Below are 55,951 nucleotides of genomic sequence, written 5' to 3'. Positions count from 1 at the left end.
CCAGCGAGCGCGCCTCGCCCGGCCGCGGCTGCCAGTCCACCGCGGCCGAGGCGGTGCCCTCGCCCCGCCCGTCGGTGCGCAGCACCAGCCGCAGCTCGTTGCGGTCGTTGGCGTACGCCGGGTCGGTGGACGGCTGCACCGGGTCGACCACGTCCTGGTAGTGCGGCCCGGAGGCGGCCGGGTCCGCCTCGCAACTGCCGGTGTGCAGGTGCACCGGGAACTCGTGACCGGGGGCGAGCCCGGCCACCGTCAGGGTGACCACCGTCCGCCCGGGCACCGAGCGGTCGGTGACCACCCGGGCGTGCGAGCCGTACGGCACCAGGTCGTCCGCGTAGCTGATCGCGGCCGGCGGGACGAAGGCGGTCGCCGGGTCGAAGTGCGCGTCCAGGACGGAGACCGGAGAGGCGGCGGGGGCGAGCAGGGCCAGCGGCAGCAGGGCGGCGGCGAACGGAGCGGGCATCGGGACGGGCCTTCCACGGGCGGGGCGACGGTCACCCTGCTAACGCGGCCGGAGCACCGAGGACACCCTCGGCTCGCCTCGTGCCCGGTGCCGAGGACACCCTCGGCCCGCCTCGCGCCTCGCCCCGAGGGCACCCTCAGTCCGCGTCCCGCCGGATCCCCCGGATCTCGCAGCGCGGCCCGCTGGCCCGCATCAGCCGCAGGTCGGCGGTGACCAGCGGCACCCCGTACTGCTCGGCGACCGCGACGTACGCGGCGTCGTCCGGCGTGAGGTTGTCCTTGAGCTCCCAGATCCGGCCGAGCAGCGGCGCCACCTCGACCTTGCGGATCGTCACCGCCGCGAGCTCCCCGGTGAGTTCGGCGACCCGCTCGGCGGTCAGCTCCTTGGCCAGGTAGAGCCCGCGCAGTGACTGCATCACCTCGATGACGATGTGCTCGGGCGCCAACCACTCGCCGTCGGAGGCGAGTTCGGCCCGGGCGCGGGCTCCGCGCGGGCCCTGGTCGGCGAGCGCCAGCACCAGCGCGGATGCGTCCACCACGATCATCAGTCGGCCCCTGCCCGTTTCCGCACGTCAACTCACCGGCCACCGTACCGGGACGGGCCTCAGCCCTGGTCGGCGGGCTTCGTGACGGGCGTCGCGGTGGGGAGGGGGGACGGCATGTTCCGTTCCGGCGTGTCGTCGTGGAACGGCCGGATCGTCTGCTCGGCCTGCTTCGCCTCCTCCGGCGTGATCCATTCCTGGTAGCCGGTGGCCATGACGGCGGCCTTCAACTGGTCGAGGGTGAGCGGCAACCCGTCCCGGAGCACGACGGGCCCGCCCTGGTAGGTGATCAGTCGCGTGTTGGAGGCGGTGACCGTCACCTTGGTGTTGTCCGGCCGCAGCAGGCTGGCGTTGCGGGAGACGGTGGCGCCGACGGCCCGTTCGGTGAGGACTAGGTGACTGCCGTCCGGGAGGACGCTGCCGGAGCAGGAGCGGAGCTGCCCGGTCGCGTTCAGCTTGTCGCAGCTGAAGTAGTCGTCGTAGCCGATGATGTGCGGATCGGAGCCGGGGCCCACGGGGTGGGAGCCCGGCCGGAACTGCGCGCCGATGCCTCCCTCGACGACGATGCCGACCTCGGCCGGTCCGGTGCCGTCGTCGTAGGTCAGACGGGCCCGGACCATGACGTCCTTCCGCTCGGGGCCGGTCCAGCCCACCGTCTGGGAGTAGCCGGCGTAGCCCGACGTCCGACCGTTCGCCGGCAGCGCCCGGGACAGGGTGAGCAGTGTGGCGTGGCCGGTCAGGCCGACCTTGCCCGCGTTGGGGCCGTTGCCCGGAAGCGGTTGTTCGGCGCCGTCGTCCGACTCCCGGACCGGCTGGGGGTCCTTCTTGTCGGGAGTCGCCGCGGCCGACGACGGCGATGGCGAAGCCGAGGGTGATGCCGAGGCAGCGGCCACAGTGGCAGAAGCGCCTCCGCCCGCCCGCAGGGCGACCGAGCCGCCGACGGCCAGCGCGGCCACCGCCGTCACGGCGGCGGCGACCGTCAGCCGGCGGCGGCGCCGGATCGAGCGCCCCTGCTGCGCGCCCGCGGCGATCAGCGGGCCCAGGTCGGGGCCGACACCGTGCATCGCCTGCTCGAAGGTGGCGGACAGCCTGTGGCCGTCCACGTCAGGCTCGTTCATGGTGAGGTTCCTTTCAGAGACCAGGTGGTGGTGGACTCAGGAGCGGGTGAGCTGCTCGGCCGCGTCCGGGCCGAGGACCGTGCGCAGCCGGCCGAGGGCGCGCAGGGCCTGGCTGCGCACCGCCCCGGGGCTCAGGCCGAGTTCGGCGGCGGTTTCCTCGACGCTGCGGTCCTCCCAGTAGCGCAGGACGAGTACGGCCCGGTCCCGGGGCGGGAGTTCGGCGAGGGCGGTGAGCAGGGTGACCCGCAGCGCCGGGTCGCCCTCGGGGCAGACGCCCTCCGGTAGTTCGCCGAGGGCGGGTCGTTCGCCGGTGCGGCGCAGTCGGCGGTGGGAGAGGTAGGAGCGGACGAGTGTGCTGCGGGCGTACGCGTCCTGGTTCTCGGCCCGGCGGACCTTGGACCAGGAGGCGTAGAGCTTGGCCAGGGTGACCTGGGTGAGGTCCTCGGCGAGGTGCCAGTCGCCGCAGAGCAGTACGGCGGTGCGGAAGAGTCGTTGCCCCCGGCTGTGCGCGAAGCTCTCGAACTCCGCGCTCTCCTCGGCCCGTCGCGTCTTCCTGATCACTGCTGTCCCCTCGAACCCCGTGACGTGGTGGGCTCCGCACCATCTGCGCACGGCGCGCCCTCTGCGCACGGTTAGACGCCCGAGCCCGGAGACCGCGTTACGGGTCGTCGGCGGTCAGGTCCCGAGGAGCAGCCCCGCCAGCAGCGAGGCCGCGTTGGCGGTGAGGGAGGCGATCCAGGGCAGCGGGTCGCGCGGGCGCAGTCCGGTGATCGGGCACAGCAGCAGCGCCTCGACCACGACGACCGACGTCTCGCTGAGCGCGAAGCCCGTCCAGTACGCTGCGGCGGGTCCGTCGGTCCAGTGCCGGAGGGTCCACCAGAGCAGCGGATGCGTCACCAGGTTGACCAGCACGCCGGCTGCGGCGGCCCGCGCCGGGCGCACCCGCCCGATCCGGGTGAGGGCGGCGGTGTAGACGGGTGTCTCGGTCAGCAGGGTGAGGGCGAGGGCCACCGGGTAGCGCACGGCGGGGATCGTGCCACGGGGAGGGGGAGCATGGCGACCACGGGGATCCGAGCGGGCGCCGGAGTCGGCCCCTGGCCCGCGCCCGGCCCGCCGGCCCGGCTGTCCGCCGCGCCGTTCGCGGGCTTCGCACTGTCGGCCGTCCTGGCGCTGGCGCTGGCCCTGCGCGCGCCGACCGGTCTGGCGGTGCTGGGGCTGGCCGCCTTCGGTCTGCTGCACAACGTGCTGGAGCTGCGCTACGTGGCCGGCCGCTTCGCCGCGGTGCTGGCCGGTCCGCTGTTGCGGCTGCTGCTGGCGCTGGTGACCGGGATCGTGGTGTGCCGCCTGTTGCCGCCCTCCCGGCTGTCCCAGTCGGCGGAGATCCTGCTCGCCTACGGCCTGCTGGCGGCGGCCTGCCGGTACGGGCTGCGCGGCCGGCCGCGGCTGCTGGTGCTGAGCGCCGTCGGCGTGGCGGGTGCGGGCGCCGCCTCGCTGGCCTTCCCGGCGTACCACTTCGTGGTGCTGGCGCATCTGCACAACGTGGTGCCGCTGCTGTTCCTGGCCGAGTGGTCGCGCCGTCTGGCGCGGGGGCGCGCGGCGTTCCTGGCGCTGCAGTTCGGTTGGGTGCTGCTGGTTCCGGCGCTGCTGCTGAGCGGGCTGTTGGACGGAGTGCTGTCCCAGCGCCCCGGCGGCTGGACGGACAGGTTGGCCGCCGCCTACACCCCGCCGGCCTGGCTGAGCCCGGAGGGCGGTCTGCGGTTCCTGGCGGTGTTCGCCTTCCTGCAGACGATGCACTACGTGGTCTGGGTGTGGTTCCTGCCGCGGTACGCGCCCGAGGCGGCGGAGCGCTTCGAAGCCCGGGTACCGTCCTTGCGCGGGGTGCGGGCCTGGGCGCTGGGGGCGGGCGCGGGCGCGCTGCTGGCCCTGTTGTTCGCCGTGGATTACGCCCAGGGTCGCTCGGTGTACGCGGCGCTGGCCAGTTACCACGCCTATCTGGAGTTCCCGGTGCTGCTGATGCTGGTCCTGGGCCTGGGCACGGACCGGGCGGATGAGGAGGAGAAGGAATGAGCACGACGACCCTGCTGGCGGACATCGCCCCCTCGCCGACCGGCGGCTCGGGTGGTGAGCTGGTGGTGGTGCTGTTGGTGGCCGCCGCCGTCGTGGCGGGAGCGGTCTGGCTGATCCGGCTGGAGCGCAAGCGTCGCGGCCCGGATGGCCGCTGACCTGCGCGGTCGCGCCCCGGGGCATGCCTGCGGTGGTGATGGCGGCGGCATGCACTATGGTTTATCTCGACATCGAGATAACTGCCCTTTACGATATATCTCGACATCAAGATACTTGCCGAGAGGCGCTCACCGGCGATGCGGGCAAGGTCGGCCTAAGTAAGGCTGACCTTACCACCGCGTGACGGCCGGATTAAGCACGAAGCACCCAGAAGGAGTCAGTCGTGTCCGCGAACAGCTTCGACGCCCGCAGCTCGCTGCAGGTGGGCGACGAGTCGTACGAGATCTTCAAGCTCTCCGCCGTCGAGGGTTCCGAGCGGCTGCCCTACAGCCTCAAGGTGCTGCTGGAGAACCTGCTCCGCACGGAGGACGGCGCGAACATCACCGCCGACCACATCCGCGCCCTCGGCAACTGGGACGCCGACGCCCAGCCGAGCCAGGAGATCCAGTTCACCCCGGCCCGCGTGATCATGCAGGACTTCACCGGTGTGCCGTGCGTGGTCGACCTCGCCACCATGCGTGAGGCCGTCAAGGAGCTGGGCGGCGACCCGGACAAGATCAACCCGCTGGCCCCGGCCGAGCTGGTCATCGACCACTCCGTCATCGCCGACAAGTTCGGCACCAAGGACGCGTTCACCCAGAACGTCGAGATCGAGTACGGCCGCAACAAGGAGCGCTACCAGTTCCTGCGCTGGGGCCAGACCGCCTTCGACGAGTTCAAGGTCGTCCCGCCGGGCACCGGCATCGTCCACCAGGTGAACATCGAGCACCTGGCCCGCACCGTCATGGTCCGCGGCGGCCAGGCCTACCCGGACACCTGCGTCGGCACCGACTCGCACACCACCATGGTCAACGGCCTGGGCGTGCTGGGCTGGGGCGTCGGCGGCATCGAGGCCGAGGCCGCGATGCTGGGCCAGCCGGTCTCCATGCTGATCCCGCGCGTGGTCGGCTTCAAGCTGACCGGCCAGCTGCCGTCCGGCACCACCGCCACCGACCTGGTGCTCACCATCACCGAGATGCTGCGCAAGCACGGTGTGGTCGGCAAGTTCGTCGAGTTCTACGGCGACGGCATCGGCGCCATCCCGCTGGCCAACCGCGCCACCATCGGCAACATGTCGCCGGAGTTCGGCTCGACCTGCGCGATCTTCCCGATCGACGCCGAGACCATCAACTACCTGAAGCTCACCGGCCGCGACGAGCAGCAGCTCGCCCTGGTCGAGGCGTACGCCAAGGAGCAGGGCCTCTGGCACGACCCGTCGGTCGAGCCGGTCTACTCCGAGTACCTGGAGCTGGACGTCTCCACCGTCGTCCCGTCGATCTCCGGCCCGAAGCGCCCGCAGGACCGCGTGATCCTGGCCGAGGCCGCCCAGAAGTTCGCCGAGACGCTGCCGACCTACTCCGCCGAGGCCTCGAAGCCGACCACCGTCACCGCCCCCGACGGCTCGACCTACGAGATCGACAACGGCGCGGTCGTGATCGCCTCGATCACCTCCTGCACCAACACCTCCAACCCCTCCGTCATGCTGGGCGCCGCCCTGCTGGCGAAGAAGGCCGTGGAGCGGGGCCTGCAGGTCAAGCCCTGGGTCAAGACCACCCTGGCGCCGGGCTCCAAGGTCGTCATGGACTACTACGAGAAGGCCGGCCTGCTCCCGTACATGGAGAAGCTGGGCTTCAACCTGGTCGGCTACGGCTGCGTCACCTGCATCGGCAACTCGGGCCCGCTGCCCGAGGAGGTCTCGGCCGCCGTCAACGAGTCCGACCTCGCGGTCGTCTCGGTGCTCTCCGGCAACCGCAACTTCGAGGGCCGGATCAACCCCGACGTCAAGATGAACTACCTGGCCTCCCCGCCGCTGGTGGTCGCCTACGCCCTCGCCGGCAACATGAACGTCGACATCACCAAGGACGCCCTGGGCAAGGACGCCGACGGCAACGACGTCTTCCTCTCCGACATCTGGCCGTCGGAGCAGGAGGTCGCCGACGTCGTCGCGGGCTCCATCGACCAGGACATGTTCGACAAGGGCTACCAGGACGTCTTCGCCGGTGACTACCGCTGGCAGTCGCTCCCGGTCCCGACCGGCAACACCTTCGAGTGGGACGCCGAGTCCACCTACGTCCGCAAGCCCCCGTACTTCGAGGGCATGGCCAAGACCCCGAGCCCGGTGACCGACATCGCCGGCGCCCGCGTCCTGGCCAAGCTGGGCGACTCGGTCACCACCGACCACATCTCCCCGGCCGGCAACATCAAGCCGGGCACCCCGGCGGCGCAGTACCTGACCGCCAACGGTGTCGAGAAGCGTGACTTCAACTCCTACGGCTCGCGCCGTGGCAACCACGAGGTCATGATCCGCGGCACCTTCGCCAACATCCGTCTGCGCAACCAGATCGCGCCGGGCACCGAGGGCGGCTACACCCGCGACTTCACCCAGGCCGACGGCCCGGTGTCGTTCATCTACGACGCCTCGCAGAACTACCAGGCCGCCGGCACCCCGCTGGTCGTCCTGGCCGGCAAGGAGTACGGCTCCGGCTCGTCCCGCGACTGGGCCGCCAAGGGCACCGCGCTGCTCGGTGTCAAGGCCGTCATCGCCGAGTCCTACGAGCGCATCCACCGCTCGAACCTGATCGGCATGGGCGTCCTGCCGCTGCAGTTCCCGGAGGGCGAGAACGCCGACTCCCTCGGCCTGACCGGCGAGGAGACCTTCTCCATCACCGGCGTGACCGAGCTCAACGAGGGCCGCACCCCCAAGACCGTCAAGGTCAAGGCCGGTGAGAAGGAGTTCGACGCGGTCGTCCGCATCGACACCCCCGGTGAGGCGGACTACTACCGCAACGGCGGCATCCTGCAGTACGTGCTGCGCTCGCTCATCGGCTGAGCCCCAGCGCCTCAGGGAGGCCGGACCGCACCCCGCGGTCCGGCCTCCTCGCGCTTTCCCCGCCGACGAAGGGGCCGGCGACGCGGACCGAGCGGAGCCGACGCTGTCGTGGCCCACGCCGAAGGGCCCGCCGGAAACCGGCGGGCCCTTCGGGCTCCTGTGGATCAGGCGCGGTCGCAGGCCTGCGCCCGCAGCGCGCGGGCCAGGTCGTCCCGGCGCTCCAGCACCAGGCGGCGCAGCGCCGGCGCCGCCTGCGGGTGGCCGGACAGCCAGGCGTCGGCCTCGGCCAGGGTCTGCTCGTCGGTCTGGGCGATCGGGAAGAAGCCGCCGACGATCCGCATCGCGATCTCGATGGTCCGCTCGGCCCAGACCTTCTCCAGCAGCTTGAAGTACGGCGCCGCGTAGAGGACGGTCAGGTCGCGCTGGGCCGGGATCGAGAAGCCCGCCGTGTTGGCCTCGACCAGGGCGCTCGGCAGCTCGTCCGAGTCGAGCACGGCCGACCAGGCGGCGGCCTTGGCCTCCGGGGTGGGCCGGGCGGCCAGGCACTGGGTGTACTGGCGCTTGCCGCCCGCGGTGTTGTCGGCGGCCAGCTCCTCGGCCAGCTCCTCGTCGGCGGCCTGCCCGGCGGCGGCCAGCGCCAGCCACAGCGACCAGCGCAGCTCCTGGTCGACCTCCAGCCCGTCGATCCGGGCGCTGCCGGTCAGCAGGCCGCGGACCAGGCCGAGGTGCTCGGCGCCGCCCGCGGTCTGGGCCAGGAAGCGGGCCCAGGCCAGCTGGTGGTCGCTGCCGGGGACGGCCTCGCGCAGCTCGCGCAGGGCGCCGTCGGCGAGCTGCCGGGCACCCTCGGCGCGCCACTCGGGGGCGGCGTACAGGTCGACGGCGGTCTTGGCCTGGGCGTGCAGCGACTGCAGCACGCCGATGTTGCCCTCCTGGCCGGCGAAGCGCAGCACCAGGGCGACGTAGTCGCGGGCCGGCATCAGGCCGTCGCGGGTGAGGTTCCAGACGGCGGACCAGGCGAGCGCGCGGGCCAGCTCGTCGCGGATGTCGCCGAGGCCGGTGCGCAGGGACTCCAGTGACTCGGAGTCGAAGCGGATCTTGCAGTAGGTCAGGTCCTCGTCGTTGAGCAGGACCAGGGCCGGGCGCGGGCGGCCGGCCGCCTCGGTGACGACCGTACGGGCGCCGGTGACGTCCAGCTCGATCCGTTCGGTGCGCACCAGGGCGCCGTCGGCGTCCCGGTCGTACAGGCCGACCGCGATCCGGTGCGGGCGCAGTACCTCGCCGTCCTGGAGCACGGCCAGCTCGGTGATCCGGTCCTCGGCGTCGGTGGTGACCTGCGGGGTGAGCGCGTTGACCCCGGCGGTCTGCAGCCAGGCGGCGGCCCAGCTCTTCAGGTCGCGCCCGCTGGTCTCCTCCAGCACGCCCAGCAGGTCGGCCAGTTCGGTGTTGCCGAAGGCGTGCCGCTTGAAGTAGCGGCGGGCGCCCTCGAAGAAGGCCTCCGAACCGACGTACGCGACCAGCTGCTTGAGGACGGAGGCGCCCTTGGCGTAGGTGATGCCGTCGAAGTTGAGCTTGGCGTCCTCGAGGTCGCGGATGTCGGCGGTGATCGGGTGAGTGGTGGGGAACTGGTCCTGCCGGTAGGCCCAGGCCTTGCGCTGGTTGGCGAAGGTGACCCAGGCGGAGGAGTACCGGGTGCGGGCGCCGATCAGGCCGTAGGAGCCCATGAAGTCGGCGAAGGACTCCTTCAGCCACAGGTCGTCCCACCAGCGCGGGGTGACCAGGTCGCCGAACCACATGTGCGCCATCTCGTGCAGGACGACGTTGGCGCGGGCCTCGTAGGCGGCGTCGGTGACCTTCGAGCGGAAGACGAACTCCTCCTTGAAGGTCACGCAGCCCGGGTTCTCCATCGCGCCGATGTTGTACTCGGGGACAAAGGCCTGGTCGTACTTGCCGAAGGGGTACGGGAAGTCGAACTCCTCGTGGAAGAAGTCGAGTCCGAGCTTGGTGACGCCGAGGATCTCCTCCGCGTCGAAGTACGGCGCGAGCGACTTGCGGCACATCGCGGAGAGCGGGATCTCCAGGGTGGTGCCGTCGGCGAGTTCGCGGCTGTAGTGGTCGTGGGCGACGTGGTACGGGCCGGCCACCACGGCGGTGAGGTAGGTGGAGATCGGCTTGGTCGGCGCGAACTCCCAGGTGCGGGCCGCGCCTTCCTCGGTCACGCTCTCGTGCACGGCGTTGGACCACACGTCCCAGGCGGCCGGGGCGGTCACCGTGAAGCTGAACGGGGCCTTCAGGTCGGGCTGTTCGAAGTTCGCGAACACCCGGCGGGCGTCGGCCGGCTCGTAGTGGGTGTAGAGGTAGGTCTCGCCGTCCGCCGGGTCGACGAAGCGGTGCAGGCCCTCGCCGGTGCGACTGTAGGCGCAGTCGGCCTCGACGGTGAGGACGTTCTCCGCGGCCAGGCCGTCGACGTGCACCCGGGCGCCGTCGTAGGCGGTCGCCGGGTCCAGGGCGCGGCCGTTGAGGGTGATCGAGCGGACGGCCGGGGCGAGCAGGTCGAGGAAGGTGGCGGCGCCGGGCTGGGAGCAGCGGAAGGCGACGGTGGTGGTGGAGCGGAAGGTGGTGGCGGCCGGGTCGGGGGCCGAGGTCACGTCCAGCCGGACCCGGTAGCCGTCCACGGCCAGGATGCCGGCTCGCTGCTGTGCTTCGTCGCGGCTCAGGTTCTTGCCCGGCACGGCGGTACTCCTTTGTCCGGCTCGCACGGTGGTGCGTCTGTGGATGTCCCGTGCGCGGTGTGCGCCGCGCGCGCAAAGGCATCCTTTCACGCCCGCCCTGGCCGGTACCATTGCACAGGCCGTCGGGTCGGGGCCGGAATCACCGGCGCCGGAGGGGTGTTGGGGCTGGGTGGGGAACACCCCGCCGCCTCGGATCACCGCACGAAGGACGAGACCCAGTGACGACTGCCGCTGAGCGCAAGACCGCCGACTTCTGGTTCGACCCGGCCTGCCCGTGGGCGTGGATGACGTCCCGCTGGCTGATCGAGGTCCAGCAGCTGCGCCCGGTCGACGTGAACTGGCACGTGATGAGCCTGTCGGTGCTCAACGAGCACCGCGACCTGCCGCAGGAGTACCGCCAGCTGCTGGACAACGCCTGGGGCGCGGTGCGGGTCTGCGTCGCGGCCGCCCAGCAGCACGGCGAGGAGGTGCTGGGCCGGCTCTACACCGAGCTGGGCCTGCGCTTCCACAACCAGGGCCTGCCGCAGAACCGGGAGACCATCCAGGCCGCCCTGGTGGCCGCCGGCCTGCCCGCCGAGCTGGCGGACGCGGCCGACACCGACGCGTACGACGAGGCCCTGCGCGCCTCCCACAAGGAGGGCATCACCCTGGTCGGCGAGGACGTCGGCACCCCGGTGATCGCGGTCGAGGGCGCGGACGGCGAGCGGGTGGCCTTCTTCGGCCCGGTCGTCACGCCGGCCCCGAAGGGCGAGGCCGCGGCCCGGCTCTGGGACGGCACCCTGCTGGTGGCCTCCACCCCGGGCTTCTACGAGATCAAGCGCACCCGTACGGCGGGCCCGTCCTTCGAGTAGGTCCGTCCGGCACGCGGAAGGGCCCGGTACCAAGCTCTTGGTACCGGGCCCTTCCGGGTGTCCGGGGCTCAGCGCGCGGCCGCGTCCCGGCGCTGCTTGAGCAGGCCGGCGGCGCTCAGCAGCACGACCAGCACCCCGGCCGCGTACAGCTGCTGGCGGTTGCCCTCGGTGGTGGTCATCAGCGCGAGGATGCCGACCACGGCGGCCATCGCGATCCACGTCAGGTACGGGTAGCCCCACATCTTCACGGTGAGCAGCTCGGGCGCCTCGCGCTCCAGCCGGCGGCGCATCCGCAGCTGGACGATGCAGATGAACAGCCAGACCACCAGGATCGCCACGCCGGTGGTGTTCATCAGCCAGGTGAACACGGTGGCGGGCCAGAACTTGGCGGCCAGCACGGCGCCGAAGCCGAACAGGCAGGAGGCCAGCACGGCCCGGCGCGGCACCCCGCCGCTGACCTTGGCCAGTGCCTTGGGGCCCTGGCCGCGGCCGACCAGCGAGTACGCCATCCGGGAGGCGCCGTAGATGTTGGCGTTCATGGCGGACAGCAGCGCGACCAGCACCACCGCCTCCATGATCGTCCCGGCCGCGGGCACCCCGAGGTGGCGCAGCACCGTGACGTAGGGGCCGTCGGCGACGACCGCCGGGTCCTTCCAGGAGACCAGGGTGACCACCAGGGCCATCGAGCCGATGTAGAAGATCGCGATCCGCCACACCGCCGTGCGCACCGCGTTGGCGACGTTCTTCTTGGGGTCGTCGGACTCGGCCGCGGCGATGGTCACCGTCTCCAGGCCGCCGTAGGCGAACACCGAGGCGAGCAGGCCGACGATCAGCCCGCTGACGCCGTTGGGCAGGAAGCCGCCGTGTCCGGTGAGGTTGCTCGTGCCGGGGGCGCCGGGGCCGATCACCCCGGCGACGCCGAGCGCGCCGAGGACCAGGAAGGCGACGATCGCGGCGACCTTGATGGTGGCGAACCAGAACTCGAACTCGCCGAAGTTCTTCACCGCGGTCAGGTTGCTGACGCAGAAGAAGACCATGAACAGGCCGACCCAGACCCAGGCGGACACACCGGGAATCCAGCCGTTGACGATCTTCCCGGCCGCGGTGGCCTCGGCGGCGACGCCGCAGCAGAGCATCACCCAGTACATCCAGCCGGCCGTGATCCCGGCCCAGGGGCCGATCTCCTTCTCGGCGTGCACCGAGAACGAGCCGGAGGCCGGACGGGCGGCGGACATCTCCCCGAGCATCCGCATGATCAGCATGACCAGCAGGCCGGAGAGGGTGAAGGCGAGGATGATCGCCGGACCGGCGGCCGCGATACCGGCGCCCGAGCCGACGAACAGGCCGGCGCCGATGACGCCACCGAGGGCGATCATCGACAGGTGGCGCTGCTTGAGCCCGTGGCTGAGCTGCTGGCCGGACGCCGGGCCGGAGTCCGGCTGGGCGGCGTCGGTGGTCCCGGACGCTGTGGTCCCGGACGCCGTGGGCGCGGAGGTGGGGGCCATAGGGGTGGATCCAGACTGTGCGGAATGCGGCATGAGCTGTCCAATATCCGGGGACCCCTCTGGTCATGCCAACAATGTCCGCTTTCGGCCCACCATGCGGACCGGGCCGCACCCCGGCGTGATCAACCGGTCGCGGAGCGTCGTTTCGGGTCGGTTCCGACAACGCCCGAGGGCGGGGCTTTGTCCGAAACCGTGGCGGCGGCGCAGTGGATCACCGCGTAGGTTCACAGGTGTTCACTCACCTGGACCCGTACGGAGGATCCCCCGATGGCCACTGCCACCACCCCGATAGCGCGTCGCGCCGTCCTCGCCGACCTGCTGCCCGCCGCCTCCACCCGCCTCGGCGCGCAGGCCCGTGACCTCGCCCTGGTGGTCGGCGGCGCCGCGCTGACCGGTGTGGCCGCCCAGCTGTCGGTCAACGTCCCCGGCTCGCCGGTGCCGGTCACCGGCCAGACCTTCGCCGCCCTGCTGGTCGGCACCGCGCTCGGCGCCCGCCGCGGCGTCGCCTCGCTCGCCCTCTACCTGCTGGCCGGCATGGCGGGCATGCCCTGGTTCGCCGAGGGCACCTCCGGCTGGGCCATGCCCTCCTTCGGCTACGTGCTCGGCTTCGTCCTCGCCGCCGCCCTGACCGGCGCGCTGGCCCGCCGCGGCGCCGACCGCACCCCGGTGAACACCGCCGTCACCATGGTTCTCGGCAGCCTCGCCATCTACGCGGTCGGCGTCCCGTACCTGGCCTTCACCCTGCACGTGTCGCTCGCCCGCGCCGCCGAGCTGGGCCTCTACCCGTACCTGGTCGGCGACGCGCTCAAGGCGGCCTTCGCCGCCGGCGCCCTGCCGCTGGCCTGGAAGCTGCTCGGCAAGCGCTGACGCCCCCGTTGTCGGGCCCGGGCGCTCGCGCATGCCACACTCATGGCATGCGCGTGTACCTGGGCTCCGACCATGCCGGATACGAACTGAAGAACCACCTGGTGGAGTGGCTGAAGGAGGCCGGCCACGAGCCGGTCGACTGCGGGCCGCACATCTACGACGCCGAGGACGACTACCCGCCGTTCTGCCTGCGCGCCGCCGAGCGCACCGCCGCCGACGCGGAGGCCCTGGGCATCGTGATCGGCGGCTCGGGCAACGGCGAGGCGATCGCCGCCAACAAGGTCAAGGGCGTCCGTGCGGCGCTGGCCTGGAGCACGCAGACCGCCGAGCTCGGCCGTCAGCACAACAACGCCAACGTGATCTCCATCGGCGGCCGCATGCACACGCAGGAGGAGGCCACCAAGTTCGTCGAGGTCTTCCTCAACACCCCCTACAGCGGCGAGCCGCGGCACACCCGCCGGATCGAGATGCTGAGCGAGTACGAGACCACCGGCGAACTCCCGCCGATCCCGGCCCACCACCCGCAGGGCTGATCCCGCCACCCACCCGTCCACGACGGCCGGCCGCACCCTCGGGTGCGACCGGCCGCCGCCGTTTCCGCCCGGAGGCGCGGCGAAGATCCGCAGGACCGCTCCGGCCCCCGGACCTGTGGGATCGGCCACAGGCCCCGGCGCACGCACACCTCCGCGCGCGGGGCGCGCACGCCACCAGCAGGCTCCGTACGCCCAACCGGCGCACGCCTCCTGACGGCGCGCCCGGCACCGCTCCGATCGGCCGAAACCCGCTGAACCCCCCGCGTGTCGACAACGCTGCCCGCCCCCGGGCCGTCGACGCCGGACCGTACCCGTGGATAGGGTCGGGCCCCATGGCTGGCAGACCGCCGGGCGCACCGCCCCAGACGACTGCGACGAGGCCCGGCGCCGCCCCGGCGTCCGAGCCCGTGACGGCCCGGCTGCGCAAGAGGCTCCGCCGGGTCCGCCGAAGGCTGCGCACGGCCGGTGTCGACTACTTCCGCGGCGGCGCCGCCGACTGGCCGGTGCTCTGCGCGCTGGCCCTGCTCGTCCCGCTGCTGATCCTGCTCAACGTCTGGATCCCCGACTGGGCCCCGCCCACCGCCCTGGTCCTGCCGATCCTGGCCGGCGCGCTGCTGCTGCGCCCCGGCAGCCTGGTGGTGCTCTACGCGCTGGCGGCCCTCGGGCTGTCCGTCGAGTCCGTGATCCACACCGGCCAGCGGGTCGCCAGCGAGAACCCGGAGGCCTACGTCTACGGAGTGACCCCGGGCGCCGCCCTGGTGGTCGGCGCCGCCGGAGTGGGCGGCCTGCTGCTGGCGCAGTTCCGGGCCCGGGTCGGCGTTCCCTGGTGGGGCGGCTCCACCATGCTGTTCGACCTGCGCGAGCGGCTGCGGGTGCAGAGCCGGGTGCCCCGGCTGCCGGACGGCTGGCACGCCGACATGGCGCTGCGCCCGGCCGGCGGGCAGTCCTTCTCCGGGGACTTCGTGGTGGCCGCCCGCACCGGCCCCGGACAGCGGCTGCTGGAGGTGGTCCTCGCGGACGTCTCCGGCAAGGGCATGGACGCCGGCTCCCGGGCGCTGCTGCTCTCCGGTGCCTTCGGCGGCCTGGTCGGCTCGCTGCCCGCGCACGACTTCCTGCCCGCAGCCAACGGCTACCTGCTGCGCCAGTCCTGGGAGGAGGGCTTCGCCACCGCCGTCCACCTGGTGCTGGACCTGGACACCGGCGAGTACGAACTGCTCTCGGCCGGGCACCTGCCGGGCATGCAGCGACTGGCCGGCGCCGGGCGCTGGGAGGTCAAGCAGGCCGAGGGCCCGTTGCTCGGGATCTACGACGGCGCCAAGTTCGAGGGCGTGCGCGGCCGGCTGAACCGCGGCGACGTGCTGATGCTGTGCACCGACGGCATGGTGGAGGCGCCGGGCCGGGACCTCGCCGAGGGCATGGACCGGCTGATGGGGGAGGCGGACCGGCTGGTCCCCGGCGGCGGCCCGGGCAGCGGCGCGGGGGCCGCGGCCGCGCTGATCGAGACGGTGGCCCGGGACATCAACGACGACCGTGCGGTCCTGCTGCTCTGGCGCGACTGAGCTGTTACTCGCCCGCTCGCCTCCGGGGCGCTCCGACCCGGTGCCGACGGTCGGCGCACTGATACTCGCCCGCTCGCCTCCGGGGCGCTCCGACCCGGTGCCGACGGTCGGCGCTCCGGCGCTCGTGCCTCGCTTGTCGCTTCTCCCTTTCGGCACCGGCGCGCCCCTTCGGCTCGGGGCGGGCTCGGGGTGGGCTCGGGGCGGGCCCCGCGTCATGTGCCACCGGCAGCGTCGCTGTCAAGCCTGGCAGCTGATCTTCGGCCATATCGGACGCCCCGTCGGCTGACCGGATCAGCGGCTTCCGCTCCCCGCCTCCGCGCGCTTCCCGGCCGCTCAGCACGCCCCGCCGACGATTCGTCAGGACGGCTCCGATATCGTCCCGGTCGGCGGAAACTCGTCTCGCATCGCAGGATATCGGCGTTGGGCTGACTGTCAGACCTTTACGCAATCGGCACGGTCGACCACACTGAGTCCGGGCGGGACTGTTCAGGATTCGGGGGATGGGGGGCGACACGTGCGGCACGACAGGCAGCGCTCGAGCGTGGGCTCCCTCACCGGCACTGCGCCGGACGGTCCGCGATTCCGCCTCGGGACCGTCGGACAGGCCGGGGTCCGGCTTCACAGGTGCCGCCGGGCGGCGGCACCACGCTATGAAACGAGGAAGTGAGTCCGGGTGGCACTCTCCGTCTCCGCGCTGGTCCTGTTCGCGATCCTGTGCATCATCTTCATCCGGAACAAGCAGATGAAGATCGCCCATGGCATCGTCGCCGCCCTGTTCGGCTTCATGCTGCACGAGACGACCATGGCGGGCTCGATCAACTCCCTGCTGTCCAACCTGGCGCACAGCATCTCCAGCATCACCGGCGGCTGACCCGGCCCGGGCCGCCGGACCTCTCGCACCGTGCCGGCCCCGAGCCGAAGGGGGCGAGCGGGCGAATCGCTCTCACCGGCCGGCCCGTCGGGTCTCCCGCCAGCGGGCGAACAGACCCCGGGGGCGCATCGCCGCCGGGGCCGGGACGCGTACGGGTGCGGGTGCCGCGGCACCCGCCGGCGCGGCCGTGACCGGTGCTGCCCGCTCCGCCGTCAACAACACGAACAACCGTGCCCAGCACAGCCGTTCGCCCCGCGGCCAGTCCAGCGCGCGCAGCGCCGCGGAGGCCGCCTCCGACGCCTCGCCGCCCACCCGGACCTCGGCGACGTCGTCGCCCGCCTTCCCGCCCAGGAAGAGCTTCACCCCCACCGGGCCCGGCCCGGCCAGCTCCGTCCGCAGCGCGGGCGCCAGCGCCGGCAGTACCCGGTGCTCGGCGAGCCACGCCGCCAGGTGCTCGTTGCCGAAGCCGAAGACCGCCGCCGGCCCCTGCACCGCGTGCCAGCCCGGGAGTTCGGGCAGATCGGCGTGATCGGCGTGCACCCCGCGGCCCTCGGCCAGCTCGACCAGCACCGAGGCGGTGGTGGTCGCCCACATCTTCACCGCGTTCGCGAGCTTCTCCTCCTCGGTCTTGCCGAGGCCCGCCGCGCAGTCCCACACCACCGGCGCGTCCGCCCGGCCCAGCTGCAGCACGAAGCCGAGGTCCACGTGCCCGGCGCCGTCGTCCCCGGGGTGCTCGCGCACCGCCACCGCCGTGGTGCCCGGACCGCGCACCACCTCGCCGTCCGGATGGAACTCCTGACCCAGTCGCGCCATCTCCCGGACCACGCAGCGCTGTATGACGGCCAGTCGCTCCTGCGGACGCACCGGGACTCCTCCACCTAGGGAGCGCGCCGGCTGCGGCCGCGCTCGAACTGAGCTCGAACGCCGCCGAGGCTATCGGCCCGACCGCCAACCGGGAAACCGTTCGCGCAGGCCCGGCCTCCGGTCGCGGAAATGTCCTGGATGCCCCATTTTGGGGAGCGGAACCTGAAGGCCGCCCGCCTGGAGAGCCCGCATGCCCCGCACCGACCTGACGCCCCTTCCGCCGCTGCCGGTCTCTCTGCCGGGGCTGCCGCCGGGCCCGGACGGCCCCGGCCTGGTCGCCGAGATCGAGGCCTACCTCGCCTCGCTGCCCGCCCCCGCGCGCACCCCGGCACCGTATGTCTGCCGGTACGGCAGCACCCTGCGCCCCTGGAACGCCGGCCACCCGGCGCCCCGGGCCACCCTGCTCGACCGGGCACTGCGCCGCTCCGCTCGTCCCGTCCCGGTCGGCGCCGCCGACCACCTGCGGCTCGTCTCCCGCTTCATCGGCGCCCACGGCTGGCTGCAGGGCGCGATGTGGGACCACTCCGGCCGGGTCTGCCTGCTCGGCGCCCAGGCCGCCGTCCTGGCGTACGGCTACGGCACCCCGGCGACCGTGCGCACCGCCCGGGTCCAGCTGATGGAGGTGCTGCACGCCACCGGGCGCCCGGCGCGCTCCCCGGACGAGTACAACGACCGCCCCACCACCCGGGAGGGTGACATCCACCTACTGCTCGACCGGGCCGCCGCCCGGGCCGCCCGGCTCGGGCTCTGATCCCGCCGGGAACGCCGACGGCCCCGGTGCGCTGGGCGCACCGGGGCCGGACCGGAAGAGCGGGCGACGAGAATCGAACTCGCGTGACTAGTTTGGAAGACTAGGGCTCTACCATTGAGCTACGCCCGCGCGACCCCCCGAGCCGTCTCCGGCCGGAAGTTCGGGAGACAGCGTACCTGGTCCGGCCGCTCCCGTGCACACCGTATTCCTCACGAACCCGCTTGCGCCCCGCCCCGAAATAGTCGGCGAGCCGTGCAGGCCCGGCGTGTACGCTTCCTCTCGGCACCACGGGGTGTGGCGCAGTTTGGTAGCGCGTCCGCTTTGGGAGCGGAAGGCCGTCGGTTCGAATCCGGTCACCCCGACAGTGAGTGCGGCAGGGTCTCGCCCATCGGGGCGGGGCCCTGTTCTGTCGGGGCGGTACGGTGGCGCCTGGCGTCCGCCTTTCGTGGTACCGGTAGGATGGGGTGCTGGCGGTAGTCCCTGTGGCGTCCACCCAGGTCAACCGCACGAGGGCGAGGAGTCACGCTCACCGTCCACTCACGGGAGATGCAGCTCCAACCGCCCATCGCCCGTCTCGCCCGAACCGCCCGTACCGGCCCCGGCCGAACGGAACGGAACAGGCGGAGACAATCTGACCGCAAGCCCATAGGAGACCTAACCGTGAAGAGCGCCGTCGAGACTCTGAACCCGACCCGGGTTCGACTCACCGTCGAGGTGCCCTTCGAGGAGCTCAAGCCCAGCCTCGACGCGGCGTACAAGAAGATCAACCAGCAGGTCACGGTTCCGGGCTTCCGCAAGGGCAAGATCCCGGCTCGCGTCATCGACCAGCGTTTCGGCCGTGGCGCCGTGCTGGAGGAGGCCGTCAACGACGCCCTGCCGCGCTTCTACACGCAGGCCGTCGACGAGGGCAAGATCGAGGTCCTCGGCCAGCCCGACATCACCAACATCGAGGGTGTCGAGAAGATCGCCGATGGCGGTGACCTGAAGTTCACCGCCGAGGTGGACATCCGCCCGGAGATCACCCTGCCGGAGTTCTCCTCCATCGAGGTGACCGTCGACCCGATCGCCGTCTCCGACGAGGACATCGAGAAGTCGCTCGAGCAGCTGCGCGAGCGCTTCTCCTCGGTCAAGGACGTCGAGCGCGCCGCCGCTGCCGGCGACATCGTGGTCGTGGACCTGGTTGCCAAGGTCGACGGCGAGGTGCCGGAGGACGGCACCGCGAACGGCGTCAGCTACGAGATCGGCTCGGGCCGCCTCATCGACGGCATCGACGAGGCCGTGCTCGGCCTGTCCGCCGGCGAGGAGAAGACCTTCGAGACCGAGCTCAAGGGTGGCACCCAGGCCGGCAAGACCTCCGAGGTCACCGTCACCGTCACCGCCGTCCAGGAGAAGGAGCTGCCGGAGCTGGACGACGAGTTCGCCCAGCTGGCCAGCGAGTTCGACACCCTGGAGGACCTGCGCGCCGACTCCCGCAAGCGCCTGGAGCGCATGAAGGAGTACGACCAGGCCACCCAGGCCCAGGAGAAGGTGCTGGACGCGCTGCTCGCGCTGGTTGAGATCGAGTACCCCGAGAAGCTCCTCAAGGACGAGATCGAGACCCGCAAGCACAACGTCGAGCACCACCAGCTCGAGCCGATGGGCCTGAACCTCGACACCTACCTGGAGACCCAGGGCAAGACCCGCGAGGAGTGGGACGCGGAGATCGAGGAGCAGGCGAAGAAGGGCATCAAGACCCAGTTCGTCCTGGACCAGATCGTCGCCAACGAGGAGCTGGGTGTTAACCAGGAGGAGCTCACCGAGCACCTCATCCGCCGCGCCGCCGGCTCCGGCCTCACCCCGGACCAGTTCGCCCAGCAGGTCGTCCAGGGCGGCCAGGTTCCGCTGCTGGTCGGCGAGGTCGCCCGCGGCAAGGCGCTGGCCACCGTGGTCGAGGCCGCCAAGGTCGTCGACACCGAGGGCAACGAGATCAACTTCGACGACGAGGACGAGACGGGCGAGACCGTCGAGGCCGTCGCCGAGGAGAACACCGAGGCCTGAGCCCCGGTAGCCCCCTGAGGCAGCCCAGCGGGCCCGGACGCCGTACGGTGTCCGGGCCCGCTGTCGTCCCGCCCGCGCGCCGCCGCGACCCTGCGCTCACAGCGAACAGTTCTGCGTGAGGGATTCTGCGGCCCGGCCTGCGCGTTAGGGTCCTTGGACAGCAACAATCACGACGTGATACCCGGAAGCTGTGCGACACCGCGACGGCCGTGGAACGACCGTCCAAATCGACTGAGCAGGTGGCTAAGTGACGTTCCCGCAGATGCAGATGCCTGGCCCGATGGCGCCGCACGCCGCCGCTGGTGACGTGCTCGGCGGCCTCGGCGACCAGGTCTACAACCGGCTGCTGGGCGAGCGGATCATCTTCCTCGGCCAGCAGGTCGACGACGACATCGCCAACAAGATCACCGCCCAGCTGCTGCTGCTGGCCGCGGACCCGGACAAGGACATCTTCCTCTACATCAACTCCCCGGGTGGCTCGATCTCGGCCGGCATGGCGATCTACGACACCATGCAGTACATCAAGAACGACGTCGTCACCATCGCGATGGGCATGGCCGCCTCGATGGGCCAGTTCCTGCTGACCGCCGGCGCCAAGGGCAAGCGCTTCTCGCTGCCGAACGCCAACATCCTGATGCACCAGCCCTCCGCGGGCCTCGGCGGCTCCGCCACCGACATCCGCATCCAGGCCGAGCAGCTGCTCCGCACCAAGAAGCGGATGTCCGAGCTGATCGCCTTCCACAGCGGCCAGTCCTTCGAGCAGATCACCAGGGACTCCGACCGCGACCGCTGGTTCACGCCGGAGGAGGCCCTGGAGTACGGCCTGATCGACGCGATCATGCACAGCGCCGCGGACGTCCCCGGCGGCGGCGGCACGGGCGCCTGAGCCTCGGCCCGGCCCACGAGACCACAGCCCCAACGCCCCGGAGGACAAGAACCCCCATGAACATCCCCAGCCTGTCGGCCGCCAAGGCGCGCGTCGAGGACATGCGCGCCGAGGGCCGCTACATCGTCCCGCGCTTCGTCGAGCGGACCACGCAGGGCATCCGCGAGTACGACCCGTACGCCAAGCTGTTCGAGGAGCGCATCATCTTCCTCGGCTCGCAGGTGGACGACGTCTCGGCGAACGACATCATGGCGCAGCTGCTGTGCCTGGAGTCGATGGACCCGGACCGCGAGATCCAGATGTACATCAACTCGCCCGGCGGCTCGTTCACGGCCCTGACGGCCATCTACGACACGATGCAGTACGTGAAGCCGGACATCACCACGGTCTGCATGGGCCAGGCGGCCTCCGCCGCGGCCGTGCTGCTCGCCGCCGGTACCCCCGGCAAGCGGATGGCGCTGCCGAACGCCCGCATCCTGATCCACCAGCCGTACACCGAGACCGGCCGCGGCCAGGTGTCCGACCTGGAGATCCAGGCCAAGGAGATCTTCCGGATGCGCGAGCAGCTGGAGGAGATGCTCTCCAAGCACTCCAACAAGTCGGTCGAGCAGGTGCGCGACGACATCGAGCGCGACAAGATCCTGACCGCCGAGGAGGCCGTCGAGTACGGCCTGGTCGACCAGATCATCTCCACCCGCAAGACCTCGCTGACCTCCTGAGGCCGGCACCGTCGGGGGGGGGGGGCGCCCCCCCGCGGGGGCGCCCCCCCCCCCCGCCGCCGGGGCGGGCCCCACCCCCGCGCCGGCGGTCGGGGGACCGCTGCCCGGTCCCCCGGCCGCCATCCCCGGCGCGAAGCCCCTCCGGGGCCCTCAGCGGCCCCTGTCCACCCGCGCCCGCCTTCCCGGGGGCCACCCCCACAACATCCCCCCGTCCCGCCCGGAACCCCGCCCCGGCCCCTGGCCATCCCCAACGACGAGGCGGCTATCGTGCACAGGTGCACGACGCGGCCCGGAACCCCGGGCGCCGCACGTGAGGGGAGTCGCAGGTGATCGGACGGGCGCTGAACGGGCGTTACGAACTCGTCGAGATACTCGGCGTCGGCGGCATGGCCACCGTTTGGCGCGGCGTCGACCGGGTGCTGGGCCGCCAGGTGGCCGTCAAGGTCCTCAACGGGGGCCTGGCGGACGATCCCCGCTTCGCCGAGCGCTTCAGCCGGGAGGCGCAGCACGCCGCGATGCTGGTGCACCCGAGGATCGTCATGGTCTTCGACTCCGGCGTGGACCAGGGCACCCCGTTCATCGTCATGGAGCTGGTCCAGGGCCGTTCGCTGGCCGCCGTCCTGGCCCAGCAGCCGCAGCTGCCGGTGGAGCGGGCGGTGGGGATCGCGGCGGCGGTCTGCGAGGCGCTGACGGTGGCGCACGCGGCTGAGCTGGTGCACCGGGACATCAAGCCCGGGAACATCATGATCACCGACGACGGCGGCGTGAAGGTCGTGGACTTCGGCATCGCCAGAGCGGGCTCCTCCAACAACCTGACCCAGACCGCGAGCGTGCTCGGTACGGCCGCCTACCTCTCGCCCGAGCAGGCCACCGCCTCCACCCTGGACGGCCGCACCGACCTGTACGCGGTCGGCTGCGTGCTGACCGAGATGCTCACCGGCGAGACCCCGTTCACCGCCGAGACCCCGGTGGCGATCGCCTTCAAGCACGTCAGCGAGCAGCCCCTGCCCCCGTCCGTACGGCGCCCCGGTCTGCCGCCGGCCCTGGACGCGGCCGTGCTGCGCCTGCTCGCCAAGAACCCGGCGGAGCGACCCGCCGACGCTGCCGCGGCGCGTGCCGAGCTGCTGGGCACCGTCCCGGGCCTGGCCGTCGGCGACCCGACGGCGGAGCTGCTCGCCACCACCGCAGCCGCCACCCAGCTGCTCCCACCGGTCGCCCCGCCGCACCCGAACCAGCAGCACACCACCCTGCTGCCGCCCCACCTGCCCCACTCGTCCCAGCCGCCCCGTCCCGCAGCCGCCGCCACCTCGGTGATGGCCCCGATCCCGACCGCGCCAGCCGTGCCCGCCGCCCCGTCGGCCCCCGCCCGGAGCCGCCGCAGCAAGCCCCTGGTCCTCGGCGCCCTCGGCATCGCGGGCCTGGCCGGGGTCACCGCCCTGGCCCTCACCGCCTTCGACGAGCCGGCCGGCAACGCCGCCGCCACCAAGGCGCGCCCCGCCGCCACCGCACCCAGCGGCACGGCGGCCGGGACCCCGACGCCGACGATGCCCCCCGGCGCCGCCCCCACCACGGCCGCGGCCCTCCCCGCCCCCACCCAGGCCGTCCCGCGCAACCAGCCCGCCGCGCTGCAGCTCCAGTCGTTCCGTCAGGCCGTCGCCCAGGCGCAGATCACCAAGGAACACGACCGCCAGACGGAGCTGCTGCGGATCCTCGACGACACCGCCGATCGCCTCAACGGGGGCAACCCCGACGACGCGGCCCAGCAGCTCAAGGGCGCCCAGAAGGTGATCAAGGACCTGGGCAAGAAGCACGCCGTCGACGCCCCCACCTACGCCAACTGGAACGCCCGCCTCTCGGCTCTCTTCGCCACCCTCCACGCCACCGCGGGCGACCAGCAGGACGACTGACGCCGCGCCTGGGCGGCCCCGTGCCGACGATCGGTTCCCGAGTCCTGGGCGTCTCCGGCCTGCCGTGTGCGGTCGCCTTCCGGACGGCGGCCCTCGGCCTCGGCGAGTCGCCCGTCCAGGAGCCTCGTCCACAGCCTGTGGACGAGGCTCACGGCTTCCGGTGGCGCACCCGGCTCTCCGCACCCGTCCGGAGCGTCCGCGACGTCGCCCCGGACGCCCGTCGTCGCCCCGAACGGACCGGCCCCTGTTGGACCGCCGGCACCGCCGACCGGACCCGGTTCGGGCTCCCGGACAAGCGTCGAGCCCCTGGTGGGGGTCCACCAGGGGCTCGACGGGAGCTTGTGCGACTCAGGCGGTCGTCTCGGGGCGCTTCGCCTCGGTGGCCTTGGTCACGTTGGTCGGCGTGACGGCCGGACGGTCGGCGGGCTGCTGCGGGGCGGCCGTGCTCTGGGCGGTGCCGGCCTCCGCCGAGGGGTCCTCCTCGCGCATCGCCTTGGTCTCCGCCTTCAGGATGCGCATCGACTTACCGAGGCCGCGCGCCATCTCCGGCAGCTTCTTCGACCCGAACAGCAGGATGACGACCGCCAGCACCACGAAGATGTGCCAGGGCTCAAGACCGTTCCGCAGCATCCCTGGCCACCGGTCCCTTCTTGTCTAGAGTCACGGGGGGCGCTAGCGCCCATGCTCGCCAGTATGCCTGGACCTGACGGCGAACGGATACACCGGCCGGGAAACGCTGGCCAAAAACCGGGTGCCGCTCAAGCGGATCACGGGTGCGGGCGGTCGCGTCCCGGGTGGTCGGTGTGCTGGCTCACATCCGTACCGGCGCCGGTGCGATCAGTAGACGAACGGCACCAGCCGCTTCGAGACCGTACGGTACTGCGCGTACGCCGGGCCGAAGGCCGACAGCAGCAGTCGCTCCTCGGCGGCGATCCGCCAACCGTACGCGCCGAGCAGCAGTGTGACGACCACCAGGGCCGCCGCCCAGCCCGCCGTGCCGAGCGCGTAGCCGCCCCAGACCAGCAGGCTGCCGGCGTAGCCGGGGTGGCGGATCAATCGGTACGGGCCGCTGCGGACCAGGTGCTGGGTGTCCACGGTGCGCAGGGTGCGGGTGTAGTAGCGACCCAGGGTGCGCATGCCCCAGGCCCGCAGCGCCAGCCCGGCGGCGACCAGGGCGACCCCGAACCAGTTTGCCCAGGTGGGCAGTTCGCCGATCGAGGCGCGGCTGAACAGCACCACGACCAGGGCTGACGCGAGGTAGCAGCCGATCAGCAGCCGGGTCGAGCCGCGGTCGCGGTCGTCCGCGCGCCAGCTACCGGTGGCGGCGTCCTCGCGGCGGCGCAGCAACAGCTCGTAGCCGCTCCAGCAGGCGAGGCCGAGCAGGGAGAGCAGGGACGGCAGGGACATGACGGCTCCTGACGGTCGTGGTCACCCCTTCACGGTCCTCCGGTCGGCCCGCCACGACACGCACCCGGGGGTGGAAGCTCCGGCGTCCACCCCCGGGTGGACGGTCGTCGGCCGGTCACTGCGGGCGCCGCGCCAACAGGTAGCCGCGCCGGGTGGGCGCCTCCTCGGGCAGGCCCTCCCGCTCCAGTCGCGCCTCGACGGCGAACCCGGCCTCGGCGAGGCGGGCGGCGACGGCGTCGGTCCCCCGGAAGTGGAAGTCCACGTCGACCTGGTGACCCCACCACTCCTCCATCCGCCGCACCTCGTCGCCCAGGTGGAAGGAGACCAGCAGCACCCCGCCGGGCCGCAGCACCCGCCGCATCTCGATGAAGGCGGGCAGCAACTCCTCCGGCTCCAGGTGGATCACCGAGTACAGCGCCACCGCGGCCGCGAACTCCCCGTCGGCGGCGGGCAGCGCCAGCAGGTCGCCGGTGCGGAACTCCGCCTTCGGCTGCTCCCGCCGGGCCAGCTCGACCATCCGCGGCGACAGGTCGACGCCCACCACCCCGGCCCCCTGCTCGGCCAGCCACCCCGCCACGTGCCCCGGCCCGCACCCCAGGTCGGCGACCACCCCGCCGGCCGCCTCCTCCACGACGGCCCCGAGCAGCGCCCGGTCCACCACCTTGTACGCCAACTCACCCCCGATCCGCCCCAGGTACTCCTCCGCCACCGCGTCGTAACTCCCGCGCACCCGCCCGTGTTCAGCAACCATGCCCCTCACCCTGGCACGCTCGTCCACCCCCGCACCGGACCTTTCCGAACCCCGCCCGATTGCCCATCCCGTCCCCGCGCCCACAGTCGAGGACGGGGTGCTGATCGTCTGGGTCATGGCGGTCGGTCACCGGCGCGATATCCACCGGAACTTCTAGATCCAGCCCCCGAACGGCGGAGAGCCCCCGCCCGGGGTGGGCGGGGGCTCTCGATGACTCGCGTGGATCGGGGCCGTCGGGTGGGTCAGGCGGCCATCGCCTCAGGGGCGGGGGCCGGGGTGGCGGCCGGGAGGTGGCGGAGGAGGCGGTAGGCGAGGAGGGCGGCGCCGAGCGCGAAGAGGAGGCCGACGACGGCGGCGACGTGCAGGCCGTCGGTGAAGGCGTTGCGGGCGGTCTCCAGCAGGTCCGCGCCGAGCTGTCCGGGCAGGTGGGCCGCGACGGCGACCGCGCCGCCGAGGGTGTCCCGGGCCGTGTCGGCGGCCTGGCCGCCGACGCCCGCCGGGAGGGCGCCGTCCAGCTGGTGGCGGTAGACCGCGGCGCCCGCCGCGCCGAGCAGGGCGATGCCGAGCGAGCTGCCGAGTTCGACGGCGGTCTCGGAGGTGGCGGAGGCGGCGCCGGCCTGCTCGACGGGGGCGGCGGAGACGACCATCTCGGCGGTCATCGTCATGGTCCCGACCGTGCCCGCGGCCAGCACGCCCGCCGCGGTGAGGATGAGCGCCAGCGGCGAGTGCGCGCCGACCTGGGTCATCATCGCGAACCCGGCCGCGCCGACCAGGAAGCCGCCGCCCATCAGCGCCGCCGGGCGGACCTTGCCGGCCAGCGCGGAGCTGATCCCGATCGCCGCGCCGACGCCGACGCTCGGCACCAGCGACCAGAGCGAGGCGGTGAACGGGCTCATGCCCTTGACCAGTTGCAGGTACTGCGAGGTGAAGAGGGCGAAGCCCATCATCGCGAACATCGCGAGGGTGTTGACGCTGATCGCCCCGCTGAAGGTGCGGATCCGGAACAGGCTCAGGTCGATCAGCGGGCTGGCGGCGGTGCGCTGGCGCTGGACGAACGCGGCGGCGATCAGCAGCCCGGCGACGACGGCGAGCGCGGGCGGCAGGCTCCAGCCGTCCACGGCGAGGGTCTTGATCCCGTAGACCAGCGGCAGGATCGCGGCGAGGGAGAGCGCGGCGCCGGGCAGGTCGAAGCGGCCGGTGCGGGCGGCGGTGCGGTACTCGGGGAGCAGGACGGGTGCGGTCAGCAGGACCAGGACCATGACCGGGACGGCGAGCAGGAAGGCCGAGCCCCACCAGAAGTGGTCGAGCAGCAGGCCGCCCGCGACCGGGCCGAGGGTGGCTCCGGCGGTGAGCATGCCGCCCCAGGCGCCGAGGGCGATCTGCCGCTGCTTGGGGTCGTGGAACATGTTGCGGATCAGCGCGAGGGTCGAGGGCATCACGGTGGCCCCGGCGGCGCCGAGCACGGCGCGGGCGGCGATCAGCTGTTCGGCGCTGCCGGACCAGGCGGCCAGCAGCGAGGCGCCGGTGAAGCCGGCGGCGCCGATCATCAGCAGTCGGCGGCGGCCGATCCGGTCGCCCAGCGCGCCCATCGTGATGAGCAGCCCGGCCAGCAGGAACGAGTACATGTCCATGATCCACAGCTGCTGGGTGCCGCTGGGCGCCAGCGTGGTGGAGATGTACGGGACGGCGAAGAACAGCACGCCCATGTCCATGGACAGGACGAGCGTGGGGAGCAGGAGGACGGCCAGGCCGATCCATTCGCGACGGCCTGCGCGGCCGGTGGTTGCGGTCATGGGGAAGACAGTACGGACGTGTCAGACGCTTGTCTAGTACGTATGTGTAAATCAATCGTCCTAGACTTTCGTGCAAGACATCTGTGCAGTCCTTCCGTAGGATCAAGGGCATGGGAAACCGCGAAGACCTGATGGCCGGCGCCAAGCGCTGCCTGTACGAGAAGGGCTACGGGCGCACCACGGCCCGCGACATCGCGACCGCCTCGGGCGTCAGCCTGGCCGCGATCGGCTACCACTTCGGCTCGAAGGACGCCCTGCTCAACGCCGCGATGATCGAGGCGATCGGCGAGATGGGGCAGTCCCTGGGCGAGGCGGTCGCCGGCGCGAACCAGGTGTCCGACGACCCGGAGGTGCGCTTCGCCGCCGTCTGGGAGGCCCTCAAGGACGTCTTCGTCGAGCACCGGGGGCTCTGGGCGGCCCAGTTCGAGGCGCTCGCCCAGGCCGGTCACGAGCCCGAGCTCGCGCAGGCGCTCGGGGCGGCGCAGAAGGAGGGCCGGCTCGGGCTCGCCGCACTGTTCCAGGGCCTGCCCGAGGTGCCGGACACCGAGGAGGAGCTGGCGCGCGGCGCCTTCTACCAGACCCTGCTGGCCGGGTACGCCGCCCAGTGGCTGGCCGCGCCCGAACTGGTACCCAGCGGGCAGGAGTTCCTGCGCGGGTTGCGGCTGGTCAGCGGCAGCGTACTGGGCGCCACCGGGGGCTGACGGCGGCCGCCGTCACGCGGTGACGGCCGTCAGCAGCACCACCGAGTCGACGTGGGCGAGCAGCCCGTGCCGCTCCTGCGGGACGGGTTCCAGCTCGCCGACGGACAGTTCCGTCCGCCGCCCGGCGATGGTCAGCGAGACCCGGCCGCGCAGCACCTGGACGCTTCCGGCGGTGGGCGGGGTGTGCTCGTCCAACGCGGTGCCGGCGGCCAGCGCGATCACGGTCTGCCGCAGCACGCCGTCGTGCAGCACCAGGTGGGCGCTGCGGCCGTGCGGGCTCTCGGCCGCCAGGGCCGCGTGCTCCACGGCGAGCTGTTCGAGATCGGGCATCGCTCCTCCTCACCCCGTGCCCAGGGTCGCGGACGCGCTGTCGAACCGCACCCGGAGAGGCCCGGAGCGGGCCACCCGAGGTGCAGCCCCCGCCGACTGCCCCCATCGTGGAGGCATGGCGACCAACGAGAGAATCCTGAGCGGGGTCCAGGTCAGCCGCTCGATGCTGGCCGGCGGCCTGGTGCTCACGGGCATCGGCTCGGTGCTCGGCGCGGCCGGGGCGGCGATGGTGTGCGCGGCGCTGCTCACCGCCGGCCGCAACTGGGTGCGCAGCCTGGAGACCCCGCCGACCGCACTCGCCCAGCGGGCCCTGCGTGAGGCCAGGGTGGCCTCCGCGGCCGGCTGGGAGGCCTGGCGCGCGGAGCACGGCTCGCCCAACTGAGCCCGCTCGCCCAGCCGGGCGCGTTCGCCCGCCCGTACGGGCGGGCGCGGCGGGCCGTCATGGGGGTACGGCCCGCCGCGGCTTGGAATCCTCCAGCGCTCCTACAACGCGCCTACAGCCCCAGCGACTTGGCGACGATGCTGCGCATGACCTCGCTGGTGCCGCCGTAGATCCGGAACACCCGGTTGTCGGTGTAGAGCCGGGCGATCGGGTACTCCAGGATGTAGCCGTAACCGCCGTGCAGCTGAAGGCACTTGTCGATGACCACGGAGGCCGACTCGGTGCAGAACAGCTTCGCGGCGGCCGCGTCGGCGACGCTCAACTCGCCGTTCTGGTAGAGCTCCAGCGCGCGGTCCACCATCGACTGCTGCGCCATCACCTGGGACTCGCAGTCGGCCAGGGTGAACTTGGTGTTCTGGAACTCGGCCACCGCCTTGCCGAACACCTTGCGCTCCTTGACGTACTGCACCGCGAACCGCACCGCCGCCGCGGCCGACGCGTACGCGCTGACGGCGATCGCGAGGCGCTCCTGCACCAGGTTGTGGGTCAGGTAGGAGAAGGCCCTGCCTTCCTCGCCGAGCAGGTTCTCCACCGGCACCTTGACGTCGCTGAACGCCAGCTCGGCGGTGTCCGAGGTGCGCAGGCCGATCTTCTGCAGCTTGCGGCCGACGGTGTAGCCCGGCGACGTGGTGTCCACGCACAGGATGGACAGACCGGCCCGGCGGTTCTCCGGGTCGTACGGCGAGGTGCGGCAGACCACCAGGACCAGGTCGGCCAGCACGCCGCCGGTGATGAAGGTCTTGGCACCGTTCAGGACGTAGTGGGTGCCGTCCTCGGAGAGCCGCGCGGTGGTGGTGATGCCCGCGAGGTCGGAGCCGGCGCCCGGCTCGGTCATCGCGATCGCGGTCATGATGTCGCCGGAGACGAAGCCGGGCAGCCAGCGCCGCTTCTGCTCCTCGTTCGCGTACTCCAGCAGGTACGGCAGCACCAGCCCGGTGTGCACGCCGGAGGAGCCGAAGCTCACGCCCGCCCGGGCGGTCTCCTCGGCGATCACCGCCTGGTACTTGAAACCGCTCTCGCCCGCGCCGCCGTACTCCTCCGGTACCTCGATGCCGTAGATGCCGAGTTCGCCGAGCTGGCGGTAGAAGTCGCGCGGCGGGTGGCCGTCGGTCTCCCAGCTCTCGTAGACCGGGACGACCTCGTTGGCGATGAAGTCCCGGATGGTCTCCCGGAAGGCCTCGTGGTCCTCGTTGAACACGGTGCGGCGCACGGCGGCGCTCCCTTCGACGGTGCCGGCCGGAGTACCGGCCACGGCGGAACGGCCCAGGTGGTGGCCCCACAAGTTAATCCCGGGTAGCTTCGACTGTCCAGAGTCGTCCGCCCGGGATTCCGGGTGTACAGGGGCGACAAGTGAATCCTTGCTAGCCTTTGGACGCCGTTCAAAGAAGTCCCCGGAGGAGGTGCGTCATGGTGGTCCGACGGCCGCCCGGTCGGCGTGCCCAGATCCTCGCGGTCGCCGCCGAGCGCTTCCACCGCAGCGGTTACCACCAGGTCTCGATGACCGAGGTCGCCGCCGGGGTCGGCATCACCGCGCCCGCGCTCTACCGGCACTTCCGCGGCAAGCCCGAACTGCTGGACCGGGCCGTCCGGTTGGGCCTGGACGCGCTCGCCGACGGCCTGCGCGCGGCCGCCACCACCGCCGAACTCGGCGCCGTGCTGGCCGCCGTGGCGGTCGGCCACCGCCCGCTCGGCACCCTGGTGCAGCGCGACGCCCGACTGCTGCCGCCGGCCCGCCGGGCGGCGCTGCGGCGCGAACTCCGTGTCGACGCCGTCCTGATGACCGCCGTGCTGCGCGCCGAGCGGCCCGAACTGGCCGAGGCGGACGCCGAGTTGCTCTGCTGGTCGGCGCTCTCGGCCTGCTCCGGGCTGTCCTACCAGTCGGCCGCGCCGCAGCCCCGCCGGGCCGAGGCGCTGCTGCGCGGGATGGTCGCGGGCATCCTCGCGGTGTCCCTGGACGGTGCGGTCGCCGACCCCGAGACGGCCCCCGCAGCCGCCTCCGCCCCGGTCCGCGCACCCGTATCCGCGCCGGGGGCCAGGCCGCGGGCGCGCCGGGAGGAACTGCTCGCGGCGGCCGTCCGACTGTTCCACCAGCGCGGCTTCGACAACGTCAGCACCGACCAACTCGGCGCCGCCGTCGGCATATCCGGCCCCAGCGTGTACCGGCACTTCGACAGCAAGGCGCAGCTGCTCGCCGCCTCCCTGGTGGGCAGCCGCGAGCGGCTCCGGCACGAGGTGGACGGCGCGATCGCGGCCGCCGCCGGGCCGGAGGCGGCGCTGGCGGCCGGGCTCCGCGCGTACGTCGACTTCGCGCTGCGCAACGGCGACTACCTGGGCGCGATGCTCAGCGAGACCGAGCGGCTGGCCCCGCCGGACCGCCGGGCCGCGGTGGACTTCCGGCGGGACTTCCTGCGCACCTGGGTCGAGCTGCTGCGGCAGGTGCGCCCCACGGTCGACGCGGTGGACGCCCGGATCCAGGTGCACGCGCTGTTCGCGCTGGTCAACGACGGGGTGCGGAACCGTCCGCACAGCACCCGGCCGGACCTCGGGGACTGTCTGCTGCGGCTCGGCCGGGCGGTGCTGGGGCTGTCCTGACCTGCCGGGGCCGACCCGACGGGGCCGACCCGGCGCACGGGTCGGGCCGGGCACCCACCCCGTCGGCGCGGGGCGGGCACCCGGCCCGTTCGGTGCCGACCGGCCGGCCTAGTGGAGGACGTGCGGGTAGAAGACCCGGGCGTCGAAGTTCCCGTTGCCCTGCACGGCGCCGATGTTCCCGCCGTTGCCGGCCACGGCGAGGCCGTTGTTCTGGTTGCTCGCGCCGGAACCGGTGGCCGTCTGCTGGGTGTTGACCACGTTGCCGTGGACGCTGCCGATGACGTTGCCGGAGCCGACGTTGCTCACGACGCTGCCGTTGGAGTGGTCGATCGCGCCGACGCCGTTGTCGGCGTGCGCGGTGGCGGCGCCGACGCCGAGGAGGAGGAAGGCCCCGAGGGCGGTGACGGCGGCGGCTGCGCGAATACGGGACACGCTGGTCTCCCTGAGCTGGAAGTGCGAGGGTGGCGCGCTCCGGAGTGGCCGCTCCGTGGCGCCGTTGCCTGACGTCGCGCGATCAGCATCCCCCAGCGACGTGGACGAACTCCACCAAACGGGTGGCATTTCCCTCGATGGTGGGGGATTGGTCAATTCAGAGTTGACCGCAATGCGTCCTCGACTCGTCGTCCGTCATTCCGTCAGAAGGAAAGAAATGGTCGGCGGATTGTCACACTGGCACACTGGGGACCCATGTCTGAAGGTGCCCCGACCGAGCCCACCCCCGCCGAGGACCTGCGCACCACCGAGGTCGATCTCGGCGGCCTGGTGAACGTCCTCGCCACCCACCTCTACTCCACCCCGCTGGTCGCCCTGCGCGAACTCGTCCAGAACGCCCACGACTCGCACACCCGCCGGCTCCTGGAGGACCCGGACGGCGACCACCGCCCGCTGATCCGGGTGCGTGCCGACGCCACCCGGCGGACCGTCGCCGTCGAGGACACCGGGGCCGGCCTCACCGAGCCCGAGATCCACTCCTACCTCGCCACCGTCGGCACCGGCTACACCAGGATGCTGCGCGAACTGACCGGCAACCAGGAGCTGATCGGCGCCTTCGGCCTCGGCTTCCTGTCCGCCTTCTCGGTCGCCGACGAGGTCACCGTCACCACCACCTCGCACCGCGAGCCGCGGCTCGGCCACCGCTACCGCAGCCGCGGCGGCGAGCAGTACCAGGTCGAGCCGGTCCCCGCCCGGCCGCAGCCGGGCACCGTGGTCGAGCTGGCGCTCAAGGCCGGGCACGCCCACCTCGCCGACGAACACGCGCTGCGCGAAGTCCTGGGCCGCTACTGCGTGTTGCTGCCGATACCGGTCTACGTCGGCGACGACACCGAGCCCGTCAACTCCGTCCAGGTGCCCTGGCGGCAGAACCTCGACGGCGACCAGCACGCCGCCCGGATGCGCTTCGCCACCGCCTTCGGCCGCCGGTTCGAGCCGCTCACCGCCTTCCCCGTGCCGCCCGTCCGGGAAGAGGGGGCCGTCGACGGCGGCACCGACGCGATCGGTCTGCTCTGGGTCCAGGACGGCGGCACCTACGGCAGCAGCGACAACCGCGACCTCGCCGTCTACCTGCGCGGCATGCTGCTCGCCGAGGACGCCCGCGACCTGCTGCCCAGCTGGGCCGGGTTCATCGGCGGCGTGGTCGAGTCCAGCCGGCTCACCCCCACCGCCAGCCGCGAGGACCTCCAGCGCGACGAGCACTACCGCGCGCTGCAGAAGGTCCTCGCCGACGCCATCGTGGACGGCCTGTACGAGACGGCCCGGCTGCGGCCCGCCGCCTGGCGCCGCATCCTCACCCGGCACGGCCAGGACCTGCTCGGCGCCGCGCTCTGCGACGAGCGGCTGTTCACCCTGCTCGCCGACGACGTCCCGGTGCCCACCTCGCAGGGTGACCTCACCGCCGGCGGCCTGCGCGCGGCCGGCGGCGGAGCGGTGCACGTCGCGCTCGGCAGCGGCGGCGGCTTCGAGGAGATGCTCTACCGGGCGATGCAGGTGCCGATCGCCCGCGGCGACCGCTACGCCGTCCTGCCGTTCCTGCGCCGCTACGCCCGGCTGCGCGGCTGTCGGCTGGTCGAGCTGGGCAGCGAGCGGGGCGACCGCGAACTCTTCCGCGACCCGGAGCGCCCCCTGCCGCCCGAGGAGTCGGCCTGGCTGGCCGGCGCGCTCGCCGAGCCGGGCGAGCGGCTCGTCCCGGCCCGCTTCGACCCGCCCGGCCTGCCGCTGGTCCTGGTGCCGGACCGCGAGGCCGAGCTGAAGGCCCGGATCGAGGACGACCAGGCCGACGCCCGGATCCCGTCCGCCGCGCTGCGGCTGGCCCGGGCGTTCACCGCCCGCACCGACGGCGGGGCCAAGGCCCGGCTCTACCTCAACCTGGCCTGCCCGGCCGTCCAGGACCTGCTCACCGCCTACCGCACCGGGCACACCGGCAGCGCCACCGCCGCCGGGCTGCTCCGCTCGCTCAAGGTGATCATGGCCTCCGCTTCGGCCGGCCCCGCCGAGGGGGACCTCGGCGCCGCGCTGGCCGGCATCGGCACCGCGGTCTCCGCGCTGACCGCCGCCGTCCCGGCCGGTCTGCCGTCCGTCCCGGACAGCCCCGGGGCGCTCTCGGGGGAGGCGTGACGGGCGGGGCCGACGGATTGTCAGTGGCTTGCGGTAGAGAACTGATCAGCACGACGCACGGGGAGCACGCATGACGACCGACATCTGGGCCTGGGTCCACGACACCCACCGCCAGCTCGCCGAGGCCGGCCACCGGCGGCTGGCCGACGCCATCTACGAGCTCCCCGGCCACGCCAACGAGGGCCGCAACGAGCAGCTGGACGCGGTCTACCCGGAGGCGGTGGCCGCCGCCCGGGCGCTCGGCCTGCCCTGGGTCGAGGTCTACCTGCGGCACTGGCGGATGCAGAACCTGCTGAACAAGCGCCACCAGGGCGAGCAGGCCCTGCCCGAGGCGGTCGAGCTGCTGGAGTTCGCCCACCGCGAGGAGACGGCGGGCTGCCCGCAGTCGGTCTGCGTGGTGCAGGACTTCGCGATCTGCCACGCCCGGGTCGACGGCCCCGGCTACGTGCCGCAGCGGCTGGAGGTGCTCGCCGAGACGCTGGAGCGGATCGAGCCCGCCCGCGCCTGCTTCGACTGCCTCTCCCGCGAGTACGCCGACGCGCTGGAGGACGACGGCCGCCCGGCCGAGGCGCTCAGCCACCTGGACACCGCGGCCGCCCGAATACAGGCCGCCGGCGAGCGCCTCTCGCTGCACTTCCACCACGCCCGGGCCGGCACCCTGCACCGGCTGGGCCGGCACGAGGAGGTGCTCGCGCTGGTCGACACCGCCGAACAGGCCGAGCGCGCCCGGGGCCGCGAGCTCGACGAGAGCGACCGGCTCTGGGGCGGCCTGCTGCGGGCCCGTGCGCTGGCCTCGCTCGGCCGGACGGCGCAGGCACTCCCGCTGCTGCCCTCCCGCGAGGCCGCCGGGCGCCACGCCGACCTGCGCCAGGCGTGGGCGGAGACGGTCGCCCTGCTGGTCGCGGCCGGCGCCTGGGAGAACGACGCCGAGCTGGGCGCCGTGCTGGCCGACTGGGTCGGGTACCTGGACGCCACCGGCTCGCACCGCCCGTGCGTGGACCTGCTGCTGGTGGCGGGTCGGCTGGCCGTCGCCCGCGGCGCCCGCACGGTGGCGCTCACGCTCGCCGCGACGGGGGAGCGTAAGCTCACCCAGTTGCTTCGCACCGACGGCGTGGCCGGGGAGGTCGCCGCCCTGCGCGCGGCCGCCGAGGCACTGCCGGTGTCCGAGCTGCCGGTTCCGCCCGGCGAACTGACGGCGCACCTGGCCGAGGCCCGGGTGCCCTACGAGACCGGCGCCGACCTGCTCTCCGTCGCCCTGGACCGGTACCAGGGTGAGCAGGCCGGCGCCACCGAACTGACCCTCCTGCTGGCCAACGTGCTCGGCGGCCTCGGCCACGCCCGGGCCGCCGCCGACCTGCTGTGGCGGCGGCTGGAGGCCGACCCGGGCAGCGAGGAGCTGACCGGCACCCTCGGCCAGGCCCTGATCGAGGCCGCGGACGCCGACGGGGTGCACCGCCTCGCCGAGCGGCTGGCCGTGACCAGCCCGTCCGACGGGCACTGGATCCGTGCCCGCTGGGCCGCCGCCGAGGGCCGCTGGGCCGAGGTGCTGGAGCAGTGCGAGGCGATCCTCGCGCTGGACGACAGCCGGATCAACACCCGTCGGCTGGCCGCGACCGCCGCCACCCGGCTGGGGGACCACGCCACCGCGCAGCGGCTCTACCAGGACCTGCTGGAGCACGCCCTGCCGGCCGAGGAGGCCGGGGAGGAGCAGCCGCACCGGACGGTCCAGGAGCCCGACCTCTGGCACCTGATCACCGCGGCCACCGTCAACCGGGACTGGGCCGTGGTCCGCTCCACCGGCGCGCGGATCGGCATCGAGTTCGACGAGCCCGAGGGCCCGGTGGACGAGGAGTGGCAGCTCGTCACGGTCCGCGCCACCCGTACCAACGGCGCGACGGCCGACCTGCCCGCCGTCCGGACCGGCCCGGCCACCGCCCGCATCCTGCCGGTGCTGGGCGACGACCTGACGCTCAACCACGGCGACGTGGTGGTGTTCGCCCCGGCCCTGCTGGAGCAGCCGCCGGGAGAGGACGTCCCCGAGGCGGAGCGGGTGCGCTGGCGCCCGGTGTTCGAGCTGCTGGCCCCGCTCGACCCGGCCGGCTACACCACCTACTGGATCGACGGTGCCTGGCCGGGCGACGAGGCCTGGGCCGCGCTGCGCGACGACCTGCGGGAGAGCGGCTACGCGGTCTGGGCGTACAGCGGGGAGCAGTACAGCGTCCACGACCCGGCGGACGAGGACGAGGAGGAGCTGCTGCCCGGCATCTACGCCGCGCTCGGGGTGCCCCCGACCGCCTCGGCCGCCGAGGCCGACGCGTTGCTGCACCGTCTCACCGCCGGCTGGGAGCACCCGCTCGCCTGGCTCGACCTGGCCAAGGCGGCGGAGACGGACCTCGGCCGGCACACGGAGATCATCGAGCGCTACGGGCTCTGAGCCCCCCGGCCACCCCGTTCCCCCCGGCCACCCCGAACACCGCGGCCCCGACGGTCACCACTGACCGCCGGGGCCGGCGGCGTTCCCCGGCGTTCGTGCGCCCGCCTCCGCCGGGGAACCATTCGAGCCGCAGTCGAGTCTTTGTCAGTGCTTTACCCTTTCATTGCCAAGCCTCGCCCTCGGGAGTGCCCGCACCGTGACCAGCCTCGCCCTCGGCCCCTCCTGGCTCGATCCGACCAACCTGATCTCCGCCTTCGGCCTGATCGGGATCCTGGCCGTCGTCTTCGCCGAGTCCGGCCTGCTGATCGGCTTCTTCCTCCCCGGCGACTCGCTGCTGTTCACCACCGGGCTGCTGGTGGCCGGCGGCACCTACCTGCACCAGCCGCTCTGGCTGGTCTGCGCGCTGATCGTGCTGGCCGCGGTCGCCGGCGACCAGGTCGGCTACCTGTTCGGCCGGAAGGTCGGGCCCAGCCTGTTCCGCCGCCCCGACTCCCGGGTCTTCAAGCAGGAGAACGTCGAGAAGGCCGCCGCCTTCTTCGAGCGGCACGGCCCCAAGGCGATCGTGCTGGCCCGCTTCGTGCCGATCGTCCGCACCTTCACCCCGATCGTCGCCGGGGTGAGCAGGATGAACTACCGCGGCTTCGTGGTGTTCAACGTGGTCGGCGGCGTGCTCTGGGGCGGGGGTGTCACCGTGCTCGGCTACTTCCTCGGGCAGATCCCTTTCGTCCGGGACAACATCGAGGCCATCCTGGTCGGCATCGTGCTGGTCTCGGTGATCCCGGTGGCGATCGAACTGCTCCGGGCCCGCCGTTCCGGCACGGCGTCCGCCGCCCGCCACCGCGCCGGGTAGGCGATCGCGGCGCAGGTCACGGGACGTCGCGTACATGTGCGTCACGCTGTTCGATCAGGCAAGGTGTACCCGAGATCGAACGGTGGCCGGCGGCCACCAGGGGCGGCGAGGAGTGGAAGTGCCTAAGCGGGGCCGACCGGGTGCGGGCAAGCGGGCGAGGGGAGGCCGGGCGGTCCGTCAGGCGCGGCAGGCGCCGCCGAAGCCGGTGCACCCCGCCGACGCGCCGCCCACCGAGGGCCTGCTCGGCCACCCCGCCCCGCCCGTCGAGCCGACCGTCGTCGTCCCGCTCGCCCCGCCCGTCCCCGAGACCAAGGGCCTGCTGACGCCGGAACCGACCCCGGAACCGACCCCGCGGTCAGGCGCCGAGCCGCACCCCGAGCTCACCGTCGACGTGCGCCCCCGCGACGCCCGCCCCGGGGCGGAGCGCCCGGCCCGCCGCCGCTCGGTCGCCGAGGACACCCTCACCCCCGAGGAGTGGCGCGCGGCCGGCTACACCCCGCCCACCGGCATCCCGATCCCCGAGCTCACCCCGGGCGGCCCCGGCGAGGCGCCCTGGCCGGACCGGATGCGCACCCTGCTGCGCACCCCGATGTCCGAGCGCCCCGCCTTCGAGCGGACCGCCCGCGAGCTGCACCCCTCCGCCGGCACCACCCGCAACGTCCCCCGCATCCTGGACCTGACCCTGCGCATCGGCGAGCTGCTGCTGGCCAGCGGCGAGGGCGCCGAGGACGTCGAGGCGGCGATGCTCGGCATCGCCCACGCCTACCGGCTGGACCGCTGCGAGCCGCAGGTGACCTTCACCCTGATCGGCATCTCGTACCAGCCCTCGCTGGTCGAGCCGCCGGTCACCGCCGACCGCGTGGTGCGCCGCCGCACCTCCGACTACACCCGGCTGAACGCGGTGTACGAGCTGGTCGCCGACATCACCGCGGAGAAGGTGACGGTCAACGACGCCTACCGCCGGCTGGCCCTGATCCGCCGCAACCGGCACCCGTACCCGGCCTGGCTGCTCGCCCTGACCACCGGTCTGCTGGCCGGCGCGGCGACCTTCCTGGTCGGCGGGCGGATCGACGACAAGGCCTGGCTGGTCTTCGCCAGCGCCTTCGTCGCGGCCGTGCTCGGCGACCGGCTGGCCTCCGCGCTGGCCCGGCGCCGGCTGCCGGAGTTCTACCAGTTCGTGGCGGCCGCGATGCCGGCCGCGGCCTCGGGCATCGTCCTGTCCTTCAACGACTGGGGCCTGCGCGGTTCGGTCGTGATCACCGGTGGCCTGTTCGCCCTGCTGCCCGGGCGCGCCCTGGTCGCCGCGGTCCAGGACGGCCTGACCGGCTTCTACATCACCGCCGCGGCCCGTCTGCTGGAAGTGGTCTACCTGGTCGCGGGCATCGTGATCGGCGTGATGGTGATCCTCTACCTGGGGGTCGGCTTCGAGGCGAAGCTGAAGCCGGACGAGAGCCTGGCCGGCATCAGCTACCCGCCGGTCCAGATGGTCGCCGCGATGCTGCTGACCCTGGCCTTCGCGATGCTGCTGCAGACCGACCGCCGCACCCTCGCCCTGGTCACCGTCAACAGCGGCATCGGCTGGGCCAGCTACGGCGCGCTGGTCTACAACGCGGGTGTCAACCCGATCGCGGCGACGGGCGTGGCAGCCGGCCTGGTCGGCCTCTTCGGCCAGCTGATGGCGCGCTACCGCAACGGTTCGGCGCTCCCGTACGTGACCGCCGCGATCGGCCCGCTGATGCCGGGTTCGGCGCTCTACCTCGGGATGCTCGCCTTCGCCCAGGGGCACTCCAGCACCGGCCTGGTGTCGGTCTTCCGGGCGGCGGCGATCGCGATGGCGCTGGCGGTCGGGGTGAACCTCGGCGGGGAGATCGCCCGGCTGTTCCTGAAGCTGCCGGTCGGGGCCGAGCTGCCCTCGCTCTACCCGGCGGTGCCGCGCCGGGCGGCGAAGCGCACCCGGGGGTTCTGATCGCACGTCGGCCGGTGTTGGAGGCGTATCGGGCTCCCGGCCATGTCACGGCGGGCAGGACGCAGGACCAGGAACGAAGGTAAGACCCATGACCACACTGCTGGACGGCTACCGCGAGCACATCGTCAACGCGCACAAGCAACCGCTGTTCCTGCTGCTGGTCGGCTTCATCACCTCCTTCGTCTTCATCCGCTTCAGCGTGCGGATGATCCGCGCCCAGGTGCGCTGGTGGCCCGGCAACGTCACCCCGGGCGGCCTGCACATCCACCACATGGTGTTCGGCCTGGGCTTCCTGCTGGTCGGCGGCATCGGGGTGTTCGCGACCCACGGCGGGACCCCGTGGATCAACTGGTTCGGGTTGCTCTTCGGCATCGGCTGCGGCCTGGTGCTGGACGAGTTCGCGCTGATCCTGCACCTGGACGACGTGTACTGGAGCGAGCAGGGCCGCAAGTCGGTGGACGCGGTGATCTTCGGGATCCTGTTCACCGCCCTGCTGCTGATCGGGTACGTGCCGTTCGGCGCCCTGCCCGGCGAGGAGACCCGGTGGGGCCTGATCACGGTGATCTCGGTGAACGCGCTGGCCTCGGTGATCTCCCTGCTCAAGGGCAAGATGTGGACCGGCCTGCTCGGGATCATGATCCCCGGCCTGTCCTGGATCGGCGCGATCCGGCTGGCCCGTCCGAGCAGCCCGTGGGCCCGCTGGCGGTACAAGCCGCGCTCCCGGCGCCGGGCGCGTGCGCTGCGGCGTGAGCGCCTGCTGCACCGGCGCGCCGACCGGGCCCGCACCTGGCTCTTCGACCTGATCGCCGGTGCCCCCGACAAGGTGCCCGCCAACCACCCGGCCGCCCACCGGGTCGCCGAGCGAATGGCCGCCCGGGCCTCCGCCCACCTCGACGCGCACGCCGCCCGGGCGCTGGCCCGCCGCCAGGCCCGGCTGGCCGACCGGCGCTCGGCGGCCGCCGCCGGGGCGGCGGCGCACCCGCCCACGGCGCAGGCGCAGCCGGTGGAGGGCGCCTCCGGCAGCGGTCCGGGCCGTTCCCGAAGGGCGAAGCAGCGCCGCCGTACGGTCCGGGCCGGGCGCAATCGGACGTACGCGCTCGGCCCGACCGGGCAGGAGCGCCGGCCCGAGCGACACCCCCACCTGCGGACGCGGACCCGCCGGATCCACCGGTAGTTCGTATGCCGTGCGCGCCCGGCGGGAGTTGACGTCCGGTCGGATCATCGGATGGTCACCCGGCTGGCGGAGTGCGTTCGAGGTGTGAAAAGCGCCGGAGTTGAGAACATGATCAGCGCGTGACCGTTCTGTCATGTGATGGGATGATTCGTCGGACTGCCTGCCACCCGGCCGCCCTTCCGCGCGCCGCTCGGCGTCCGCCGCCGTCCCCTCCGGACCCGTGAGAAGGGATGTCTCGTGGCGCGCAGGCTCCTGCCGACCCTCCTGTTGTCCCTCACCGCCCTGCTCGGGCTGCTCCCCGCCGCCCAGGCCGCCCCCGCCGACCCCGAACCGGCGGCCGGCCAGGCCCGGGGAGAAGCCGGGGGAGCGGACCCGTACCCGACCAGCGAGGAGATCGACCGGGCCCGTGCCGAGGCCGACGGCAAGGCCGCCACGGTCGCCGCCCTGGAGGCCGCGCTCACCGCCGCCCGGACCGAACTCGACCGGGCCGGCCGCGGCGCCGAACAGGCCGTCGAGGCCTACAACGGCGCCCAGCTCGCCCTCACCCGGGCCCGCGCCGAGGAGACCGCGGCCGCCCGGCGCGCGGCCGCCGCCGAGGCCGAGCGCTCCGAGGCCGCCGAGGCCGCCGCCGGACTGGCCGCCGAAACGTACCGCCAGGGCGCGGGCGCCGAACTGTCCGCGCTCAACGCCCTGCTCGGCGCCCGCGGTCCGCGCGAGGCCGGCGACCGGGCGGCCGCGGTCGGCGTGGCCAGCGAGCGCACCCGGCAGATCCTGGACGCCGCCACCTCCACGGCCGCCGCCGCCAAGGCCGCCTCCGCCACCGCCCGCACCGCCACCGCGGCCGCCGAGAAGGCCGCGGCCGAGGTCGGCGCCGCCAAGGCGCGGGCCGGGCAGCGGCTGGCCGCCCAGCAGGGCGAGGTCGCCGCCGCCACCCAGCGCCGGGAACGCCTGCTCGCCGACCTGGCCGCCGCCCGGGACACCACCGTCGAGCTGGAGCGCAAGCGCCGCGAGGCCCTGGAGGCGATCGCCGCCCGCGAGGCGGAGGCGGCCGCCCGCGCCGCCGCCGAACGGGCCGCCCGCGACGCCGAGGCGGCAGCCGCTGCCGCCGCCGCGGCCAAGACCCCGGCGGTGCCGCCGGACGCCCGCCCCTGGTCCGCCGAGGGAGCGGCCGCCGCCGTGGCCTTCGCCCGTTCCAAGATCGGCCTTCCGTACATCTGGGGCGGGGAGGGCCCGGAGGGCTACGACTGCTCGGGGCTGACCATGATGGCCTGGCGCACCGGCGGCAAGGAGCTCAACCACTTCGCCGCCGACCAGTACGCCCAGTCCACCCCGATCACCTACCGCCAACTGCGCCCCGGCGACCTGGTCTTCTGGACCGACACCGGCCGGGCCGCCGACATCCACCACGTCGGCCTCTACATCGGCGACGACCAGATGATCGAGGCCCCCCGCGTCGGCATGCCGGTCAAACAGGCCAGCCTCTGGATCATGGGCACCCCGGACTTCTACGCCCGCCCCTGAGACCCGTCCACCCCTGAGACCCGTCCACCCCTGAGACCTGTCCACCCCTGCGAACCGTCGGGTGTCTCCCGAAGCACCATGAGACCGTCGGATCGGCGGCCGGGCGCCGATGTCGGCGACGGACGCTAACGTGGCCGCCCCGACCACTTCTGAGGAGGCATCATGCGGTTGCGGAACATCGAAGCGGGCGACATCGAGGCGTACGTCCGGATGCGGTGCGACGAGGCGATGATGGCCGAGCTGGGCGGGCCGCTGCCGCGGGAGAAGGTGGAGGCGCGGCTGCGCAAGGACATCGAACTGGCGGCGGCGGACAGCGCCTGGATCAAGGTGATCGTCCCGGACGGCGCCGAGGACGGCGGGGCGGCCGGCACGATCGTGCTCTGGCAGGAGGAGGAGGACGGCACCGTCGTCACCGAGATCGGCTGGATGGTGCTGCCCGAGTACCAGGGCCGGGGCCTCGCCAAGGCGGCGGTGCGTGAACTGCTGGACGCCGCCGCCGAGGACGGCCGCTGGGGCGAGGTGCACGCCAACCCCGGGGTGACCAACGGCCCGTCCAACGGGATCTGCCGGGCGCTCGGCTTCCGGCTGCTCGGCGAACGCGACCTCGACTTCGCGGACCGGATCCTGCGCACCAACCACTGGGTCGTGACGCCGGGGGAGCACACCGGGTCGGGCACGGAATAAATCGGATGCCGCCCATCGGGCCACCGCCGTACGGTGGCCCGATGGGCAACGCCATCGATGACACCTCCGTTGACACCGTGAACGGGCTCCAGGTCCGAGCCGTCTCCGTGGAGGAGGTGGAGGCCTGGAACCGGGCGCTCAACTTCGGCTTCCTGCGTCCGCACGCGGGTGTCGCGCCGGAGCTGCGCCGCATGCAGTGGGAGCCGGGCCGGATGCTGGCCGGGTTCGACGGGGACCGCCAGATCGCCACCTACCGCAGCTTCGACGTCGAACTGACCGTCCCCGGCGGGGCCGTCGTCCAGGCCGACGCGATCACCAACGTCACGGTCAGCGCGACGCACCGCCGCCGGGGCCTGCTCAGCGCGATGATGCGGCGCGACCTCGCCTCCGCCGCCGAGCGCGGCTGCGCGGTCGCCGTCCTGATGGCCGCCGAGTACAACATCTACGGCCGCTTCGGCTTCGGCCCGGCCACGTGGGGCTGCGGCTGGAACATCGACCTGGGGCGCACCCGCGGTCTGCGCGAGGGCCTGCCGGGCGTGCCCGGCGGCCGAATCGACTTCGTGACCCTGGCCGAGCAGCGCGAGTTCGGTGCCGAGCTGTACGACCGCTGGCGGCTCACCCAGCCGGGCGCGATCACCCGGGGCGAGATCTGGTGGCAGCGCCGCACCAACGAGATCCGGGTGCCGGGCAGCGACTTCAAGGAGCCGTTCACCGCCGTCCACCGGGACGCCGACGGCGAGGTCACCGGCCTGGTGGTCTACCGGGTCGAGCACAAGTGGGACGGGGCCTACCCCGACTCGGTGCTCACCGTGGACGAGTTCATCGCCCTCGACCTGCCCACCGTGGCCGAGCTGTGGCGGCTGGTCCTCTCCGTCGACTGGGTGCGCAAGGTCGTGGTGGAGAGCCTCTCCCCGGACGACCCGCTGCCGCTGCTGCTCCAGGACCCGCGCGCGGCGACGCCGAGCGAGGAGAACTCCGACGCCATGTGGCTGCGACTGCTGGACGTCGAGGCCGCGTTCAACGCCCGGACGTACGGCGCCTCCGGCCGGGTCGTGCTGGAGGTCGAGGACCAGCTCGGTTACGCCTCCGGCCGCTTCGCGATCGAGGTCGCCGGGGACGGCACCGGCCGCTGCACCCGGACCACCGACGACGCCGATCTCGCCCTCGGAGCCTCCGAGTTGGGATCGCTCTACCTGGGCTCCGAGACGGCTCCGAGGCTGGCCGCGGCCGCCCTGCTCACCGAGCTGCGCCCGGGCGCGGCAGCCGCCGCCGACCTGCTGCTGCGCGCCCCGCTGCAGGCCTGGACGCCGACCGAGTTCTGAGCCGCCCGTACACACCCGGGCCGGCCCGCGCTTCGCGGGCCGGCCTCCGGCGTGCCACAAGATCCGTGGCGGAAGCGCTACTTGACGGCCGTCTTGCCGATCGTGGGCAGGATGAAATCCTGGATCAGCCCCTTGGCGTCGCGCACGATCGGCCGGAACACCCGGTAGCGCGAGAGGTTGATCAGCCGGGCCGCCATCGGGGTCGAGCGCCGGACGAACTCCCTGGTCCGCTCGGTGTCCTCGGTCCGGTCGAAGACCCAGTAGAGGACGACGATCATCAGGTGCAGCCAGAGCACGTCGGGCAGCAGCTCGCCCAGTTCGGCGTCCAGCTTCGGTGCCAGGTCGGAGCCCTGGAGGACCTCGCGGAACAGCTCGACCGCCGTCGCCCGGGCCGGGTGGGACTCGTTGGAGAACGGGCTCAGCGAGCTGGTCGGGTCGGCCGCGGTGCGGAAGAACTGCGCGGCGAACTCGTGGTACGGGGCGGCCGTGTCCAGCCAGGAGGCCAACGCGATCTGCAGCCGCTCGGCGAAGTCCCGGGTGTGGGCCATGCGGCGCCTGGCGTCGGCCGCGTGGTCGTGGGTCATCCGGTCGTAGAACCCCTGGATCAGGAATTCCTTTGCCGAGAAGTAGTAGTAGGCGTTGCCCACCGAGACGCCCGCCTCGGTGGCGATCGCGCGCATCGTGGTCTTCTCGTAGCCCCGTTCCTGGAACAGCCGCATGGCCGTCTCCAGGATGAGCGCCCGGGTCGCCTCGCTCTTGTCGGTCTTCGGCTGTGCCCGGCCGCCGGGCATGGGCCCGGTGTCCGTGCCGGGTGCGGCCGCAAGCTCGGCCGCACCCTTCTCGCCGTCCGTTCGGTTCGTCGCTGCCAGGTCGTCCACGTGCACGAGCCTAGCCGGAGACGACGTTCCATCCGGTGTCGGTGTTGTCGGTGCTCGCGGCACCGGATGCCCCCTCCGCATCCGGTACCGCGACCACCGCCCCCGTGATTTCGAACGCGTTCAAAAGCTGGTGGGAACTGTAGCGGGTTCGATTGAACATGTTCAACTCCATTGTTGTGGGAGGCTCGTCACATGATCGGTTCAGGACAGACCACCATCCGGCACGGCGGAGCGCAGGACGCCGCGCACGTCGCCGAGCTGCATGCCGACAGCTGGCGCACCACGTACCGGGGGATCGTCCCCGACGAGGCGATCGGGGACGGACTGGCCGCCCAGCGGCGCGAGCTGTGGGAGCTGCGCCTGGCGGCGGACTACGGTGAGCCGGAGAACGCTCCGGTCCTGCTGATCGCCGAACAGGCCGGTGAGACGGCCGGGTTCGTCTATCTGGTGCCCCAGCCCGACGGCCGGGTACTGGTGGACAACCTGCACGTCCGCCCCGGCCGCACCGGCGGCGGGATCGGCCGCGAACTGCTGGCCGCAGCCCGCGCCGACGTCGCCGAGCGGCACCCCGGCGCCGAGCTGTACCTGGAGGTGCTGAGCGGCAACACCCGCGCGGTCGCCTTCTACGAGCGCGAGGGCGGAGTGCGGATCAGGGCGCAGGAGGGCGTCTTCCCGGGCGGCCACCTGCTGCCCGAGTACGTGTACGCCTGGCCGGCCGCGCCCGGGCCGGCCTCCGGCCGGACGTCGACCAGCGGTCAGTCGACGTCGTAGACCGTCACCGGTATGCCGCGCGCCGTCAGCCGGGCCGCCACCAGCGGCTCGACCCTGGCCCAGCGCCCGCCCGCCAGTCCGCAGCCGATCCGCGGCATGTGGACGGAGGCGCCGAGTTCGAGCGCGCGCTCACCCAGGGCGGCCAGCGCGGTGTCGATGGCCTCGTACCGCACCGGCACTCCGGTGGAGCGCCCGGTCCGGATGCCGCGCTGGCCGACCAGGTTGGCCACCCAGACGTACGGCTCGACCTGCACCAACTGCAGGGCGCCGAGGCCGAAGTCGTTCTTCGCCCGCTCCCGGTGCCAGCGTCGGAACGCCGCCTCGGGCTCGGGCCAGCGTCTGGAGAGCGCGAGCACGAAGCCCTTGCCCCAGCCGCCGAGGTCGTTGCAGACGTGCGCGATCACCTTCACGCCCTTGCCACGGGGCGTGGTGGCATCGCCTTGGACGTAGGTGATTTCCGCCATGCCTCGAAGTTAGACGGAGGCACTGACAACCCGCTCGGGATTTTCCGGCGCCTGCTCCTTTCGCGCCGCGGCCGGCCCCTTTCGCGCCATCAGGTGCCGCCGCCCGGCCAGCGCGATCAGCAGGGCGAGTGCGGCGGCCGAGGCCGGCAGGGCGTAGCCGGTGCCGGGGGCGGCGTGCTCGGCGACCGTCCCGGCGAGCGCCGCGCCGGCCGAGATGCCGACCACGATGCCGGACACCGCCACCGCCATCCCCTCGTTGAACTGCCGCTGCGGCAGCAGCTCCTGGACCAGCGTCATCCCGGTCACCATGGTCGGCGCGGTGGCCGTGCCCGCGGCGAACAGCACCACCCCGAGCACCCCGAGCCCGGCCCCGCCCAGCCCGGCCGCGAGCGGCAGCAGCAGCATCCCGGCCATCGCGGCCGCCCCGGCCAGGAAGCGCGTGCCGGGTGCCCGACGCGGGGTCAGCAGACCGAACAGCAGCCCGGCCGCGCAGGAGCCGGCCGCGACCAGGGCCAGCAGTCCGCCGGCCGCCGCCTTGTGACCGAGCGCGTCGGCGTAGGCCACCGTGGTGATCTCGGTCGCGCCGAAGACCATGCCGGTGGCCAGGAAGGTCAGCACCAGCACCCGCAGCCCGGGCACCCGCAGCGGGGAGCCGTGCCGCTGCTCGGCCGAAGCCCGTGCGGGAAGCGGCGGTTCGGTGCGCCGCTGGGCGGCGAACAGCAGGGCGCCGGTGGTGCCGAGGGTGCCGGCGGTGAGCAGTCCGGCCTCCGGGACGAGCGTCGTGCAGAGCAGCATCGCGAGCACCGGCCCGGCCATGAAGCACAGCTCGTCCAGGGCCTGTTCGAGGGAGTTGGCCAGGTGCCGGGCGGCCGGGTCGTCCCGGTACAGGTGCGCCCAGCGGGCCCGGGCCATGCCGCCGAGGTTGGGTGCGGCCGCGCAGGCCGCCCAGCAGGCGTACAGCGTCCAGTCCGGTGCGCCGAGCCGGACGCAGAGCAGCAGGGCGAGCAGCGGGACGGCGTTGTAGAGCGCGGCCGGTACGGCCACCCGCGACTGCCCGTAGCGGTCCACCAGCCGTCCGAGCAGCGGCATCCCGATCGCTCCGGTGACCAGCCCGGCCGCCGAGACCGTCCCGGCCAGCGCGTACGAGCCGCGCCGCTCGGCGAGCAGTACCACCAGCGAGACGCCGTTCATCGACAGCGCGAGCCGGCCGAGCAGCCCGGCCAGGGTGAAGGCGGCGGCGCCGGGGGCCGAGAACAGCCGGCGGTAGGAGGCGAGGAGGGCGGGCGAGGGCAAGCGGGCTCCTGGGAATCAGGACGGAGGGGGATGCGCCAAGCCTGGCGGCGGTGGCGGCCGGGCGTCCAACACCTGTTTCGCCGTACTCACAACACCGTGTTGTTAATCTGCCGGGCATGCCCCGTGACCTGCACCCCCGACTGCTCCGCGGCTTCCTCGTGACCGCCGAGACACTGCACTTCGGCCGGGCCGCCGAGCGGCTGCACGTCGCCCAGCAGGCGCTCAGTCGGGACGTCCGCTCCCTGGAGGGGCTGCTCGGCGAGGCGCTGTTCACCCGCACCACCCGCAGCGTCGAGCTCACCCCGGCCGGGCGGCGGCTGCTGCCCCGGGTGCGCCGGCTCCTCGCCCTGCACGACGAGATCCTCGCCGAGGCCGGAACCGGGGCCACCGCCCGGCCGCTGCTGCTCGACCTCAACAGCGATGTCACCGGCCCCGACCTGACCGCCGACCGGGTGCTCGAACGGGCCCGCGCCGACTGGCCGGAGGGCGAGCTGCTGGCCCGCTTCCACGGTGGACTGGCCGTGGCCGCCGCCGAATTGCTGGCGCACCGGCTGGACGCCTCCTTCGGCCGCTTCGCCGGCCTGCCCGCCCCGGTGCGCGGCCAACTCGCCCAGCTGCCAGTGAGGTTGGAGCGGATCTCGGTGATGATGGCGGACACCCACCCGCTGGCCGGCCGCCCGGTGCTGCGGCTGGCGGAGCTGGCCGGGCACCCCGTCGACATCTGCGCGGGCAACCCGGCCACCACCGAGTGGACCGACCTCGGCGAGCGGCTGCTGCGCGAGCACGGCCTCACCGCCGCCGCGCCGTACGTCCCGCCGGTGGGCCTGGACGAGACCGCCCGCTACCTGGCCCGGCACGGTGACCCGATGCTGACCACGGTCGGCGGTCCGAGGATCCCGGGGGCGGTGAACGTGCCGCTGGTGGAGCCGGTGCCGCTGAGCCTGGTCAGCCTGGTGCACCGGCCCGGTGAGCGGCATCCGGGCCTGCGGGCGCTTGTCGGGGCGGCGGCTGAACTCGGTACGGCCGAGGGCTGGTTGCGCCGCCCTCGGGGCAGCTGGCTGCCGTCGGCGGACGCGGCACTGGTCGGCGGGTAGGACGCGGCGCCGGCAGGAGCGCGGGAAGCCGCCCCTGCCCCGGGGGTGTGGGCAGGGGCGGCGGTCGGTGGGCGGCGGCAGGGGCCGCCGGGCCGCCGGGGCCGTGGACGGCCGGGTCAGGCCGCCTTGACGGCGGAGATGTCGAAGCTGAGCTTGACCTTCTCGCCGATCAGCACGCCGCCGGTCTCCAGGGCCGCGTTGTAGGTCAGGCCGAAGGCGGTGCGGTCCACGACCGTCTTGCCCTCGAAGCCGACCCGCTCGGCGCCGTAGGCGTCGGTGGCGCTGCCGGTGTGCTCGAGATCCAGGACCACCGGGCGGGTGGTGTCCTTGATGGTGAGCTCGCCGGTCATCCGGTAGGAGCCGTCGCCGAGCTGCTCGGTGGCGGTGCTGCGGAAGCGGATCTCCGGGTAGGTGTCGGCGGCGAAGAAGTCGCCGGTGCGCAGGTGCTCGTCGCGCTGGGCCTGGTTGGTGTCGATGCTGGCGACCTTGATCACCAGGTCCGCCGAGGAGTTGCCCGGCGTGGCGCCGTCGAGGTGGAGGTTGCCGTCGTACTCGGTGAAGCGGCCCTTGACGTTGGTGACCATCGCGTGGCGGACCGAGAAGCCGATCTCGCTGTGCATGGCGTCGATCGTCCAGTCGCCGGTCAGGTGCGACAGGTCCGGGCCGGCCGGCTTCTGGACGGCGACGGTGGCGACGGGGGCGGTGGTGGCGGTCTTGGTGCGGTTGAACAGGCCCATGGCTCCTCCTCGGGTTCGAAGCCATTTGTTTAGGCTTCAACTTCTTGGCTCCAGCGTACGACGCTGTCGTTCAATTTTCAACCACAGCTGTGGGGCTTTCTTCCTGATTCACCCGATCGGTCCCGCAGCCCGGCCCGACGGCCGTTGTCGGACCACGCGGCTAGGCTGCGAAGAACCGGTTCCCCCGCCCCGAGAGGCCCCTCATGTTCGTCCTGCACGCGCTCTGGCGGGCGGACGGACGGCTCGCGCTCTGGGCCGAGGACGCCCGCACCCACCCCGGCGCCGCCGAACCGCAGCCCGACCGGCCCGCCCCGCGCGCCCATCCCTACGCCTGCCCGGCCGGCGAACTGGCCACCGTGCTCGGCGGCATCGGACCCGGCCTCGGCTGGCTCGCCAGCCAGGCCCCCGAACGCTGGGCCACCCTGCTGCTGCCCACCGTCGGCACCCTGCCCGCCCCCTCGCCCGACCTGCCGGTCACCCCGCCGCGCGGCGGCGCCGTCCTCACCCCCTGGCGGGTCCCGGCACTGCTCTTCGACGCCGCGGCCGCCGCCCAACTGCTCGGCGAGGTGCACGACCCGCACTGGGCGGTCACCGGCGCCGACCTGCCCGGCACCGGCCGGGTCGAGGTGGTGTACGGCCCCTCGCTGCGCTGGCTCACCGGGGTGCACGACCTCGCCTGGCGCGCGGTCGGCCGGGGCCGGCTGCTGCCGCTGCCCGTGTCGGCCGACGGCCGCCCGCAGGCCCGCTGGCGGCCCGACCCCACCCCGGCCGGGCGCCGCGAGGCCGCCGCGCTGGCGGCGGGCTGCCCGCCGGTGCTGCTGGGGGAGTGGCCCACCGGCGCCGGAACGGGAGAGGCCCTGCTGGACGCCGCCCTCGGCGCCCTGGTGGACGCCGAGGCCCGCGCCGCACTCGCCGACCAGCCCCTTCCCGCGGCCGGCGCCGCCACCGCCGACCGCTGGCTGCGCGCCCTCGCCACCCCCTCCGGCGAACTCGGCGACGTCCCGGCCGAGGACTTCGCCGAACTGCGCCACCGGATCGACGCCTGGTACGCCGCCGCCGAACCCGCGGACCCCGCGCTGCGGCTCTGCTTCCGCCTGCTCGAACCGCTCGGCCCCGACCCGGACGACCCCGAGGGCCGTCCCTCCGACGACGCCTGGCAGCTGGAGTTCCTGCTCCAGGCCGTCGACGAACCCTCCCTGCTGGTCCGTGCCGCCGACCTGCACGAGGGCGGCGCCGCGCACGCCGCGCTCGCCCGCAGGACCACGGACGGCCGGGAACCCGCCGACGTCCTGGTCGCGGAACTCGCCCGCGCCGCCCACCGCTGGCCCGCCCTGGACGGGCTGCGCCACCGCCCCCGTCCGTCCGCCCTCCCGCTCGACCGGGCCGGCGCGCTCGACTTCCTGCGCGCCGCCGCGCCCGCGCTCGCCGGGAACGGCTTCGGGGTGCTGCTGCCCGCCTGGTGGCGCCGCCGCCCCCGGCTCGGGCTCGCCCTGCGCGCCGTCACCCCGCCCGCGCCCGGCACCCTCGCCGTCACCAGCCAGGTCGACCGGGACGCCGTGGTCGCCTTCCGCTGGCAGGTCGCGCTCGGCCCGGACGGCACCCCGCTCACCGAACAGGAAATCGCCGAACTCGCCGCCGCCAAACAGGGCCTGGTGCGGGTCCGGGGCACCTGGCTGGAGGCCGACCCGGCACAGATCGCCGCCGCCCTCACCTTCCTCACCGAGCAGCGCGACGGCCTGCTGGCCGCCGCCGACCTGCTGCGGCTCGCCCTCGACCCCGAGGCGACCGTCGCCGGACTGCCGGTCACCGGCGTCCGCGCCGACGGCCCGCTCGGCGACCTGCTGGCCGGCCGCGCCGCCGCCGAGCCAGCCGACCCCGATGCCCTCGCGCTGCCGCCGGACTTCCGCGCCGAGCTGCGCCCGTACCAGCGGCGCGGCCTGGCCTGGCTGCGCACGATGTCCGGGCTCGGCCTCGGCGCCGTGCTGGCCGACGACATGGGCCTCGGCAAGACCGTGCAGACCCTCGCCCTGCTGGCCGCCGAACGGGCCGAGGGCGCCACCGGCCCCACCCTGCTGGTCTGCCCGATGTCCCTGGTCGGCAACTGGCAGCGCGAGGCCGAGCGCTTCACCCCCGGCCTGCGGCGCCACGTCCACCACGGCACCGACCGCCTCGGCGCGGAGCAACTCGCCGAAGCCGTACGGGGCGTGGACCTGGTCATCACCACCTACGGGCTGGTCCAGCGCGACCTCGCCGCCCTGCGCGCGATCCGCTGGCGCCGGGTGGTCGCCGACGAGGCGCAGTACATCAAGAACACCGGTACCGCGCAGTCCCGCGCGATCCGCGCGCTGCCCGTCACCCGCCACCGGATCGCCCTGACCGGCACCCCGGTGGAGAACCGGCTCGCCGAACTCCACGCCGTCCTGGACTTCGCCAACCCCGGCCTGCTCGGCCCGGCCGAGCGCTTCAAGGAGCGCTACGCGATCCCGGTCGAACTGCACCGCAGCCCCGAGCGCACCTCCGAACTCCGGCGCCGCACCGCCCCGTTCGTGCTGCGTCGGCTCAAGTCCGACCCGGCGGTCGCGGTCGAACTGCCCGCCAAGCAGGAGATGACCGTCTGGTGCAACCTCACCGCCGAGCAGGCCGGCCTCTACCAGGCCGTGGTCGCCGACCTGCTGCAGCGGGTCGAGGGCATCCGGGGCGTGGAGCGGCGCGGCACCGTGCTGGCCGCGATCGGCAAGCTCAAGCAGGTGTGCAACCACCCGGCCCAACTGCTGCACGACGGCTCGCCGTTGGGCGAACGCTCGGGCAAGGTCGCCCGGCTCGCCGAACTGCTGGAGGAGGCGCTGGCCGAGGGCGACCGGACGCTGGTCTTCACCCAGTACGCCGAGTTCGGCACCATGCTGCGCCCGTACCTGGAGCGCCGGCTCGGCGAGGAGGTGCTCTTCCTGCACGGCGGCGTCCCCCGGGCCCGCCGTGAGGAACTGGTCCGCCGCTTCCAATCACCGGACGGGCCAAGGGTGTTCCTGCTCTCGCTGCGGGCCGGCGGCACCGGACTCAACCTGACCGCTGCCAATCAGGTGATCCACCTCGACCGCTGGTGGAACCCGGCGGTCGAGGAGCAGGCCACCGACCGCGCCTTCCGGATCGGCCAGCGCCGGGACGTCCAGGTCCGTCGTCTGGTCTGCGTCGGCACCGTCGAGGAGCGGATCGACGAACTCCTCACCACCAAACGCTCGTTGGCCGACACGGTGGTGGGCGAGGGGGAGCACTGGCTGACCGACCTGCCGGTCGGGGCCCTGCGCGAACTCGTCGCCCTCACCCGCGAGGACGCCGTCGCCGAGGAGGACGCGTGACCGACCAGCCGCAGTACCCGATCGCGTCGAGGGCGCCCATGGTCAACATCGCCGCCTACTGGCGCGGCGACTTCACCCTGCGCCCCGAACGGCCCGACGAGGAGCCGGACGAACCCTCGCTGCGCCGCCTCGGCCGCTCCGGCATCACCGTGCACGGCCGCGACCTGGCCACCCTGCTCGCCCCCGCCTACGACACCTTCCGCGGCTGAACCCCGCCGTCTACCGTGCGGTAACGTCCCGAGGGTGACCGACACTTCAGAGACCCGTCTGGCCGACTTCGAAGAGCACCGGCGGATGGTCTTCGGCATCGCCTACCGGATGCTCGGCAGCGTCGCCGACGCCGAGGACCTGGTCCAGGACACCTGGCTGCGCTGGAGCCAGGTCGCCGGCCAGGTCGCCAGCCCGGGCGGCTACCTGGCCCGCACGGTCACCAACCTCGCCCTCAACCGGCTCGACTCGGCCGCCGTCCGCCGCGAGTCCTACGTCGGCCCCTGGCTGCCCGAGCCGCTGGTCACCGAGCCGGACGCGACCGACGGCGTCGAGCGCGCCGAGGCCGTCTCGGTCGCCCTGCTGGTGGTGCTGGAGAGCCTGTCCCCGCTGGAACGGGCGGTGTTCGTCCTCAAGGAGGCCTTCGGCTTCTCCTACCCGGAGATCGCCGAGGCCCTGGACCGCACCGAGGCCGCCTGCCGCCAGGTCGGCAGCCGGGCCCGGGCCCACGTGCGCGCCCGCCGCCCCCGCTACGACGCCCCGCCGGAGCTGCGCCGCCGGGCCACCGACGAGTTCCTGGCCGCCTGCGTCGGCGGCGACCTCAACCGGATGCTCGAACTGCTCGCCCCCGACGTCACCTCCTGGAACGACGGCGGCGGCGTGATCACCGCCGCGCTGCGGCCGGTCACCGGCGCCGAGAAGGTCGCCCGCTTCATCCTCGGCCTGCTCCACAAGCTGGGCGAGGGCGCGGCCGCCCGCCCGGTGCTGGTCAACGGCGAGCCCGGAGTGCTGATCACCGTGCACGGCGCCGTCGACTCCGTCTCGGTCTTCGACTTCACCCGGGGACCGGACGGCGAGCCGTTGATCTCCGCGATCCACGCCGTCCGCAACCCGCAGAAACTCGCCCACCTCGCTTGACCGTCGACCAGGTCGAGCCCGGAGAGTCATCGGCATGGAGAGCGAGCTGCACAGCATCGGCGAGCTGGCCCGCAACAGCGGCCTGGGCGTCGGCACCCTGCGCTACTACGACGGCGCCGAGGTGCTCACCCCCGCCTGGGTCGACCCGCACACCGGCTACCGCTGGTACCGGCCCGCCCAACTCGCCGACGCCCGACTGCTGGCCCGGCTGCGCCGGGTCGGCCTGCCGCTGGCCGGCATCCGCGCCGTGCTCGGCGCCGATCCCGGCAGCGTCGAGGCCCGACGGGTCCTCGACGCGCACCTGCACCGACTGGAGGACGGCCTGGCCGACGCCCGCCGCGAGCTCTCCCTGATCCACGCGATGATCGACCAGAGGGAGCAGCCGATGACCACCACCTCCACCGAGACCTGCCTCACCGTCCCCGCGGACGGCCTGGCCGCCGCCCTGGACGCGGTCCGCTTCGCGGTCTGCGGCGACCCGGAACTGCCCTCCCTCGCCGGAGTGCTGTTCGAACCGGACGGCCAGGTGCTGCGCCTGGTCGCCACCGACCGCTACCGGCTGGCCCTCGCCGAGGTCCCCGCCACCGACGCGCCCGAGCAGCCGACCGCCGGCACCATCGTCCCGACCCCGCTGGCGGACGCCCTGCGCGCCCTGCTCCCCACCGCCCCGGCCGAGGTCACGCTCACCCTGGGCGCCGGTACCTTCCGCGCCGAGACGGGCGGCCACCGCATCGAGGGCGCCGCGCTCGACTTCGACTACCCCGACCACCGCGTCCTCACCCGGCTCGACCCGCAGCACCGGATCACCCTGCCCGCCGCCGACCTGCGCGCCGCCGTCGAGACCGGCGCCACCCGCACCCTCCCCTCCGGCCCCCGGGGCACCGACTGCGCCGTCACCATCCTGACCCTCACCCAGGACGGCCGCCTCACCGTCTCCACCACCCCCGCGGCCGGGGACGTCCAGGTCGCCGTCAACCGCGACTTCCTCCTCGACGCCCTTCGCGCCGGCCACCCCGAACAGCTCCTGCTCGAACTCGGCGGCCCGATCGCCCCGCTCGCCATCCGCACCCCGGGCCGGGCAGGCACCTTCTCCGTTCTGATGCCCGTCCGGCTCCCCGACGCCGCGTGACCCCAGGCCCCTCGACACCCCCGTGATGCGACCGGACCGAAGGACGGGGCGCGCCCGCGGTCCTCGCCCGCAGCCCGCCGCCGTCAACGCCGCCCCACGCGAACCCCGCTCCTGAAGCGGCTCTGCAAGGATCCTCCGCATGAGCACCGACTCCGAGGTCCAGACCCCCGACGGTGGCCACCTGTGGGCCGAACGCCGCGGCGCCGGCACCCCGGTGGTGCTGCTGCACGGCTCCGGCATGGACTCCCGACTGTGGGACGCCGTCGTCCCCGAACTGTCCCGCCACCACGACGTGATCCGCTACGACGCCCGCGGCCTCGGCCGGTCCACGCCCCCGGAGCGGACCTTCGACGACGTCGAGGACCTGCGCGCCGTCCTGGACCACTTCGGCCTCGACCGTGCCGCCCTGGTCGGCCTGAGCATGGGTGGCGAGACCGCCCTGGACTTCACCCTCGCCCACCCCGAGCGGGTCACCGCCCTGGCCCTGATCGGTGCCTCGGTCAGCGGCCACGACTGGCCACCGTCCCCCGACACCTCCGCCTACACCGAGGCCCGCCGCCGCGGCGACGCGGCAACACTCGCCGACCTGGAACTGTCCGTCTGGGCCGCCCTCGGCCGCACCGCCCCCGGCGGAGCACTGATCGAAACGATGGTCCGGGAGAACGCGACCCGCCGCATCACCAGCGAGCACCACCTCGCCGGTGCCCCGGCCCGCGACGCCGAATCCCACCTCACCCGCATCACCGCCCCCACCCTGGTCGTCCACGGCGCCCACGACCACTCCGAGATCGCGGCCATCGCCCAACGCCTCACCACCGACATCCCCGGCGCCCACCACCACCTGCTCCCCGACGCCGACCACTACCTCCCCCTGCGCACCCCCCACCACCTCACCGCCCTCCTCCTCCCCCACCTGGCCTAACCACCCGTCACCTCCACCAACCCACCCCCCAGCACCCCCACCCACCCCGTACCTCCCTCTAGCCCCACCCACCCCGTACCTCCCTCTGGCGAGAGGGACACGCTGCGGGAGGGGGCGGCGCAGGGGGTGGCCCGGAGAGGGGCGTGACGGGTGATTTTCAGACTGCCACCGCACCCCACGCCCCACCCCACCGAATGGGCAGTCTGAAAATCATCCAGCCCCCGGAGCGGCCCCCCCCCGGGCCCCCCCCCCCCCCCCCCCCCCCCCCCCCCCCCCCCCCCCCCCCCCCGCCCCCGCGGCCGCGCGGGGGCGGGCGCC

51 protein-coding genes and 2 tRNA genes (1 of these 53 only partly in view) are annotated in these 55,951 nt (G+C 73.4%); 32 read left to right on the top strand and 21 right to left on the bottom strand.

Annotated features, from left to right (window positions below; genetic code table 11):
• The 5 genes from ACFVWU_RS14630 to ACFVWU_RS14610 form a co-directional block, all read right to left on the bottom strand.
• Positions 1-460, bottom strand: the 5' portion of a protein-coding gene (locus tag ACFVWU_RS14630) for a superoxide dismutase family protein (RefSeq protein WP_387619830.1). The gene continues 74 nt to the left of window position 1, outside the view; the window shows 460 of its 534 coding nt (coding positions 1-460); it begins with the start codon at positions 458-460; its stop codon lies off the left edge, out of view.
• Positions 461-596: 136 nt separating this feature from the next.
• Positions 597-1,004: a type II toxin-antitoxin system VapC family toxin gene (locus ACFVWU_RS14625; RefSeq protein ID WP_387619827.1), complete on the bottom strand. Its 408-nt coding sequence runs from the start codon at positions 1,002-1,004 to the stop codon at positions 597-599.
• A gap of 59 nt (positions 1,005-1,063) precedes the next feature.
• A complete protein-coding gene (locus tag ACFVWU_RS14620; protein WP_387619825.1) occupies positions 1,064-2,119 on the bottom strand; it encodes a hypothetical protein in 1,056 nt (351 codons plus the stop codon).
• A gap of 36 nt (positions 2,120-2,155) precedes the next feature.
• On the bottom strand, positions 2,156-2,680 hold the full coding sequence (locus ACFVWU_RS14615; protein ID WP_387619823.1) for a SigE family RNA polymerase sigma factor: 525 nt from the start codon (positions 2,678-2,680) through the stop codon (positions 2,156-2,158).
• A gap of 114 nt (positions 2,681-2,794) precedes the next feature.
• Positions 2,795-3,142, bottom strand: a complete 348-nt coding sequence (locus tag ACFVWU_RS14610) for a hypothetical protein (RefSeq protein WP_387619821.1) — start codon at positions 3,140-3,142, stop codon at positions 2,795-2,797.
• 30 nt (positions 3,143-3,172) lie between these two features.
• Here ACFVWU_RS14610 and ACFVWU_RS14605 point away from each other — a divergent pair, with 30 nt between their 5' ends.
• The 3 genes from ACFVWU_RS14605 (at position 3,173) to acnA (ending at position 7,211) form a co-directional block, all read left to right on the top strand.
• Positions 3,173-4,186: a hypothetical protein gene (locus ACFVWU_RS14605; RefSeq protein ID WP_387619818.1), complete on the top strand. Its 1,014-nt coding sequence runs from the start codon at positions 3,173-3,175 to the stop codon at positions 4,184-4,186.
• Complete coding sequence (locus tag ACFVWU_RS14600; RefSeq protein WP_387619816.1) at positions 4,183-4,341, top strand: hypothetical protein; 159 nt, start codon at positions 4,183-4,185, stop codon at positions 4,339-4,341. The genes ACFVWU_RS14605 and ACFVWU_RS14600 overlap by 4 nt, the downstream gene beginning before the upstream one ends.
• 224 nt (positions 4,342-4,565) lie before the next feature.
• Positions 4,566-7,211, top strand: a complete 2,646-nt coding sequence (gene acnA, locus ACFVWU_RS14595; protein ID WP_387619813.1) for an aconitate hydratase AcnA — start codon at positions 4,566-4,568, stop codon at positions 7,209-7,211.
• 164 nt (positions 7,212-7,375) lie between these two features.
• On the opposite strand, the gene pepN is transcribed toward acnA, so the two are convergent.
• Positions 7,376-9,940 (bottom strand): aminopeptidase N, encoded by a 2,565-nt coding sequence (gene pepN / locus ACFVWU_RS14590; RefSeq protein ID WP_387619810.1) that lies wholly within the window; start codon positions 9,938-9,940, stop codon positions 7,376-7,378.
• Between the two features lie 218 nt (positions 9,941-10,158).
• On the opposite strand from pepN, the gene ACFVWU_RS14585 reads away from it, so the two are divergent.
• Positions 10,159-10,791: a DsbA family protein gene (locus ACFVWU_RS14585; protein WP_387619808.1), complete on the top strand. Its 633-nt coding sequence runs from the start codon at positions 10,159-10,161 to the stop codon at positions 10,789-10,791.
• A gap of 68 nt (positions 10,792-10,859) precedes the next feature.
• Here the strand turns inward: ACFVWU_RS14585 and ACFVWU_RS14580 are convergent, their stop codons facing one another.
• Positions 10,860-12,296, bottom strand: coding sequence for an amino acid permease (locus ACFVWU_RS14580; RefSeq protein WP_387619805.1), 1,437 nt, complete (start codon positions 12,294-12,296; stop codon positions 10,860-10,862).
• Between the two features lie 267 nt (positions 12,297-12,563).
• Here ACFVWU_RS14580 and ACFVWU_RS14575 point away from each other — a divergent pair, with 267 nt between their 5' ends.
• The 4 genes from ACFVWU_RS14575 to ACFVWU_RS14560 all read left to right on the top strand — a co-directional run bounded on the left by ACFVWU_RS14575 (position 12,564) and on the right by ACFVWU_RS14560 (position 16,126).
• Positions 12,564-13,163 (top strand): biotin transporter BioY, encoded by a 600-nt coding sequence (locus ACFVWU_RS14575; RefSeq protein ID WP_380613710.1) that lies wholly within the window; start codon positions 12,564-12,566, stop codon positions 13,161-13,163.
• A 47-nt stretch (positions 13,164-13,210) separates the two neighbouring features.
• Positions 13,211-13,696, top strand: a complete 486-nt coding sequence (locus ACFVWU_RS14570; RefSeq protein WP_387619802.1) for a ribose-5-phosphate isomerase — start codon at positions 13,211-13,213, stop codon at positions 13,694-13,696.
• A gap of 332 nt (positions 13,697-14,028) precedes the next feature.
• Positions 14,029-15,255: a PP2C family protein-serine/threonine phosphatase gene (locus ACFVWU_RS14565; protein WP_387619799.1), complete on the top strand. Its 1,227-nt coding sequence runs from the start codon at positions 14,029-14,031 to the stop codon at positions 15,253-15,255.
• A gap of 673 nt (positions 15,256-15,928) precedes the next feature.
• Entirely contained in the window at positions 15,929-16,126 is a 198-nt protein-coding gene (locus ACFVWU_RS14560) for a hypothetical protein (RefSeq protein WP_380613713.1), read from the top strand.
• A 72-nt stretch (positions 16,127-16,198) separates the two neighbouring features.
• Here ACFVWU_RS14560 and ACFVWU_RS14555 read toward each other — a convergent pair whose 3' ends face one another.
• Positions 16,199-16,990: a DUF6348 family protein gene (locus tag ACFVWU_RS14555; protein ID WP_387619796.1), complete on the bottom strand. Its 792-nt coding sequence runs from the start codon at positions 16,988-16,990 to the stop codon at positions 16,199-16,201.
• A gap of 190 nt (positions 16,991-17,180) precedes the next feature.
• Here ACFVWU_RS14555 and ACFVWU_RS14550 point away from each other — a divergent pair, with 190 nt between their 5' ends.
• Positions 17,181-17,741 carry a hypothetical protein gene (locus ACFVWU_RS14550; protein WP_387619793.1) on the top strand — a complete coding sequence of 187 codons (561 nt, stop codon included), beginning with the start codon at positions 17,181-17,183 and terminating at the stop codon, positions 17,739-17,741.
• Positions 17,742-17,799: 58 nt separating this feature from the next.
• Here ACFVWU_RS14550 and ACFVWU_RS14545 read toward each other — a convergent pair.
• A tRNA-Gly gene (locus ACFVWU_RS14545) sits at positions 17,800-17,870 on the bottom strand.
• Positions 17,871-18,029: 159 nt separating this feature from the next.
• Here ACFVWU_RS14545 and ACFVWU_RS14540 point away from each other — a divergent pair.
• The 5 genes from ACFVWU_RS14540 to ACFVWU_RS14520 all read left to right on the top strand — a co-directional run bounded on the left by ACFVWU_RS14540 (position 18,030) and on the right by ACFVWU_RS14520 (position 23,290).
• Positions 18,030-18,103, top strand: a tRNA-Pro gene (locus tag ACFVWU_RS14540).
• A gap of 298 nt (positions 18,104-18,401) precedes the next feature.
• Positions 18,402-19,778 (top strand): trigger factor, encoded by a 1,377-nt coding sequence (gene tig / locus ACFVWU_RS14535; protein ID WP_387619790.1) that lies wholly within the window; start codon positions 18,402-18,404, stop codon positions 19,776-19,778.
• 268 nt (positions 19,779-20,046) lie between these two features.
• The gene (locus ACFVWU_RS14530) at positions 20,047-20,664 is read left to right on the top strand and encodes an ATP-dependent Clp protease proteolytic subunit (RefSeq protein WP_380613737.1); all 618 of its coding nucleotides are present in this window, start codon (positions 20,047-20,049) and stop codon (positions 20,662-20,664) included.
• Positions 20,665-20,720: 56 nt separating this feature from the next.
• Positions 20,721-21,383 carry an ATP-dependent Clp protease proteolytic subunit gene (locus tag ACFVWU_RS14525; RefSeq protein WP_030283759.1) on the top strand — a complete coding sequence of 221 codons (663 nt, stop codon included), beginning with the start codon at positions 20,721-20,723 and terminating at the stop codon, positions 21,381-21,383.
• A gap of 326 nt (positions 21,384-21,709) precedes the next feature.
• Positions 21,710-23,290, top strand: coding sequence for a protein kinase (locus ACFVWU_RS14520; RefSeq protein ID WP_387619786.1), 1,581 nt, complete (start codon positions 21,710-21,712; stop codon positions 23,288-23,290).
• Between the two features lie 348 nt (positions 23,291-23,638).
• Here ACFVWU_RS14520 and tatA read toward each other — a convergent pair whose 3' ends face one another.
• From tatA to ACFVWU_RS14500, 4 genes are all read right to left on the bottom strand, one after another.
• Positions 23,639-23,920 (bottom strand): Sec-independent protein translocase subunit TatA, encoded by a 282-nt coding sequence (gene tatA / locus ACFVWU_RS14515; protein ID WP_380608557.1) that lies wholly within the window; start codon positions 23,918-23,920, stop codon positions 23,639-23,641.
• Between the two features lie 207 nt (positions 23,921-24,127).
• A complete protein-coding gene (locus tag ACFVWU_RS14510; protein WP_387619782.1) occupies positions 24,128-24,697 on the bottom strand; it encodes a methyltransferase family protein in 570 nt (189 codons plus the stop codon).
• Between the two features lie 115 nt (positions 24,698-24,812).
• A complete protein-coding gene (locus tag ACFVWU_RS14505) occupies positions 24,813-25,448 on the bottom strand; it encodes a class I SAM-dependent DNA methyltransferase (RefSeq protein WP_387619779.1) in 636 nt (211 codons plus the stop codon).
• 242 nt (positions 25,449-25,690) lie between these two features.
• Positions 25,691-27,241: an MFS transporter gene (locus ACFVWU_RS14500; RefSeq protein ID WP_387619776.1), complete on the bottom strand. Its 1,551-nt coding sequence runs from the start codon at positions 27,239-27,241 to the stop codon at positions 25,691-25,693.
• A 110-nt stretch (positions 27,242-27,351) separates the two neighbouring features.
• Here ACFVWU_RS14500 and ACFVWU_RS14495 point away from each other — a divergent pair, with 110 nt between their 5' ends.
• Positions 27,352-27,942, top strand: a complete 591-nt coding sequence (locus tag ACFVWU_RS14495; protein ID WP_387619774.1) for a TetR/AcrR family transcriptional regulator — start codon at positions 27,352-27,354, stop codon at positions 27,940-27,942.
• Positions 27,943-27,954: 12 nt separating this feature from the next.
• On the opposite strand, the gene ACFVWU_RS14490 is transcribed toward ACFVWU_RS14495, so the two are convergent.
• Positions 27,955-28,272: a cupin gene (locus tag ACFVWU_RS14490; RefSeq protein WP_387619772.1), complete on the bottom strand. Its 318-nt coding sequence runs from the start codon at positions 28,270-28,272 to the stop codon at positions 27,955-27,957.
• Positions 28,273-28,387: 115 nt separating this feature from the next.
• Here ACFVWU_RS14490 and ACFVWU_RS14485 point away from each other — a divergent pair, with 115 nt between their 5' ends.
• On the top strand, positions 28,388-28,654 hold the full coding sequence (locus ACFVWU_RS14485) for a hypothetical protein (RefSeq protein WP_387619769.1): 267 nt from the start codon (positions 28,388-28,390) through the stop codon (positions 28,652-28,654).
• 112 nt (positions 28,655-28,766) lie between these two features.
• Here the strand turns inward: ACFVWU_RS14485 and ACFVWU_RS14480 are convergent, their stop codons facing one another.
• Entirely contained in the window at positions 28,767-29,924 is a 1,158-nt protein-coding gene (locus ACFVWU_RS14480) for an acyl-CoA dehydrogenase family protein (RefSeq protein ID WP_387619767.1), read from the bottom strand.
• A 197-nt stretch (positions 29,925-30,121) separates the two neighbouring features.
• Between ACFVWU_RS14480 and ACFVWU_RS14475 the strand changes: the two genes are divergently transcribed.
• Positions 30,122-31,306 carry a TetR/AcrR family transcriptional regulator gene (locus ACFVWU_RS14475; RefSeq protein ID WP_387619764.1) on the top strand — a complete coding sequence of 395 codons (1,185 nt, stop codon included), beginning with the start codon at positions 30,122-30,124 and terminating at the stop codon, positions 31,304-31,306.
• Between the two features lie 108 nt (positions 31,307-31,414).
• Here the strand turns inward: ACFVWU_RS14475 and ACFVWU_RS14470 are convergent, their stop codons facing one another.
• Positions 31,415-31,738 carry a hypothetical protein gene (locus ACFVWU_RS14470; protein WP_387619761.1) on the bottom strand — a complete coding sequence of 108 codons (324 nt, stop codon included), beginning with the start codon at positions 31,736-31,738 and terminating at the stop codon, positions 31,415-31,417.
• A gap of 255 nt (positions 31,739-31,993) precedes the next feature.
• Between ACFVWU_RS14470 and ACFVWU_RS14465 the strand changes: the two genes are divergently transcribed.
• From ACFVWU_RS14465 to ACFVWU_RS14430, 8 genes are all read left to right on the top strand, one after another.
• Positions 31,994-33,916, top strand: a complete 1,923-nt coding sequence (locus tag ACFVWU_RS14465; RefSeq protein ID WP_387619759.1) for an ATP-binding protein — start codon at positions 31,994-31,996, stop codon at positions 33,914-33,916.
• 70 nt (positions 33,917-33,986) lie between these two features.
• A complete protein-coding gene (locus ACFVWU_RS14460; protein ID WP_387619756.1) occupies positions 33,987-36,350 on the top strand; it encodes a hypothetical protein in 2,364 nt (787 codons plus the stop codon).
• Between the two features lie 196 nt (positions 36,351-36,546).
• Positions 36,547-37,200, top strand: a complete 654-nt coding sequence (locus ACFVWU_RS14455; protein WP_387619753.1) for a DedA family protein — start codon at positions 36,547-36,549, stop codon at positions 37,198-37,200.
• Positions 37,201-37,234: 34 nt separating this feature from the next.
• Positions 37,235-39,166, top strand: coding sequence for a threonine/serine exporter ThrE family protein (locus ACFVWU_RS14450; RefSeq protein WP_387619750.1), 1,932 nt, complete (start codon positions 37,235-37,237; stop codon positions 39,164-39,166).
• Between the two features lie 88 nt (positions 39,167-39,254).
• The gene (locus ACFVWU_RS14445; protein WP_387619747.1) at positions 39,255-40,340 is read left to right on the top strand and encodes a hypothetical protein; all 1,086 of its coding nucleotides are present in this window, start codon (positions 39,255-39,257) and stop codon (positions 40,338-40,340) included.
• 237 nt (positions 40,341-40,577) lie between these two features.
• Positions 40,578-41,861 carry a C40 family peptidase gene (locus tag ACFVWU_RS14440; RefSeq protein WP_387619744.1) on the top strand — a complete coding sequence of 428 codons (1,284 nt, stop codon included), beginning with the start codon at positions 40,578-40,580 and terminating at the stop codon, positions 41,859-41,861.
• Between the two features lie 162 nt (positions 41,862-42,023).
• Positions 42,024-42,545 (top strand): GNAT family N-acetyltransferase, encoded by a 522-nt coding sequence (locus ACFVWU_RS14435; protein WP_387619741.1) that lies wholly within the window; start codon positions 42,024-42,026, stop codon positions 42,543-42,545.
• 41 nt (positions 42,546-42,586) lie between these two features.
• Positions 42,587-43,867 carry a GNAT family N-acetyltransferase gene (locus tag ACFVWU_RS14430; protein ID WP_387619738.1) on the top strand — a complete coding sequence of 427 codons (1,281 nt, stop codon included), beginning with the start codon at positions 42,587-42,589 and terminating at the stop codon, positions 43,865-43,867.
• A 77-nt stretch (positions 43,868-43,944) separates the two neighbouring features.
• Here the strand turns inward: ACFVWU_RS14430 and ACFVWU_RS14425 are convergent, their stop codons facing one another.
• Together ACFVWU_RS14425 and ACFVWU_RS14420 are read right to left on the bottom strand one after the other, a co-directional pair.
• The gene (locus tag ACFVWU_RS14425) at positions 43,945-44,745 is read right to left on the bottom strand and encodes a TetR family transcriptional regulator (RefSeq protein ID WP_387619735.1); all 801 of its coding nucleotides are present in this window, start codon (positions 44,743-44,745) and stop codon (positions 43,945-43,947) included.
• 10 nt (positions 44,746-44,755) lie between these two features.
• Positions 44,756-44,905 carry a hypothetical protein gene (locus ACFVWU_RS14420; protein ID WP_387619729.1) on the bottom strand — a complete coding sequence of 50 codons (150 nt, stop codon included), beginning with the start codon at positions 44,903-44,905 and terminating at the stop codon, positions 44,756-44,758.
• Between the two features lie 32 nt (positions 44,906-44,937).
• On the opposite strand from ACFVWU_RS14420, the gene ACFVWU_RS14415 reads away from it, so the two are divergent.
• The gene (locus ACFVWU_RS14415; RefSeq protein ID WP_387619726.1) at positions 44,938-45,516 is read left to right on the top strand and encodes a GNAT family N-acetyltransferase; all 579 of its coding nucleotides are present in this window, start codon (positions 44,938-44,940) and stop codon (positions 45,514-45,516) included.
• Here the strand turns inward: ACFVWU_RS14415 and ACFVWU_RS14410 are convergent.
• Together ACFVWU_RS14410 and ACFVWU_RS14405 are read right to left on the bottom strand one after the other, a co-directional pair.
• On the bottom strand, positions 45,501-45,980 hold the full coding sequence (locus ACFVWU_RS14410; RefSeq protein WP_387619722.1) for a macro domain-containing protein: 480 nt from the start codon (positions 45,978-45,980) through the stop codon (positions 45,501-45,503). The two genes, ACFVWU_RS14415 and ACFVWU_RS14410, sit on opposite strands and share 16 nt — an antisense overlap.
• Positions 45,981-45,989: 9 nt before the next feature.
• Positions 45,990-47,273, bottom strand: coding sequence for an MFS transporter (locus ACFVWU_RS14405; protein ID WP_387619719.1), 1,284 nt, complete (start codon positions 47,271-47,273; stop codon positions 45,990-45,992).
• Between the two features lie 116 nt (positions 47,274-47,389).
• Between ACFVWU_RS14405 and ACFVWU_RS14400 the strand changes: the two genes are divergently transcribed.
• On the top strand, positions 47,390-48,367 hold the full coding sequence (locus ACFVWU_RS14400; RefSeq protein WP_387619716.1) for a LysR family transcriptional regulator: 978 nt from the start codon (positions 47,390-47,392) through the stop codon (positions 48,365-48,367).
• Between the two features lie 116 nt (positions 48,368-48,483).
• Here ACFVWU_RS14400 and ACFVWU_RS14395 read toward each other — a convergent pair whose 3' ends face one another.
• Complete coding sequence (locus ACFVWU_RS14395; protein WP_387619713.1) at positions 48,484-49,104, bottom strand: YceI family protein; 621 nt, start codon at positions 49,102-49,104, stop codon at positions 48,484-48,486.
• A 203-nt stretch (positions 49,105-49,307) separates the two neighbouring features.
• Here ACFVWU_RS14395 and ACFVWU_RS14390 point away from each other — a divergent pair, with 203 nt between their 5' ends.
• The 5 genes from ACFVWU_RS14390 to ACFVWU_RS14370 all read left to right on the top strand — a co-directional run bounded on the left by ACFVWU_RS14390 (position 49,308) and on the right by ACFVWU_RS14370 (position 55,633).
• A complete protein-coding gene (locus tag ACFVWU_RS14390) occupies positions 49,308-52,457 on the top strand; it encodes an SNF2-related protein (RefSeq protein ID WP_387619710.1) in 3,150 nt (1,049 codons plus the stop codon).
• Positions 52,454-52,666 (top strand): hypothetical protein, encoded by a 213-nt coding sequence (locus ACFVWU_RS14385; RefSeq protein ID WP_387619707.1) that lies wholly within the window; start codon positions 52,454-52,456, stop codon positions 52,664-52,666. The genes ACFVWU_RS14390 and ACFVWU_RS14385 overlap by 4 nt, the downstream gene beginning before the upstream one ends.
• A gap of 34 nt (positions 52,667-52,700) precedes the next feature.
• Entirely contained in the window at positions 52,701-53,582 is an 882-nt protein-coding gene (locus ACFVWU_RS14380) for an RNA polymerase sigma-70 factor (protein ID WP_387619704.1), read from the top strand.
• A 34-nt stretch (positions 53,583-53,616) separates the two neighbouring features.
• The gene (locus tag ACFVWU_RS14375; RefSeq protein ID WP_387619701.1) at positions 53,617-54,711 is read left to right on the top strand and encodes a MerR family transcriptional regulator; all 1,095 of its coding nucleotides are present in this window, start codon (positions 53,617-53,619) and stop codon (positions 54,709-54,711) included.
• Positions 54,712-54,850: 139 nt separating this feature from the next.
• Positions 54,851-55,633 (top strand): alpha/beta fold hydrolase, encoded by a 783-nt coding sequence (locus tag ACFVWU_RS14370; RefSeq protein WP_387619699.1) that lies wholly within the window; start codon positions 54,851-54,853, stop codon positions 55,631-55,633.
• Positions 55,634-55,951 lie beyond the last annotated feature (318 nt).

This window comes from Kitasatospora sp. NPDC058190 (assembly GCF_042883685.1).
Taxonomy (GTDB): domain Bacteria; phylum Actinomycetota; class Actinomycetes; order Streptomycetales; family Streptomycetaceae; genus Kitasatospora.
This window is presented reverse-complemented; position numbering and strand designations above follow the sequence as displayed.

Excerpts from the sequence above, each read along its gene's own strand:
- ACFVWU_RS14485 (WP_387619769.1), top strand. The coding sequence starts at position 28,388 with ATGGCGACCAACGAGAGAATCCTGAGCGGGGTCCAGGTCAGCCGCTCG.
- ACFVWU_RS14420 (WP_387619729.1), bottom strand. The coding sequence starts at position 44,905 with ATGTTCAATCGAACCCGCTACAGTTCCCACCAGCTTTTGAACGCGTTC.
- ACFVWU_RS14620 (WP_387619825.1), bottom strand. The coding sequence starts at position 2,119 with ATGAACGAGCCTGACGTGGACGGCCACAGGCTGTCCGCCACCTTCGAG.
- ACFVWU_RS14450 (WP_387619750.1), top strand. The coding sequence starts at position 37,235 with ATGTGCGTCACGCTGTTCGATCAGGCAAGGTGTACCCGAGATCGAACG.
- ACFVWU_RS14445 (WP_387619747.1), top strand. The coding sequence starts at position 39,255 with ATGACCACACTGCTGGACGGCTACCGCGAGCACATCGTCAACGCGCAC.
- ACFVWU_RS14570 (WP_387619802.1), top strand. The coding sequence starts at position 13,211 with ATGCGCGTGTACCTGGGCTCCGACCATGCCGGATACGAACTGAAGAAC.
- ACFVWU_RS14505 (WP_387619779.1), bottom strand. The coding sequence starts at position 25,448 with ATGGTTGCTGAACACGGGCGGGTGCGCGGGAGTTACGACGCGGTGGCG.
- ACFVWU_RS14395 (WP_387619713.1), bottom strand. The coding sequence starts at position 49,104 with ATGGGCCTGTTCAACCGCACCAAGACCGCCACCACCGCCCCCGTCGCC.
- ACFVWU_RS14375 (WP_387619701.1), top strand. The coding sequence starts at position 53,617 with ATGGAGAGCGAGCTGCACAGCATCGGCGAGCTGGCCCGCAACAGCGGC.
- ACFVWU_RS14465 (WP_387619759.1), top strand. The coding sequence starts at position 31,994 with ATGTCTGAAGGTGCCCCGACCGAGCCCACCCCCGCCGAGGACCTGCGC.
- ACFVWU_RS14625 (WP_387619827.1), bottom strand. The coding sequence starts at position 1,004 with ATGATCGTGGTGGACGCATCCGCGCTGGTGCTGGCGCTCGCCGACCAG.
- ACFVWU_RS14495 (WP_387619774.1), top strand. The coding sequence starts at position 27,352 with ATGGGAAACCGCGAAGACCTGATGGCCGGCGCCAAGCGCTGCCTGTAC.
- ACFVWU_RS14460 (WP_387619756.1), top strand. The coding sequence starts at position 33,987 with ATGACGACCGACATCTGGGCCTGGGTCCACGACACCCACCGCCAGCTC.
- ACFVWU_RS14500 (WP_387619776.1), bottom strand. The coding sequence starts at position 27,241 with ATGACCGCAACCACCGGCCGCGCAGGCCGTCGCGAATGGATCGGCCTG.
- ACFVWU_RS14370 (WP_387619699.1), top strand. The coding sequence starts at position 54,851 with ATGAGCACCGACTCCGAGGTCCAGACCCCCGACGGTGGCCACCTGTGG.
- ACFVWU_RS14490 (WP_387619772.1), bottom strand. The coding sequence starts at position 28,272 with ATGCCCGATCTCGAACAGCTCGCCGTGGAGCACGCGGCCCTGGCGGCC.
- tatA (WP_380608557.1), bottom strand. The coding sequence starts at position 23,920 with ATGCTGCGGAACGGTCTTGAGCCCTGGCACATCTTCGTGGTGCTGGCG.
- ACFVWU_RS14600 (WP_387619816.1), top strand. The coding sequence starts at position 4,183 with ATGAGCACGACGACCCTGCTGGCGGACATCGCCCCCTCGCCGACCGGC.
- ACFVWU_RS14525 (WP_030283759.1), top strand. The coding sequence starts at position 20,721 with ATGAACATCCCCAGCCTGTCGGCCGCCAAGGCGCGCGTCGAGGACATG.
- ACFVWU_RS14565 (WP_387619799.1), top strand. The coding sequence starts at position 14,029 with ATGGCTGGCAGACCGCCGGGCGCACCGCCCCAGACGACTGCGACGAGG.
- ACFVWU_RS14400 (WP_387619716.1), top strand. The coding sequence starts at position 47,390 with ATGCCCCGTGACCTGCACCCCCGACTGCTCCGCGGCTTCCTCGTGACC.
- ACFVWU_RS14415 (WP_387619726.1), top strand. The coding sequence starts at position 44,938 with ATGATCGGTTCAGGACAGACCACCATCCGGCACGGCGGAGCGCAGGAC.
- ACFVWU_RS14580 (WP_387619805.1), bottom strand. The coding sequence starts at position 12,296 with ATGGCCCCCACCTCCGCGCCCACGGCGTCCGGGACCACAGCGTCCGGG.
- ACFVWU_RS14530 (WP_380613737.1), top strand. The coding sequence starts at position 20,047 with ATGCCTGGCCCGATGGCGCCGCACGCCGCCGCTGGTGACGTGCTCGGC.
- ACFVWU_RS14605 (WP_387619818.1), top strand. The coding sequence starts at position 3,173 with ATGGCGACCACGGGGATCCGAGCGGGCGCCGGAGTCGGCCCCTGGCCC.
- ACFVWU_RS14575 (WP_380613710.1), top strand. The coding sequence starts at position 12,564 with ATGGCCACTGCCACCACCCCGATAGCGCGTCGCGCCGTCCTCGCCGAC.
- ACFVWU_RS14475 (WP_387619764.1), top strand. The coding sequence starts at position 30,122 with ATGGTGGTCCGACGGCCGCCCGGTCGGCGTGCCCAGATCCTCGCGGTC.
- ACFVWU_RS14390 (WP_387619710.1), top strand. The coding sequence starts at position 49,308 with ATGTTCGTCCTGCACGCGCTCTGGCGGGCGGACGGACGGCTCGCGCTC.
- ACFVWU_RS14430 (WP_387619738.1), top strand. The coding sequence starts at position 42,587 with ATGGGCAACGCCATCGATGACACCTCCGTTGACACCGTGAACGGGCTC.
- ACFVWU_RS14435 (WP_387619741.1), top strand. The coding sequence starts at position 42,024 with ATGCGGTTGCGGAACATCGAAGCGGGCGACATCGAGGCGTACGTCCGG.
- ACFVWU_RS14510 (WP_387619782.1), bottom strand. The coding sequence starts at position 24,697 with ATGTCCCTGCCGTCCCTGCTCTCCCTGCTCGGCCTCGCCTGCTGGAGC.
- ACFVWU_RS14550 (WP_387619793.1), top strand. The coding sequence starts at position 17,181 with ATGCCCCGCACCGACCTGACGCCCCTTCCGCCGCTGCCGGTCTCTCTG.
- ACFVWU_RS14410 (WP_387619722.1), bottom strand. The coding sequence starts at position 45,980 with ATGGCGGAAATCACCTACGTCCAAGGCGATGCCACCACGCCCCGTGGC.